At 37.0% G+C, this 57,671-nt stretch carries 57 protein-coding genes and 1 other RNA gene (2 of these 58 running past the window's edge); 26 read left to right on the top strand and 32 right to left on the bottom strand.

Going from position 1 to position 57,671, the window contains the following annotated elements:
* The 3 genes from FEE95_RS10620 to FEE95_RS10630 form a co-directional block, all read right to left on the bottom strand.
* Positions 1 to 334, bottom strand: the 5' portion of a protein-coding gene (locus FEE95_RS10620) for a hypothetical protein (protein WP_138657923.1). Its footprint begins 1,196 nt before the window's first position; the window shows 334 of its 1,530 coding nt (coding positions 1-334); its start codon is at positions 332 to 334; its stop codon lies off the left edge, out of view.
* 31 nt (positions 335 to 365) lie between these two features.
* The gene (locus FEE95_RS10625; RefSeq protein ID WP_138657924.1) at positions 366 to 755 is read right to left on the bottom strand and encodes an acyl-CoA thioesterase; all 390 of its coding nucleotides are present in this window, start codon (positions 753 to 755) and stop codon (positions 366 to 368) included.
* A 121-nt stretch (positions 756 to 876) separates the two neighbouring features.
* A complete protein-coding gene (locus tag FEE95_RS10630) occupies positions 877 to 1,926 on the bottom strand; it encodes a glutaminyl-peptide cyclotransferase (protein ID WP_138657925.1) in 1,050 nt (349 codons plus the stop codon).
* Between the two features lie 186 nt (positions 1,927 to 2,112).
* Here FEE95_RS10630 and ffs point away from each other — a divergent pair.
* From ffs to fsa, 3 genes are all read left to right on the top strand, one after another.
* An RNA gene (gene ffs / locus FEE95_RS10635) (signal recognition particle sRNA small type) lies at positions 2,113 to 2,211 on the top strand.
* Positions 2,212 to 2,280: 69 nt separating this feature from the next.
* Positions 2,281 to 3,090: an SDR family oxidoreductase gene (locus FEE95_RS10640; protein WP_138657926.1), complete on the top strand. Its 810-nt coding sequence runs from the start codon at positions 2,281 to 2,283 to the stop codon at positions 3,088 to 3,090.
* Between the two features lie 58 nt (positions 3,091 to 3,148).
* The gene (gene fsa, locus FEE95_RS10645) at positions 3,149 to 3,802 is read left to right on the top strand and encodes a fructose-6-phosphate aldolase (protein ID WP_138657927.1); all 654 of its coding nucleotides are present in this window, start codon (positions 3,149 to 3,151) and stop codon (positions 3,800 to 3,802) included.
* Between the two features lie 82 nt (positions 3,803 to 3,884).
* On the opposite strand, the gene FEE95_RS10650 is transcribed toward fsa, so the two are convergent.
* On the bottom strand, positions 3,885 to 5,285 hold the full coding sequence (locus FEE95_RS10650; RefSeq protein WP_138657928.1) for a TlpA family protein disulfide reductase: 1,401 nt from the start codon (positions 5,283 to 5,285) through the stop codon (positions 3,885 to 3,887).
* Positions 5,286 to 5,466: 181 nt separating this feature from the next.
* On the opposite strand from FEE95_RS10650, the gene FEE95_RS10655 reads away from it, so the two are divergent.
* A complete protein-coding gene (locus FEE95_RS10655) occupies positions 5,467 to 7,095 on the top strand; it encodes an ABC-F family ATP-binding cassette domain-containing protein (protein ID WP_138657929.1) in 1,629 nt (542 codons plus the stop codon).
* 49 nt (positions 7,096 to 7,144) lie between these two features.
* Positions 7,145 to 8,281: a hypothetical protein gene (locus tag FEE95_RS10660; RefSeq protein ID WP_138657930.1), complete on the top strand. Its 1,137-nt coding sequence runs from the start codon at positions 7,145 to 7,147 to the stop codon at positions 8,279 to 8,281.
* Between the two features lie 72 nt (positions 8,282 to 8,353).
* Here the strand turns inward: FEE95_RS10660 and FEE95_RS10665 are convergent, their stop codons facing one another.
* Entirely contained in the window at positions 8,354 to 9,073 is a 720-nt protein-coding gene (locus FEE95_RS10665; RefSeq protein WP_138657931.1) for a hypothetical protein, read from the bottom strand.
* 208 nt (positions 9,074 to 9,281) lie between these two features.
* On the opposite strand from FEE95_RS10665, the gene FEE95_RS10670 reads away from it, so the two are divergent.
* Positions 9,282 to 9,842 carry a fasciclin domain-containing protein gene (locus FEE95_RS10670; RefSeq protein ID WP_138657932.1) on the top strand — a complete coding sequence of 187 codons (561 nt, stop codon included), beginning with the start codon at positions 9,282 to 9,284 and terminating at the stop codon, positions 9,840 to 9,842.
* Positions 9,843 to 9,845: 3 nt separating this feature from the next.
* Here FEE95_RS10670 and pheT read toward each other — a convergent pair whose 3' ends face one another.
* Entirely contained in the window at positions 9,846 to 12,269 is a 2,424-nt protein-coding gene (pheT, locus tag FEE95_RS10675; protein ID WP_138657933.1) for a phenylalanine--tRNA ligase subunit beta, read from the bottom strand.
* 131 nt (positions 12,270 to 12,400) lie between these two features.
* Between pheT and FEE95_RS10680 the strand changes: the two genes are divergently transcribed.
* Positions 12,401 to 13,624, top strand: a complete 1,224-nt coding sequence (locus FEE95_RS10680; RefSeq protein ID WP_138657934.1) for a peroxiredoxin family protein — start codon at positions 12,401 to 12,403, stop codon at positions 13,622 to 13,624.
* Positions 13,625 to 13,686: 62 nt separating this feature from the next.
* On the opposite strand, the gene leuB is transcribed toward FEE95_RS10680, so the two are convergent.
* Both leuB and FEE95_RS10690 read right to left on the bottom strand, forming a co-directional pair.
* Positions 13,687 to 14,805 carry a 3-isopropylmalate dehydrogenase gene (leuB, locus tag FEE95_RS10685; protein ID WP_138657935.1) on the bottom strand — a complete coding sequence of 373 codons (1,119 nt, stop codon included), beginning with the start codon at positions 14,803 to 14,805 and terminating at the stop codon, positions 13,687 to 13,689.
* Positions 14,806 to 14,807: 2 nt separating this feature from the next.
* Complete coding sequence (locus tag FEE95_RS10690; RefSeq protein ID WP_138657936.1) at positions 14,808 to 15,980, bottom strand: 2-isopropylmalate synthase; 1,173 nt, start codon at positions 15,978 to 15,980, stop codon at positions 14,808 to 14,810.
* Between the two features lie 149 nt (positions 15,981 to 16,129).
* On the opposite strand from FEE95_RS10690, the gene FEE95_RS10695 reads away from it, so the two are divergent.
* Both FEE95_RS10695 and FEE95_RS10700 read left to right on the top strand, forming a co-directional pair.
* The gene (locus FEE95_RS10695; RefSeq protein WP_138657937.1) at positions 16,130 to 17,674 is read left to right on the top strand and encodes a hypothetical protein; all 1,545 of its coding nucleotides are present in this window, start codon (positions 16,130 to 16,132) and stop codon (positions 17,672 to 17,674) included.
* Positions 17,675 to 17,677: 3 nt separating this feature from the next.
* Positions 17,678 to 18,538, top strand: coding sequence for a DMT family transporter (locus FEE95_RS10700; protein WP_238474556.1), 861 nt, complete (start codon positions 17,678 to 17,680; stop codon positions 18,536 to 18,538).
* 135 nt (positions 18,539 to 18,673) lie between these two features.
* Here FEE95_RS10700 and FEE95_RS10705 read toward each other — a convergent pair whose 3' ends face one another.
* From FEE95_RS10705 to panB, 10 genes are all read right to left on the bottom strand, one after another.
* Positions 18,674 to 19,066 (bottom strand): hypothetical protein, encoded by a 393-nt coding sequence (locus tag FEE95_RS10705; protein ID WP_138657938.1) that lies wholly within the window; start codon positions 19,064 to 19,066, stop codon positions 18,674 to 18,676.
* A 120-nt stretch (positions 19,067 to 19,186) separates the two neighbouring features.
* Positions 19,187 to 20,914 carry an amidohydrolase gene (locus FEE95_RS10710; protein ID WP_138657939.1) on the bottom strand — a complete coding sequence of 576 codons (1,728 nt, stop codon included), beginning with the start codon at positions 20,912 to 20,914 and terminating at the stop codon, positions 19,187 to 19,189.
* A 212-nt stretch (positions 20,915 to 21,126) separates the two neighbouring features.
* A complete protein-coding gene (locus FEE95_RS10715; RefSeq protein WP_238474557.1) occupies positions 21,127 to 22,611 on the bottom strand; it encodes a serine hydrolase in 1,485 nt (494 codons plus the stop codon).
* 102 nt (positions 22,612 to 22,713) lie between these two features.
* Positions 22,714 to 23,091 carry a hypothetical protein gene (locus tag FEE95_RS10720; protein WP_138657940.1) on the bottom strand — a complete coding sequence of 126 codons (378 nt, stop codon included), beginning with the start codon at positions 23,089 to 23,091 and terminating at the stop codon, positions 22,714 to 22,716.
* Between the two features lie 70 nt (positions 23,092 to 23,161).
* Positions 23,162 to 23,608 carry a hypothetical protein gene (locus FEE95_RS10725; protein ID WP_138657941.1) on the bottom strand — a complete coding sequence of 149 codons (447 nt, stop codon included), beginning with the start codon at positions 23,606 to 23,608 and terminating at the stop codon, positions 23,162 to 23,164.
* On the bottom strand, positions 23,605 to 24,198 hold the full coding sequence (locus FEE95_RS10730; RefSeq protein WP_138657942.1) for an RNA polymerase sigma factor: 594 nt from the start codon (positions 24,196 to 24,198) through the stop codon (positions 23,605 to 23,607). The genes FEE95_RS10725 and FEE95_RS10730 overlap by 4 nt, the downstream gene beginning before the upstream one ends.
* 153 nt (positions 24,199 to 24,351) lie before the next feature.
* Entirely contained in the window at positions 24,352 to 24,897 is a 546-nt protein-coding gene (locus FEE95_RS10735) for a DUF4252 domain-containing protein (protein ID WP_138657943.1), read from the bottom strand.
* Positions 24,898 to 24,931: 34 nt separating this feature from the next.
* Positions 24,932 to 25,630, bottom strand: a complete 699-nt coding sequence (locus FEE95_RS10740) for an RluA family pseudouridine synthase (protein ID WP_138657944.1) — start codon at positions 25,628 to 25,630, stop codon at positions 24,932 to 24,934.
* A complete protein-coding gene (lspA, locus tag FEE95_RS10745) occupies positions 25,630 to 26,115 on the bottom strand; it encodes a signal peptidase II (RefSeq protein WP_138657945.1) in 486 nt (161 codons plus the stop codon). The genes FEE95_RS10740 and lspA overlap by 1 nt, the downstream gene beginning before the upstream one ends.
* A 24-nt stretch (positions 26,116 to 26,139) precedes the next feature.
* On the bottom strand, positions 26,140 to 26,958 hold the full coding sequence (gene panB / locus FEE95_RS10750; protein ID WP_138657946.1) for a 3-methyl-2-oxobutanoate hydroxymethyltransferase: 819 nt from the start codon (positions 26,956 to 26,958) through the stop codon (positions 26,140 to 26,142).
* Positions 26,959 to 27,079: 121 nt separating this feature from the next.
* Between panB and FEE95_RS10755 the strand changes: the two genes are divergently transcribed.
* The gene (locus FEE95_RS10755) at positions 27,080 to 27,535 is read left to right on the top strand and encodes a nuclear transport factor 2 family protein (RefSeq protein ID WP_138657947.1); all 456 of its coding nucleotides are present in this window, start codon (positions 27,080 to 27,082) and stop codon (positions 27,533 to 27,535) included.
* A gap of 78 nt (positions 27,536 to 27,613) precedes the next feature.
* Here the strand turns inward: FEE95_RS10755 and FEE95_RS10760 are convergent, their stop codons facing one another.
* The 9 genes from FEE95_RS10760 to FEE95_RS10800 form a co-directional block, all read right to left on the bottom strand.
* Positions 27,614 to 28,948, bottom strand: coding sequence for a Gfo/Idh/MocA family protein (locus FEE95_RS10760; protein ID WP_138657948.1), 1,335 nt, complete (start codon positions 28,946 to 28,948; stop codon positions 27,614 to 27,616).
* Positions 28,949 to 28,964: 16 nt separating this feature from the next.
* Positions 28,965 to 29,726 carry a 3-keto-disaccharide hydrolase gene (locus tag FEE95_RS10765; protein WP_138657949.1) on the bottom strand — a complete coding sequence of 254 codons (762 nt, stop codon included), beginning with the start codon at positions 29,724 to 29,726 and terminating at the stop codon, positions 28,965 to 28,967.
* Positions 29,727 to 29,755: 29 nt separating this feature from the next.
* A complete protein-coding gene (locus FEE95_RS10770) occupies positions 29,756 to 30,127 on the bottom strand; it encodes a VOC family protein (protein ID WP_138657950.1) in 372 nt (123 codons plus the stop codon).
* A 43-nt stretch (positions 30,128 to 30,170) separates the two neighbouring features.
* Positions 30,171 to 31,598 (bottom strand): L-serine ammonia-lyase, encoded by a 1,428-nt coding sequence (locus tag FEE95_RS10775; RefSeq protein WP_138657951.1) that lies wholly within the window; start codon positions 31,596 to 31,598, stop codon positions 30,171 to 30,173.
* A gap of 58 nt (positions 31,599 to 31,656) precedes the next feature.
* The gene (locus FEE95_RS10780; protein WP_138657952.1) at positions 31,657 to 32,136 is read right to left on the bottom strand and encodes a hypothetical protein; all 480 of its coding nucleotides are present in this window, start codon (positions 32,134 to 32,136) and stop codon (positions 31,657 to 31,659) included.
* A gap of 8 nt (positions 32,137 to 32,144) precedes the next feature.
* Positions 32,145 to 32,753 (bottom strand): SIMPL domain-containing protein, encoded by a 609-nt coding sequence (locus FEE95_RS10785; protein ID WP_238474558.1) that lies wholly within the window; start codon positions 32,751 to 32,753, stop codon positions 32,145 to 32,147.
* Positions 32,754 to 33,035: 282 nt separating this feature from the next.
* On the bottom strand, positions 33,036 to 33,407 hold the full coding sequence (locus FEE95_RS10790; protein ID WP_138657954.1) for a hypothetical protein: 372 nt from the start codon (positions 33,405 to 33,407) through the stop codon (positions 33,036 to 33,038).
* The gene (locus tag FEE95_RS10795) at positions 33,400 to 33,834 is read right to left on the bottom strand and encodes a DUF1801 domain-containing protein (protein WP_138657955.1); all 435 of its coding nucleotides are present in this window, start codon (positions 33,832 to 33,834) and stop codon (positions 33,400 to 33,402) included. Before FEE95_RS10795 ends, FEE95_RS10790 begins: the two co-directional genes overlap by 8 nt.
* Complete coding sequence (locus tag FEE95_RS10800) at positions 33,831 to 34,997, bottom strand: Gfo/Idh/MocA family protein (protein WP_138657956.1); 1,167 nt, start codon at positions 34,995 to 34,997, stop codon at positions 33,831 to 33,833. The genes FEE95_RS10795 and FEE95_RS10800 overlap by 4 nt, the downstream gene beginning before the upstream one ends.
* 186 nt (positions 34,998 to 35,183) lie before the next feature.
* Between FEE95_RS10800 and dnaK the strand changes: the two genes are divergently transcribed.
* Entirely contained in the window at positions 35,184 to 37,097 is a 1,914-nt protein-coding gene (gene dnaK / locus FEE95_RS10805; protein WP_138657957.1) for a molecular chaperone DnaK, read from the top strand.
* A 152-nt stretch (positions 37,098 to 37,249) separates the two neighbouring features.
* On the top strand, positions 37,250 to 38,170 hold the full coding sequence (locus FEE95_RS10810) for a hypothetical protein (RefSeq protein ID WP_138657958.1): 921 nt from the start codon (positions 37,250 to 37,252) through the stop codon (positions 38,168 to 38,170).
* Positions 38,171 to 38,172: 2 nt separating this feature from the next.
* Here FEE95_RS10810 and FEE95_RS10815 read toward each other — a convergent pair whose 3' ends face one another.
* From FEE95_RS10815 to FEE95_RS10825, 3 genes are read right to left on the bottom strand one after another with little or no spacing between them, the layout of a single operon-like run.
* Positions 38,173 to 38,736: a GNAT family N-acetyltransferase gene (locus tag FEE95_RS10815; protein WP_138657959.1), complete on the bottom strand. Its 564-nt coding sequence runs from the start codon at positions 38,734 to 38,736 to the stop codon at positions 38,173 to 38,175.
* Positions 38,736 to 39,314: a GNAT family N-acetyltransferase gene (locus FEE95_RS10820; RefSeq protein WP_138657960.1), complete on the bottom strand. Its 579-nt coding sequence runs from the start codon at positions 39,312 to 39,314 to the stop codon at positions 38,736 to 38,738. Before FEE95_RS10820 ends, FEE95_RS10815 begins: the two co-directional genes overlap by 1 nt.
* A 1-nt stretch (position 39,315) precedes the next feature.
* Positions 39,316 to 39,960, bottom strand: coding sequence for an alpha/beta hydrolase (locus FEE95_RS10825; RefSeq protein ID WP_138657961.1), 645 nt, complete (start codon positions 39,958 to 39,960; stop codon positions 39,316 to 39,318).
* Between the two features lie 70 nt (positions 39,961 to 40,030).
* Between FEE95_RS10825 and FEE95_RS10830 the strand changes: the two genes are divergently transcribed.
* The 9 genes from FEE95_RS10830 (at position 40,031) to FEE95_RS10870 (ending at position 49,610) form a co-directional block, all read left to right on the top strand.
* On the top strand, positions 40,031 to 40,453 hold the full coding sequence (locus tag FEE95_RS10830) for a PaaI family thioesterase (protein WP_138657962.1): 423 nt from the start codon (positions 40,031 to 40,033) through the stop codon (positions 40,451 to 40,453).
* 1 nt (position 40,454) lies between these two features.
* Positions 40,455 to 41,567, top strand: coding sequence for a chorismate-binding protein (locus FEE95_RS10835; RefSeq protein WP_138657963.1), 1,113 nt, complete (start codon positions 40,455 to 40,457; stop codon positions 41,565 to 41,567).
* 50 nt (positions 41,568 to 41,617) lie between these two features.
* Positions 41,618 to 43,360: a 2-succinyl-5-enolpyruvyl-6-hydroxy-3-cyclohexene-1-carboxylic-acid synthase gene (gene menD / locus FEE95_RS10840; RefSeq protein WP_138657964.1), complete on the top strand. Its 1,743-nt coding sequence runs from the start codon at positions 41,618 to 41,620 to the stop codon at positions 43,358 to 43,360.
* Between the two features lie 35 nt (positions 43,361 to 43,395).
* Positions 43,396 to 43,734, top strand: coding sequence for a DUF2853 family protein (locus FEE95_RS10845; protein ID WP_138657965.1), 339 nt, complete (start codon positions 43,396 to 43,398; stop codon positions 43,732 to 43,734).
* Positions 43,735 to 43,833: 99 nt separating this feature from the next.
* The gene (locus FEE95_RS10850; protein WP_138657966.1) at positions 43,834 to 44,664 is read left to right on the top strand and encodes a CvfB family protein; all 831 of its coding nucleotides are present in this window, start codon (positions 43,834 to 43,836) and stop codon (positions 44,662 to 44,664) included.
* Between the two features lie 193 nt (positions 44,665 to 44,857).
* Positions 44,858 to 45,460 carry an SPOR domain-containing protein gene (locus tag FEE95_RS10855; protein WP_138657967.1) on the top strand — a complete coding sequence of 201 codons (603 nt, stop codon included), beginning with the start codon at positions 44,858 to 44,860 and terminating at the stop codon, positions 45,458 to 45,460.
* Between the two features lie 2 nt (positions 45,461 to 45,462).
* A complete protein-coding gene (menA, locus tag FEE95_RS10860; RefSeq protein WP_138657968.1) occupies positions 45,463 to 46,365 on the top strand; it encodes a 1,4-dihydroxy-2-naphthoate octaprenyltransferase in 903 nt (300 codons plus the stop codon).
* Positions 46,366 to 46,396: 31 nt separating this feature from the next.
* Complete coding sequence (locus tag FEE95_RS10865) at positions 46,397 to 47,152, top strand: LytR/AlgR family response regulator transcription factor (RefSeq protein WP_138657969.1); 756 nt, start codon at positions 46,397 to 46,399, stop codon at positions 47,150 to 47,152.
* Positions 47,153 to 47,642: 490 nt separating this feature from the next.
* On the top strand, positions 47,643 to 49,610 hold the full coding sequence (locus FEE95_RS10870; protein ID WP_138657970.1) for a histidine kinase dimerization/phosphoacceptor domain -containing protein: 1,968 nt from the start codon (positions 47,643 to 47,645) through the stop codon (positions 49,608 to 49,610).
* Between the two features lie 5 nt (positions 49,611 to 49,615).
* Here the strand turns inward: FEE95_RS10870 and FEE95_RS10875 are convergent, their stop codons facing one another.
* Entirely contained in the window at positions 49,616 to 50,404 is a 789-nt protein-coding gene (locus FEE95_RS10875; protein WP_171037047.1) for an SDR family oxidoreductase, read from the bottom strand.
* A 48-nt stretch (positions 50,405 to 50,452) separates the two neighbouring features.
* On the opposite strand from FEE95_RS10875, the gene FEE95_RS10880 reads away from it, so the two are divergent.
* From FEE95_RS10880 to FEE95_RS10890, 3 genes are read left to right on the top strand one after another with little or no spacing between them, the layout of a single operon-like run.
* Positions 50,453 to 51,505 carry an o-succinylbenzoate synthase gene (locus FEE95_RS10880; protein WP_138657972.1) on the top strand — a complete coding sequence of 351 codons (1,053 nt, stop codon included), beginning with the start codon at positions 50,453 to 50,455 and terminating at the stop codon, positions 51,503 to 51,505.
* Positions 51,496 to 52,479 carry a CPBP family intramembrane glutamic endopeptidase gene (locus FEE95_RS10885; RefSeq protein WP_138657973.1) on the top strand — a complete coding sequence of 328 codons (984 nt, stop codon included), beginning with the start codon at positions 51,496 to 51,498 and terminating at the stop codon, positions 52,477 to 52,479. The genes FEE95_RS10880 and FEE95_RS10885 overlap by 10 nt, the downstream gene beginning before the upstream one ends.
* Positions 52,442 to 53,545, top strand: a complete 1,104-nt coding sequence (locus FEE95_RS10890) for an AMP-binding protein (protein ID WP_238474559.1) — start codon at positions 52,442 to 52,444, stop codon at positions 53,543 to 53,545. Before FEE95_RS10885 ends, FEE95_RS10890 begins: the two co-directional genes overlap by 38 nt.
* Here the strand turns inward: FEE95_RS10890 and FEE95_RS10895 are convergent.
* The gene (locus FEE95_RS10895) at positions 53,542 to 54,294 is read right to left on the bottom strand and encodes an SGNH/GDSL hydrolase family protein (protein WP_138657974.1); all 753 of its coding nucleotides are present in this window, start codon (positions 54,292 to 54,294) and stop codon (positions 53,542 to 53,544) included. The genes FEE95_RS10890 and FEE95_RS10895 overlap by 4 nt on opposite strands.
* A 67-nt stretch (positions 54,295 to 54,361) precedes the next feature.
* On the opposite strand from FEE95_RS10895, the gene FEE95_RS10900 reads away from it, so the two are divergent.
* Both FEE95_RS10900 and FEE95_RS10905 read left to right on the top strand, forming a co-directional pair.
* The gene (locus FEE95_RS10900) at positions 54,362 to 55,708 is read left to right on the top strand and encodes a M24 family metallopeptidase (RefSeq protein WP_138657975.1); all 1,347 of its coding nucleotides are present in this window, start codon (positions 54,362 to 54,364) and stop codon (positions 55,706 to 55,708) included.
* Between the two features lie 316 nt (positions 55,709 to 56,024).
* Positions 56,025 to 57,671, top strand: the 5' portion of a protein-coding gene (locus FEE95_RS10905; protein WP_138657976.1) for a SusC/RagA family TonB-linked outer membrane protein. The gene runs 129 nt beyond the window's last position; 1,647 of the gene's 1,776 nt are visible here — the first part of the coding sequence; the start codon lies at positions 56,025 to 56,027; its stop codon lies beyond the right edge, outside the window.

Genomic DNA, 57,671 nt, shown 5'->3' on the forward strand with positions numbered 1-57,671 from the left:
AAGTAGTTTCAATAAAAATGAAAATACTATCCTGAGCAAGTATCTGGATACCCTCAAACTCTTTTCCCGCAACTCCATCTACGTTCAATCGATAGCTGCTATTTTGTCCCTGAGACAAGCGGATTGAAGGAATTTCGATATCATCACGTGTTCTGTTGTACACCTTTAACGTTCGTGTGCTGCTGGTGAGGTTTGTGTAAATAGTATCTAAGAATATGGTGTCTTTTGAAAATTCCAAATTCCCGTTACTTGGTGCATATTCCAAGTCCTTTCGGCACGAACTAACTAGAGCAACAAGGGCAAGAATTAGAAGAGAAACGAAAAAAGAACGCATAGCTAAAATTCATATTTTCAATAAGACGTTTTCAGGAAAAGACGTTTTTGATTTCTTCTGAAATACGCATAGGTCGTAAAGTTTTTGCATTTAGCAAGCACCATTCAGTTTTTGAACGTAATAAAAGTTGATTTGTTATGGCATTGTACATTTCAACAACGCGAATACAAGTGGCACCCCTACTTTCAGCAATATGTGTTTGAATTTTGATTTCATCACCCAATTGCGCGGCATTTTTGTATGTAATATTATGATTCATAACGACCCAGACCACGTCCTCCTGTATTTGCGACGAAGCATAATTCTGCCAGTGTTCTTTCGAAACATCTTGAATCCATTGTACATAGCGTACATTGTTTACGTGATTTAAATCATCTAAATCATCAGATGCAACCGTCAATACCTTTTCATAGTATTCCATAAAGATTACTTGATAATCGAGACCCGTCTGCCAGAGGGGCAGGTTTAAACGGCTCTGATCCTTGCGTCAATATTAATGTTAATTTTCCTTCCAATGCCTCGCGGACTTGCCTTGAGGTAATTTACTTCTTAATGATTTTGACTTCGAAAAGTTTGTCCCAGTCTTTGCCGGTAACGAAGAATGTTTTTCTCGTTGGGTGGTAAGCAATACCGTTAAGAACATTATCGGTGTCGACCCAATTGGGTGTTTTGGTTACTTTTTTACTTAATCCCCCGAAATTAACAACACCTTCAATCGCCCCACTTTTTGCATCAATAATCATGACTCCTGACTTTTGATAAACATTCGCATATAGTTTACCAGCCACATATTCCAATTCGTTTGTTTTGTTGAAGATAGATGAGTTTGTAACGGTTTGTGTATGTCCTTCTTCAACAAGTGTTTCAGGGTTCAAGAACCAAATGTTCTCCGTGCCATCACTTTTGAAAAGTTTCTCGCCATCATTCGCAAGACCCCAACCTTCTTTACTTTCACCATATTGAAAGCTATCAATCTTTTTAAAGTCTTTTAAATCATAGACATACCCAATGTGACTTTGCCAGGTAAGCTGGTATATTTTTCCATTCAGAATGGTCATGCCTTCACCGAAAATAGTATTGTCAAGATCTATTTGCTTTAACACTTTACCAGTCTTGTAGTCTACTTTTCGCAGAGAAGAACGTCCTTTTTTACCTGTGCTTTCGTAGAGGGTATCTTGATAAAATTCAAGACCTTGCGTATAAGCTCTGTTGTCATGTGGGTACTCCTTTATAATTTCATAGGTATATAGTTCTGGAGCCTTTTCAGCTAAAATCTTGATGTTTTTCGATATTTCTACAGAGGTTTCATCGTAATCAACCACTGCCTTTAACGTTTTGTTTCCTAAGGTCGGAATATCGAAGGTGATACTATTGTTAGAAACAGTAAGCTCTTTCCCATCTATGCTGTATCGGACACTTTTGATAGTTTTATCCAACTTATTGTCCAAACCAATATCAATCGATTCATTTTGTTGAAACTGTTTTTTATCTCCCTCAAGCTTTATTGCGAAAAGGTCTTGAGGTTGATGGTTTTCTCCACCACAGGCTAAAAAGAGTAGAAGAGAAATTGTTGAGAAGAAAACTTTGATCATAAGGTTAGCTTTGTTGATGATTATTTGATAAAATAGATGGACTATCATTAGAGTACAAGAATAGTGTTTTAGCTAAAACCCTACTATTGAAACCTTTGGGGCAAAAATAACACCAAACCGCAAACCATGGGCAATATTTACCCTAAAATTATGAATGTAAAAATGAAAAGATTGTATATTTGCAGTTGGCAAGTCCTACACGACCAGCTCCTGTAGAATCCCCCAGGGTGGGAACGCAGCAAGGGTATATGGTTGTAGCGGTGCGATGTAGGTAGCTTGCCTTTTTTTGTACCCAAAAGTCAAGGAAGCAAACTATTTTAACTGTTGGTTATTATTCGTTAATTTGCCGGAATTATGAGTTCTAAGGTTGTTTTAATTACGGGAGGTTCTTCTGGTATCGGTAAATCAATTGGTTTGTTTTTAAAGACAAATGGATTTATAGTTTATGGTACAACTCGAAAATTAAACAAGCATTCGAGCTTCAATTCATTTGAACTTCTTGAAATGGATGTTACAGATGTGGGTACCATACGAGATGCAGTTTCTAAAGTGATTTCCAACGAGGGAAAACTTGATGTTTTGATAAATAATGCAGGTATCGGAATTACTGGCCCGATTGAAGAAACGCCACATGATGAAATTTTAAAGGTTTTCGATACCAATTTTAATGGCCCAATACATATGATGAAGGCGGTGTTACCTCAAATGCGAAAGCAAAAGAGTGGACTGATAATAAATATCACTTCTATCGCCGGGTATATGGGGCTTCCGTATAGAGGGGTCTATTCTGCAACAAAGGGAGCTTTGGGGTTGATAACTGAAACTTTGCGCATGGAGGTCAAAGATTTCGGCGTGCATATTACCAATCTTGCCCCGGGTGATTTTGTAACCAATATTGCTTCCGGAAGATATCATTCTCCAGTATTCGAAAATTCTCCCTATAAGTCCGCCTATGGCAATACATTAGAGTTGATTAATGAAGGGGTTCATGATGGGGAAGACCCTATTTTAGTAGCGCGAACCGTATTCAAGATTATAAACACCAAAAAGCCTAAAGTGCATTACAAAGTGGGTACTTTTATGCAGAAATTTTCATTGTTTTTGAAAAATGCTTTGCCCGATAAAGTATATGAGAAACTATTGTTGAACCATTATAAGTTGTAATTTTGGACTCGGGAAAAATTCCTAAAAATAAATTTTAATCATATTCAAATAGCTAAGAATGAAGTTTTTTATCGATACAGCCAATCTAGATCAAATTCGTGAAGCCCAGGCACTGGGAGTACTTGATGGAGTTACAACTAATCCGTCATTGATGGCTAAAGAAGGAATCACCGGTAGAAATAATATTTTAAAGCATTATGTTGACATATGCACAATTGTCGATGGTGACGTTTCTGCTGAGGTCATCTCTACAGATTTCGAAGGAATGATTAAAGAAGGGGAGGAGCTAGCAGAATTACATGATCAAATCGTGGTTAAAGTTCCAATGATTAAGGATGGGGTAAAGGCTTTGAAATATTTTTCAGATAAAGGAATCCGAACGAATTGCACTTTGGTATTTTCTGTCGGACAGGCTTTATTGGCTGCTAAAGCAGGTGCAACTTATGTGTCGCCGTTTATAGGAAGACTTGATGATATTTCTACAGATGGCTTGAATCTGATTGCAGAAATTCGACATGTTTATGACAATTATGCTTTTGAAACGCAAATATTAGCGGCTTCAGTACGACATACAATGCACGTTATTGATTGTGCCAAAATTGGAGCCGATGTCATGACGGGACCTTTATCTTCTATTGAGGGACTTTTAAAGCATCCATTGACCGATATTGGTTTGGCAAAATTTTTAGCTGATTATCAAAAAGGAAACTAATAGAATAGATATATTAATTAATAGAAAAGCCCTTGAATACATTTGTTCAAGGGCTTTTATATGTTATTAAAATAAGGGGAATTTAAAAATTAGATGCCCACATCGTGGTAAAAGCATCAACAATTTTCGCATCCTCAGTAATAATACATTTGTTTGGAGGATAAATAACAAGGGCTCTGGTCAATTCTTCGAAATTAACCGCCTTATATTGATTTGACGGATTTAATTGGGTTTGTTCAATCATACCTTTCCATGTCGTGTCGTCTGTATTGTGATTTATACCGACAAAAGTGTATTCTTTTTTCGCCGAAGAAAGTTGATTCACTCTTTTATGTATGTCCTTGAAATATCTTTTATTGGCACCAGTCCAGAAGTAAAACACTACTTTTTTATCCTTGGCGATTTCCTGAAGGGATATTTTATTTCCATCGACGTCCGTTACAAGCACATTTGGTATTTTTTTTCGTGGTTGTATGTTGCGAATACCTTCATACAAATCGCTAATCTCTTGAATATGTCTATTATTTGCTGACCTTAAGTGGAAATCTTGTATAAAAATTTCGTTGTTCGATTCAGTATCTTGAGCCATCAATAGGTAATCGAAAGCAACATTTCTAAATAGATTGTCTTTAAGTTCTGATTCTTCTACTAAACTATCAATTAGGGTTAATTTGTGACGGTTGAAGTGGAGGTGGTTTGTTATTTTTTCATTTTCGACACCACACTTTTCCGCACAACCCATATAGGAGAGATTGTTCAAATGAGATTTCATAAAATCGTAGTATGGTTTGAAATAATTAAGGTCTTTACTATTGAAGCTTACATTATTTCTGTATGCATAGAATCCTTCTGGTAATGCATGAAGCGTTTTCTTACCTGTTTTTTTACGATGTTCGAAAGGGTATTTTTCTTTGTAATTAAAAAAGGTATAATTAATCGTTACCTCGGCAATTTTCTTTTCTGCCACAGAAAGTCCGGTCTCCGAAATTAATTGGTCAAGGCTTTTGAGTTTCTCAGATCGTAATTCCTCAATACGTTTGTTAAACTCTTCCGGTTCCATCTTGAAATAGGTTGAAAGTATGAGTTTTTCTTCTTCTTCATTAACTAAGAAAAGGTCTAAAAGAAAGTTATTGATTTCTGCACCTTCTCCCGAAAAAACCAAGGATTCATCAAAATCAATGGTATTCAATCGAATTTGAATGCTATCGCCCTTTTCAAAAAAGACATACTGAAGTTCTCTTTTTAATCCTTCGCCATGTTCGAAATGATGCAACCCTTCCTCAACAGAAGGAAGTTTGAAAGTGAAGCGATTGTTTTCATTCAATTTTGCAGAATCAAGTATAACATTTCCTTTGTAAAGAAATACTTGATTACTGGTTGGATTCACGATTTCCCCGGCAAAAAAAACGTTGGGGGACTTTTTTTTCTCTTGACTACAACCGGCTAAAACTAGAATAAAGAGATATAGTAAATGTTTTTGCATAAAAGAATATCTACCTAGTAACGAACAAAACTACTAAACCCGTACTTGCATTGCTGTTAATAGCACGTTAAAAAAGCCTTTAGTTTCGTTAAGGTATTCGATGAAATGCGCCTTCTTAAGTTTATTCGCATAAGGGCAATAATTTATCTATTTTTGCACGAAATTTTAATGCTTTATTTTTATGTTATCTGTTTCAAATCTATCTGTTCAATTTGGCAAAAGAGTTTTATTTGATGAGGTCAATGTTGCCTTTACCCAAGGGAATTGTTATGGTGTTATCGGGGCCAATGGAGCCGGAAAATCTACTTTTTTGAAAATTCTTGCCGGAAAGCAAGATCCTACCTCTGGGCATGTCCATTTAGAACCAGGAAAGCGCATGTCAATTTTAGAACAAGAGCATAATGCGTATGATGACACTCCGGTTTTGGAAACAGTTGTAATGGGTAACAAGCCGCTTTACGCCTTAAAAACGGAAATTGATTCACTTTATGCGGATTATAATGATGAGAATGCTGATAAGATAGGGGAGTTACAAGTGCAATTCGAAGAAATGGATGGATGGAATGCTGATAGTTCAGCTGCAGCTTTATTGTCAAACTTAGGGATTACCGAGGATTTACATTTCACAACCATGGCGGAAATGGATTCTAAGCTAAAAGTTAGAGTGCTTTTGGCTCAGGCCTTATTTGGCAATCCTGATGTATTGATTATGGATGAGCCCACCAATGACTTGGATTATGAAACGATAAGTTGGTTAGAGAACTTTCTGGCCAACTACGACAATACTGTAATTGTTGTTTCTCACGACCGTCACTTTTTAGATGCTGTTTGTACGCATATCTCGGATATTGATTTTGGTAAAATGAACCATTATTCTGGCAATTACACATTCTGGTACGAGAGTAGCCAATTGGCGGCACGTCAAAGAGCGCAGCAGAATAAAAAAGCTGAAGAGAAAGCTAAGGAACTTCAAGAGTTCATTGCACGATTTAGTGCGAATGTAGCCAAGAGTAAACAAGCTACTTCGAGAAAGAAAATGTTGTCCAAACTCAAAATCGATGATATTAAGCCTTCAAGCCGTAGATATCCTGCTATTATTTTTGAACGAGAACGTGAGGCAGGAGACCAAATCTTGAATGTGGAAAACTTATCGGCTTCTTCAGAAGATGGAGATCTCTTATTCAAGAAGGTAGATATCAACTTGGCTAAGGGGGATAAGGTTGCGATTATTTCTAGGGATTCCAGAGCTACGTCAGCCTTCTACGAAATTATCAATGGAAACAAAAAAGCAGACTCAGGGAAATTTCAATGGGGAGTTACTACAAACCAATCGTATTTGCCGGCCGATAACTCTGATTTTTTTACCCAAAATATTAATCTTGTAGATTGGTTACGTCAATGGGCAAAAACCGAAGAAGAACGTGAGGAAGTTCATATTCGCGGGTTTTTAGGTAAAATGCTATTTAGCGGTGAGGAAGCATTAAAAAATTGTACGGTGCTTTCAGGAGGCGAAAAAATTCGTTGTATGCTTAGTCGAATGATGATGTTAAGAGCCAATGTAGTTATGCTAGATGAGCCTACAAATCACTTAGACCTAGAAAGTATTACTGCTTTTAATAATTCCTTAAAGAATTTTAAAGGTACAGTTATGTTTACCACACATGATCATGAGTTTGCCCAAACTGTTGCTGATAGAATCATAGAATTAACGCCTAAAGGCAATATTGACAGGTATTTGACGTTCGATGAATACATGTCCGACCAAACAATTAAAGAACAACGTATGAGGATGTACGCAATCAACGCGTAGTTTTCAAAGTGCCCCAAACGCTTACGTACTAACTTTAAAATTCGAACGGATGAAAACCTACACTACTTTTTGTGCCATTTTACTATTGGTCTTTTTCAGTTGCTCTAAATCAGATAACGGCCCAGGAGACGGAGACAAAAATGAGGATACCAGCATCGATGCCGATTATGTTACCTTATTAAGCAAAGATGGCTTGATAAAACCGCAACTACTCAATGCAAATGCTGAAGTGATTACTTTAAACCCAGCAGAAAGTGCATTGACCGAAAAACCGATTCCTGATTATAGTTATGTTGACCGCTCTTATTTTTTGCAGTACCACAAAGATGGTAATTGCGGTGGGCAGGTAACAAAGCATGATTTCAAAAGCGATACTACGACTGATATACCGGTTTTTACAGATTTAAACGATTGCAATCTTTCAGCTACTGCTTTAGCTAAATATGATGATTCGCTTTTTATTTCTTACGTAGTAACAAATTTAGGGTCATTTGACTATTTGGTTCGAGTAATAGACCTGAATTCTTCAGATTTTAGTTATACCGACGTTACCTTAGGCCAAAAACCTGTTGATTTGACGATTGCTAATAATCGCCTATTTATCTTGACTTTAGATGAGTTGATTACCGATGAAAATAGTCTTTCTGTTATGGATATGTCCTCAAATGAATTGATTCACGAAATGGATTTAGGTTATAGTGTGCGCCGCATTTTTACTGATGTTCAAGATAATGTGATTGTCAGTTATGATGAGTTGCATACCACTTTAAATAGTGCGACTATGGCATTTGAATATACGCAATATGATGGTGTAACATCACCAAATTTTGCAAATTCAAAGTCTTCTAACTTTGATTTGAGCGGGAGGTTATTTTATCCTATGGACCCAGGTTCCAATAGCGCTTACCCCTTGGTGCCGGCCATATATGATTTCTCCAAGAAGTTAGTGGTGCTTTATGCTTTTGAGAATTTTTTGACTGAAGCAAAGAGGAATTTTGAATACGAAATAGAAACTACCACAGCTGTGGGTTATGATGAAAAGAATGGCTTAATGTTAATAGGATACAAAAAAATGAACGGCGCTGTGAAAGAAGGTGGTTTGCTAAGAATAAAACTTAAACCAGAACCTGCATTTGTAGATAATATTGATTTAGACGGAGTGCCAGTGGAACTAATTATGAATTAGGATTACTTTAAATCCAAGAATGCCCACATAATTCCAGAATTATGTGGGCATTTTTATTAGTTCTATGCTTGGCTAAGCATTGAAATACTTACTGTTCCAAATTGCTGGATTAAAGTTTTTACCTAGAGCAAAGCCATAAAAAATGACAACAGCGGCGATGGATTTAAACATAAAAAAGCAGACAATCCAGAACTCGGAACTGGAACTTGTTTTTGAAAACAACCCAGAAGGAACCATCAAAGTGACCAAATAACTCATTACTAGTACTAACAAGGTAAGATTGATTATATTCTTAAAGGGCCACATCAATATTTTTCTTAAGGGATGTAGGTCATCCCCCCATTTGTGAATGAGATAGAAATAATCATTTCCGATAGGTGCAAACAGCAATGGGTCATCCTTGTCTTTGAGTTTGAAAAGCTTTGAGGGAGCTACAATTTTAAACCCTTTTACTTCGATTGCATGGTTTTTTTCTAAGGCCTTTATTTTATGGATAGCCTCCTGCGGAATATCTCCTTTGAAGTATTTAGAGTTTAAAAACCGAAGTCTATAATCAATACAAATCTGTTTTATTTGACTGATATGGAAAATTTTATCCGTTTCAAGTTGGTCGAAGTCAAACCGGTTTTCAACATCTTTTCGACCACCGGATATATTTTTTTCAATTCGCTCCTCGTTTTCGTAATCAGTTTTTAAAATTTGACGAACTTCCCGGAGAAGTTCTTCTGATTTTAAGTCACCGATTTTAACTCTTGAGAGTTTTTCTTCGATATTGGTTTTTTTTAATAGCATTTTTCTTTTTTTTAGCAACTACTCAAAGTTAAGGAATTCTCTTGCAAAAGAATTTAAGGTGTTTTCTTGAAATGTTAATATTTTGTTAATTCGCAAAAAGGATGACCTACATTTGCACGAATTACGTCACTGATATTGTATCTTGCCGATGAACGGTAACCGTTCATCGATAATTCGCCCTAATATTATAACCGGAACAGAGAACCCCATGAAATGTAAGGCATGCCCCGTGTCCCTAATCTTGCTTTTATTTTCTTTTAGCACCTTAGCGCAGAACACTTATCAAAAAGATTATCTGGAAACTGAAATGGACCCAAACGCCTCCATTATTTCCAATACAGAAAGTTCACAAAATCATAAAATGTTGTTAGCTGCAATGCGGGCGGCGGAGTTAGAGGAAATCTTAAGTTTTGATGGTCCTTTTACTGTATTTGCGCCTTCTGATTTGGCTTTTGAAAAATTACCTCGTGATACAGTCGCTGAACTTTTAGATCCAACAAATAAGAAAGAAGTTCAAGCACTAATGACCTATCATATCATTGCTGGAAATTTTTCGGCTTCTAAAATTCTAAGAGCCATGTGTAGGGGGGAAGGTAAAGCTACGTTCACCACTGTTCATGGGGATTTAATTACAGCGACCATGCAAGGAGTAGACATTGTTCTAACAGATAATTTTGGAAATAGAGCTAAAATTACAACCGCCGATTCTAACCAGTGTAATGGAGTCATACACGAAATTGACACTGTAATTCGACCAAGTAAACTTTAGATTTTAGCGCAACTCAGCGCTCAATTCATTTTCATAACGCTTTTGAAGCTTATCCATAATCTTATCAATTTGTGTTTCAGTTAGTGTACTGTTTTCATCTAACAAGGTAAAACTCACAGCATAGGATTTCTTTCCATCTGGCAATTTCTTACCTGTATAAACATCAAACAAATTTACCTGTTTTAAAAACTTTCTTTCTGTTTGAAATGCAAGATCATGTACTTCTTTAAAAGTGGTGCTATTATCTAAGAGCAGAGCAAAATCTCGTTTCACTTGAGGGTATTTTGGAATGTCTTTATAAACAATTTCAGTCTTTTCAACTGCTTCCAAAATAAGGCTCCAGTTCAAATCGGCATTGATGACATCCTGCTTTATGTCAAACTTTTTTAAGATTGACTTTTTCACTATTCCAAGAATGGCAACTTCTTTATTGTTAGACTTAATTAAAATTCCCTCTGAAAAATGGGAATAATTTTTTGGAGTTGAACTTAAACGGCTAATTCCTAAACGGGTCAAAATACTTTCAATAGTTGATTTCAAAAAGTAGAAATCTGTTTTTTCAATTGATTTTGTCCAACTATCCTCGCTGCGATTTCCAGTCGCGAATAAGCTTAAATGCTTATTTTCAACTCTACCTGATTCAAATTGATGATAGGTCTTTCCAAATTCGAAAAATTTGAGATTTGCTCTTTTCCTATTGATATTGTGTGAAATAGCCGATAAACCTGAAAATAACATTGACTGACGGAGAACCGACAAATCATTACTCAAAGGGTTAATTATGTTAACATTGTGTTTAGTGTTGAGACCTTCAATAAGCTCATGATTAATCGGGGAAGTAAGGCTATTTGCCAAAATTTCAAAGAAACCTTGGGCAGCCAAATGATTCCCGACAATATTTTGTAGTTTATAATCTTCGAACTTGGATGTTGGCGCAATCGAGGCATTTAATTTCTCAGTGAAATCAATGTTATTATATCCAAATACACGTAATATTTCTTCTATAACATCTACATCACGCTGCACGTCAACACGATAAGACGGTATCATTAAGCCAAGACCAGTTTCGGTAACGTTCATTACTTTGATATCTAAAGAAGACAATATTGATTTAATCGTATCTCTGGGTATTTCTTGTCCGATCAAAGAATTGATTTTATTAAAGCTTAAGAAAACTTGATGGTCTTTCGCCTTATTTGGATAGAGGTCAACAATATCAGAAGTGATATCGCCACCAGCAATCTCTCGTATCAAAACCGCCGCTCTTCGAAGTGCAAATTCAACATTTTCAATATCGATACCCCGTTCAAACCGGAAAGATGCATCTGTATTCAGGCCATGTCTTTTTGCCGATTTACGAATGGATACGGGGTCAAAATAAGCACTCTCTAAAAATATGGACGTGGTGTTTTCAGTAACTCCGGAGTGAATACCACCGAAAACACCAGCTATGCACATCGGTTTTTCAGCATCACAAATCATCAAATCTTCCTCATGCAGTTCTCTTTCAACTTCATCCAAGGTTGTGAATTTGGTGCCTGCTTCGACAGTCTTAACGACTATTTTCTTTCCTTTTATTTTATCGGCATCAAAAGCGTGTAGAGGTTGCCCCAATTCATGAAGTACATAATTAGTAGCATCAACCAAATTGTTTTTCGGAGTAATTCCGATAGCATTTAATCTATTTTTCAACCAATCTGGAGAAGGTTGGACTATGAGGTTGCTTAAAGTTATACCGCAATAACGGGGTGCTAATTTACTGTCCTTAACTTCAACATCAACTTTTAAAGACCTATCAGTAATGTTAAAATTAGTAACCGGAGGCGTAATCAACTCCAGTTCGATTTCCTTTTGTCTGAGTCCCGCTCTTAAGTCTCTGGCAACTCCATAATGACTCATTGCATCAGAACGGTTGGGGGTTAGACCAATTTCAAATACGTGATCATTTTCGACTTCAAAGATTTCTGAACAGGGAGTTCCAACTTCAAGAGCATTATCTAAAATCATAATGCCGTCATGACTTTCACCTAAACCCAATTCATCTTCGGCACAAATCATTCCATGGCTTTCCTCACCTCGAATCTTCCCTTTTTTTATTTTCCATGGTTTGCCGTCTGAATATAAAGTGGTGCCAATAGTTGCTACAGGAACTTTTTGTCCCACTGCAACATTGGGTGCTCCACAAACAATTTGAACCGATTCACCTGTGCCAATATCAACGGAAGTCAATTTTAACCGGTCGGCATTCGGGTGTTGAACACAAGTCTTAACATGTCCTACAACAACACCTTTTAGTCCGCCTTTGACAGATTCAAATGAAGTAACTCCTTCTACTTCAAGGCCTAAGTCAGTCAAAAGTTCAGAAGTTTGGTCGGCTTCCCAATCTATTTTTATGAATTGTTTGAGCCAGTTGTATGATATGTTCATGGATAGGTTTTAAAGCGCGTAAAGATAAAACAATGCATTTAGACATTCAATAGGGCGTGATTCGAAATATATTAATTTTTAAGTGTTGGTTTTTTGTTGTTATTTCGACTTTGAGAATAAACATTCCAGTTATGAAAAAAATTATTGGCTTATTCCTGTTACTTCTTCTAATGAGTTCATGTGCTGAGAAAAAGGAGGATTCTCTGGCAGAGGGAATTTGGCTTGCGGAATTAACTGCAATGGACGACGTAATACTTCCGTTTAACTTCAAGTTAATGAAAAGTGCAAATGGGAAATTACAAATGGAAATCTACAATGCCGAGGAGGTTATTACTGTGGATGAAATTGAAACTAAGAATGATTCCATCTGGATTAAATTCCAAGTTTTTGAAGGATATATCGCTGGAACTTTTACCGAGAACTCTATTAATGGGGAGTTCATCAAAGAAAGTTTAGACCGAATTGTTCCGTTCAAAGCGACTCATGGAATAACAGAACGCTTTAAGAATAGTCGTACACCCGAGGAAAATGTTTCGGGAATTTGGGAAACAGAATTTGGAAAAGGTACCCCAGACAAGTATAAAGCGAAAGGTATTTTCGTTCAAAAAGGGGACAAGATAACAGGAACTTATAGGACGGAAACTGGAGATTACAGATACCTTGATGGAGTTGTTAGCGGTGATTCGCTCAAAATATCTGCATTTGACGGTGCGCACGCTTTTGTATTCACTGCAAAAGTTACCGATAGCAGTATGAATGGGGCTTTCTATTCTGGAAATCACTCCAAAGAACTTTTTACCGCAAAACGTAACGAAGCTTTTGAATTGACAGCAGCAGATTCTTTGACCTTTATTAAAGATGGGTATGAGAAGTTTGCGTTTTCCTTTCCAGATGCAGATGGAAAGATGATTTCTTTAGAAGATGAGCGTTTTAACGATAAGGTGGTCATTGTTCAGGTAATGGGTACTTGGTGCCCTAATTGTTTGGATGAAACCAAATACTATATTGATTATTTGAAAAAGAATCCCGATACTGATTTAGAGGTTATCGCCATTGCTTTCGAATATGCCAAATCCAAAGAGGGTGCTTTTAGAAGTATAAAGAGAATGAAAGATAGAATAGGAGTGGAGTACCCTATTGTTTTGGCACAGTTCGGTTCATCAGATAAGGCTTTGGCACAGGAGAAACTCCCAATGTTGAATCATGTTTTGTCCTATCCAACCTCTATATTTATTGATAAAAATGGAAACGTTCGAAAGATACATACTGGTTTTAATGGACCAGCAACGGGGGAGAAATTTATTGAATTTCAAAAAGAGTTCGATGGGTTTGTTAAGAAGTTGCTTTCAGAATAAATGATAATAGCTCGTTACACATTCTGGGGAAGGGACCTAAAATTTAAATTATAATTTGAGTTTTAAATAATCGTAGATTTCCCCAATCCAATATTCTCATCGTTTATATTTGAGTCATCATCAGAATCTACAATGTGGTCAGCAATATAATCTCCAACATAATCAGTACCGTATTTTTCGCTGCCTAGGATATCAGTAGTAGTTATACCCTTTTTGAAAGATTTTTGAATTGCAGTGGCTACTGCATTCGCTTCTTCATATAGTCCAAAGTGCTGTAACATTAATACTGTACTAAAAATAGAAGCTACCGGGTTGGCAATATTTTTCCCTTTAGCTTGGGGATATGAGCCATGGAACGGAGAGAACATCGCATTTTCACTACCTACAGAGGCTGATGGCAATAAACCTATGGAGCCTATAATTACACTACCAAGACTGGTAAGGATATCTCCAAACATATTTTCCGTCAGAATTACATCAAATTGCGATGGGTTCGTCATCATTTGCACCACAACGTTATCAATGAATATAGATTCAAAGTGTACCTCAGGATAACTATCTGATATTTCAGTCACCACCTTTCGCCATAGACGTGAGGTTTCGAGAACGTTTGCCTTATCTACAAGAGTTAGTCTACCTCTGCGCTTTTTGGCGGCCTTAAACGATAGGTGGGCTATTCTGGCAATTTCTTTTTCGGAATATTCGCATAAATCTGATGCTAAGGTAGCATCATCATTAAGGCTTTTCTTTCCATAATAAATGCCTCCAGTTAGTTCACGATAAATAACAAAATCTGTTCCTTTAACTATCTTTTTGGGAAGCACAGAATTTTTGGAAAGGATGGGGAATACTTTTACAGGTCGAATACTTGCAAAAAGACCCAATTCTTTACGGAGTTTGAGTAGGCCTTGCTCGGGTCTAACTTTTGCTTCAGGGTCATTATCATATTCCAGCGCTCCAATAGCGCCAAACAATATGGCATCTGAATCTTTACAAAGTTGCAGGGTTTCTTTTGGTAACGCCTTTCCATCGTTAGAAATAGCAACCGCTCCCACTGGGGCCTCAGTATATGTAAACCGGTGATTGAAAGTTTCTTCGACGGCCTTCAGACACTTTACAGCTTGTGCCAGCACTTCAGGTCCGATTCCATCTCCTCCTAACAGTGCAATTTTTAAGTTCATTGCTAGACCTTTTCGATAGCCACATCAGTCGCAGCTACAATTTCATGAATATCCTTATCCACTACTTCTTTTCTGGTATCGGCATACTTTAAAAACTCTTTGTAGACCGTATCTAACTGTACTTTGGTAAGTTCGTAACCGACAATTTTTGCGCGATATGCTAGTGCAGCACGTCCACTTCTTGCGGTAAGAATAATTGAAGATTCATCAACTCCTACATCTGCTGGGTCGATGATTTCATATGTTTCTCTGTTCTTAATTACACCATCTTGGTGAATGCCTGAACTGTGGGCAAAAGCATTCGCACCAACAATGGCTTTGTTGGGTTGAACGTTCATTCCCATCTTTTCAGATACCATTTTGCTGGTGCTATTAAGAAGTCTACTATTGATACCGGTATCGAGCCCTAAAGAAGGATGTTGACGCATCACCATTACAACTTCTTCCAGGGAAGTATTTCCTGCACGTTCTCCAATTCCATTAATGGTACATTCGATTTGACGAGCTCCGTTCATCGCCCCTGCGATTGAATTAGCTGTGGCCAATCCTAAATCATTATGGCAATGGCAAGATAGCGTAGCTTTTTCAATTCCCTTTACATTTTCTTTAAGGTATTTGATTTTAGCACCGTATTCCTCGGGAAGGCAATATCCAGTCGTGTCAGGAATATTTAAAACGGTAACACCAACCTTAATCAATTCTTCACAAATTTGAGCCAAAAAATCATTGTCCGTTCTTCCGGCATCTTCGGCAAAAAACTCCACATCTTCAACAAAGGTCTTAGCATATTTTACTGCGGCGACTGCTTTTTCAATGATAGCGTCTTTGTTGGAATTGAATTTATATTTTATATGCGAGGGGGAGGTGCCAATGCCTGTATGTATTCTGGGGTATTTCGCATGCTTCAAAGCATCTGCCGCAACTTCAATGTCTTTTTTTACGGCTCTTGTCAATCCGCAAATGGTGATGTCCTTTTTAATGAGCTTTGCAATTTCTGAAACGGATTTAAAATCACCAGGACTCGATATCGGAAAACCAGCCTCGATAACATCCACACCGAGAAGCTCTAGACGCTCGGCAATAACTAGTTTTTGTTCGGTATCTAACTTGCATCCGGGCACTTGTTCTCCGTCCCTGAGTGTCGTATCAAATATTTGTACTTTATCTTTGCTCATTGTAATATTTGTGTAGTTTTATGTACCCTATACGAATATATGACCAATAGGGGAAATCTCCTAGAAAAGCAATTAAGATTTACAATGCTTAATCACTTTTTGGGATATTAAAACATTGGTTATCAAATATTTAAATCAAAATTTTTACGATGACAAATGCGCATAAAGATGCTTTGTTCGTACTGGTAAAATCACTCTCCAAGTCTGAGAAACGGCAGTTTAAACTCTACGTAGGGCGTTTGGGCGTAAATACGGATGCAAAATTCATAGCATTGTTCAATCTAATGGACAAGATGCGGGAATACAACGAGAAAACCATTTTGGGTAGTGGCATTGTAAAAAAATCTCAGTTGTCAAACCTTAAGGCGCATCTCTACAAACAGATTTTAATAAGTCTTCGCTTGAATCCAGTAAATCAAAATATGCGCGTTCAAATTCGTGAGCAACTTGATTTTGCTACTATTTTGTATCAAAAGGGATTGTATAAACAGAGTCTTAAAATTTTAGATAAAGCGAAGACCACGGCAATTGAGAATGAGGAGAAGAATATCGCTTACGAAATTGTAGAGCTTGAGAAGATTATTGAAACGCAATATATTACCAGAAGTATTCCTGATCGAGCGGATGAGTTGGCTATTCAGGCGAAGGAGCTTTCTGCTCATAATGTAATGACCAGCAAGCTTTCGAATTTGTCCTTACAACTCTACGGATGGATGTTAAAAGTCGGTTATGCAAAAAGTGATGAGGACCTAAATAAATTAGAAACCTATTTCAATAAAAAGTTGCCAAAATATAATATCGAAGACCTTGGTTTTCGGGAAAAGCTTTGGTTGTACAAGGCGCATTTATGGTATAGTTTTTTAACGCAAGACTTTCTTTCATGCTATAAATATGCGAACAGATGGGTAGATCTTTTTTATGAGAATAAGGAAATGATTTATATGAATCCTGTTTTCTTTTTAAAAGGGAATCATTATTTACTAGAGTCTTTGTTTTATGTAAAGTATAGCTCTCAATTTAAAGAAACACTTGATCGTATGGAGGCAATGGTTGAGAGCAAGGATTTCCCTAAAAATGATAATATAGCATCGCTTGCATTCCTTTATATCAATTCCAATAAATTGAACTTTCATTTTATGGAAGGAACGTTTAATAAAGCGCTTTACTTGGTACCAATTGTTGAGTATGGAATAGCCAAACATAAAGACCGAATTGATGAGCATCACATTATGTTGTTGTACTATAAGATTGCTTGTTTGTATTTCGGGATTGGAGATAATAAAACTTGTATTCTGTATCTCAAAAAAATCATAAACAATAAGAATTTAAAAATGCGTGAAGATCTTATGTGTTTCGCCAGGGTATTAAGTTTGGTGGCGCATTATGAGGCAGGAATGGATTATCATTTGGAGGTTCAACTTAAAAGCACCTACAAGTTCTTATTAAAAATGGATGACCTTCATGAGGTTCAAAAAGAGATGATTAAATTCCTTCGAAACCTTGGTAGTATATACCCAAGTGAACTTCGAAAGGAATTTCAGAAGTTACATACGGAGTTGAAGAAATATGAAGATCATCCTTACGAGAAAAGAGCCTTTTTGTATTTGGATGTCATTTCTTGGTTGGAAAGTCATTTAGAGAATAAACCAGTTGCCGAGATTATTCGAGAAAAGGCGCTATCACTTACCCGATAAAACTTGAGTACAAAAAGCCCACACTTTTCACATTTACTTGAAATCAATTTGGCCATGCTTTTCATAAGCACATCCGGTGCTCTCGGTAGATATATTCAGCTACCTGTTCCCGTTACTATTGGTTCGAGGGCAATTATAGCCTTTACGCTTTTGTTTTTGTATTGCCGTTTTAAAAAGATTTCCTTCAAAGTCGAAAAGAAGGATTTACCCATGGTAGTTTTAAGTGGGGTCTTGATGGGTTTGCATTGGGTTACCTATTTCTACGCACTGCAAATGTCAAATGTTGCCATCGGTATGCTTTCCATGTTTACTTACCCTGTTTGGACTGCTTTTTTGGAACCGTTGTTGTTAAAAACAAAATTCCAGAAAATACATTTGTTTCTTGCAGTTTTGGTTTTGTGCGGGATTTACTTTTTGATTCCCGATTTTAATCTTGAGAATTCCTACACCCTTGCCATCGGCATTGGGATTTTATCCGCTATCGTCTATGCTATACGGAATTTATTGATGAAATCTAAGGTAGCCAAATACAATGGTTCACTTTTAATGTCTTACCAAACAGGCATTGTTGGTTTTCTACTTCTACCCGCTTTATTTTTTACCAATTTAAGTGAAATTATGTCGCAGTGGGAAGCCTTGATTACCCTTGCCATACTAACTACCGCAATAGGACATACCTTATTTTTATTAAGTTTAAAACACTTTTCAGTTACTACGGCGAGTATTATCAGCAGTGTGCAACCCGTGTATGGAATCCTCATCGGTATGATATTCCTCTCAGAATTCCCTTCTTGGTCAACAGTTTTCGGTGGCGTTTTGATTCTGGCCGCTGTAGTTGTAGAAAGCATTCGAACTTATAAATAAAAGCTTGATTAATTTCGCTTTACTCAATAATCGAGACCCGCCTGTCGGACGGGCAGGTTTAAAATGCTCCGACGCTTGCATCGAAATCAATGTTGATTTTCCTTTTAATGCCTCGTGGGTTTGCACCGAGGTTATTTACTTGCGGAATATCAGGCTGGTATCTTTGTCTACACGCCATGAAAGTTCGTTTCCTTCTATATAAATTTCGATAACCTCATTTCCTAAATAGTAGAAGCCTTCTTCATTGGTAATAGATGTGGTATTATCAAGGACGGTTTCACACGTACCATTTTCCAATCGGTCTTGGATAAAGAAAGTAATGGTTTCTGCATCTGACTCTACAAACGATTCACGGTAACAATCAACATTTGCTACGTCAGTGTCATTCACAGTGGTTAAAAACCACTTGCCGATTATAGGGTCTGAATTTTCATCGATTACGTCTTCTGTTGTACAACTGGTTGTCATAATGAGAAGTAAGGCAAAAGAAAGCAACATCGGAAATCTAAAATCTGTTCGCGTTTTCATAGTCATAGTTTTAATGTTTACCTAAAACTATGCGGTAGTATAAACAGACTCAAATAACCTCTGAAAAATACTCGAAAACTAGTAGTTTTTCATACCTGAAGGGGAGTAGCAAGTATACCTTTACTCATTTTTACGATACACAATTTGTCCGTTAAAAATGGTCATTTCTATTTCTGTATCTAGTAGTTTATCTTCCGCAACAGACATTAAATCTTGATTGTAAATCGTAAAATCAGCAAGTTTACCCACAGTAATAGAACCCTTGATGTTTTCTTCGAAAGCACCGTAAGCTGCATCTAAGGTGTATGAGCGTAAAGCCTGTTCACGTGTCATTTTTTGCTCGGGCTCATAGCCACCTTCTGGCAAGCCTTTCAAGGTCTTACGACTTACACTACCATAGAAGCTTGCGATGGGATTCAAAGGTTCTACGGGTACATCAGTGCCATTTACAATAGGAATACCACTTTTTAACAAGTCTTGCCACATATAGGCGCCCTCTTTAATTCGTTTTTCACCTAAACGGTCAATAGCCCAAGGTCGGTCTGAAGATAAGTGAACCGCCTGCATAGCTGGAATCACCCCAAGTGCAGCAAAACGTGGAATGTCATCAGGATGCAAGTGTTGCGCATGTTCGATTCGAAATCTGTGGTCCTTCGTCATATCTAGCAATTCGGTAAAGGCAGCTTCGTAGCGGTCTAGAATTTCTCTGTTTGCCCGATCACCAATGGCATGCGAACAAACCTGAAATCCATTTCGCAATCCGTTGAGGGCGGTTTCCTTTACTACTTCCATAGGAAGTGTTTCATGTCCGAAATGTCCCGGTCGGTCAGTATAGGATTCTAACAACCAAGCACCTCGGGAACCTAAGGCACCGTCACAGTTTAATTTTATCGACCGAATCGTCAAGAGGTTATCTGGATCTACCATGGGACCTTTCTTATACCATTCTTCAATGAGTTCAGGGTCCCACCCTGTGAGCATGGTATACAAACGGACATTGAGTTTGTTTTCTGCTTTCATTTGTTCGTAAAGGGCAATAGTTTCTTTCCCTATTCCGGCATCATGAAAACCTGTAATGCCATGTCTATGGCAGGCAGCTACTGCTAGTTCAAAAGCTTTTCTATCTTTTTCCGGAGTGTTCTCTGGAACATGCTTCCAGATTAGGTTTTGAGCACGTTCATTAAAAATACCCGTAGGTTGACCGAGTTTGTCACGCATAACTTCCCCACCTTCCACTTCAAGCTTATCGATTCCATCTTTGGCGAGTACTTGTAATCCGGCAATTTCCATGGCTTTTGCATTCGCGAAACCGGCATGGCCACTGGCATGACTTAAATACACTGGATTATCGGGAGAAACCTGGCTTAACTTGTAATGGGTTTGGAAACCATTTACTGCATCTTCCGGGAGTGCATCCCATTTACTTTGGTGCCAGCCTCTTCCTAAAATCCATTCTCCGGGTTCTGTATTTTTGACAGCTTCCGCTACCATATCTACAATTTCTTGATAGCTTGTGGTATTGATTAAATCAAGATTCAGTTCATTATAACCAAGACCCATGAAATGTCCGTGACCTTCGATTAAACCTGGAGTCATCGTTTTGCCTTGTAAATCAATGATTTCGGTTTCTTCGGTTTTATAGGCTTCTGCCTCCGCTAGCGTACCTGCGAAAAGTATCGTATCATTTTTGGTGGCGACGGCCTCCACCATAGTTTGGGTTGTATCGACAGTATAAATGGGGCCACCATAAATCAGTAAGGTAGCGGACTCTTTTTGTTCTGTTGCACAAGAGGATAAAAGGAGAAAGCCCAAGAAAAGGCTTAGCAGAAATGAAATTCTTAATCGCATGGTTATTCAGTTTTTAGGAAGGACTGAATTTACGATTTTAAAAGTTTATTGGAAAAGGGTAATTATATCTTGTCAACGGTTTTATGTATGAGCAGTAGCGGGTTTTATAGTACCACTTTTCGGAAAACAATATACTTTATTAAAATAAAAAAGTGGTTTGATTTAGCACCCAAACCGCTATTGCTTATACGTTGTTGGCAACAGTTATTTTGTCACATCTTTTTTAAGTCGTTAAGTGCTTTTTTAGAAGATTTACACCAATGACAATCGTTTTTCGGTGCTAATTCCAATGCTTTTTTATAACTTTTTACAGCTTCTTCTTTTTGGTTATCAGCGATGTAACCCTCTCCTAATGAATCCCAGATGTTTCCTTCTTCAGGAAAAAGTTCAGTATTCAGCTTGAATAGTGCCACAGCCAATTTAGAATTTTTGTTCGTTCGCAATACATCATATCCAAGTCCATTTAGGTTTTCTGAATATTTTAAGTACGAATTATACTTTTCCTTAATCGTTAAGATAAGTTCATTAATTTGCCTAATGCTACGAGTTTCCAGATTATCAAAAACCAAATTATTAAGGCTCTTTTTTATTGGGTCGGGTTTAAAATCCTCATTGAATATCATTTTTTCAATAGTCCAAGCAACTTCTGCTTCTCTACTACTTGCATTAGTAAACTGTATTATGAGGATATCTTCTTTTGGTAACCAAATAAAATCGTGAAAGAAAATAGCATTTCCTCCATTATGACTGATAATTTTCGTGTTTCTATCAGAATTATAGATTACCCAGCCGTATGCATAATAACTTGATTGTCCTTCATATTCCAAAATGTATGGTGTGGTCAATTTTTTAAATAATTCTTTAGATAAAATGGTATTGTTTTTTAAAGCTTGATACCATTTATACATATCTTCAATAGTTGAATGAATACCACCATTGCCCTTTAACGTCCAAGTTACTTTCCCAATCTTATTAAATCGTGATATCATAGTCCCTACATTCATTGTATTGTTATAATATCCTATAGCAATTTTGTTTTCATCCCATTGTGGAATAAAGTAACCCGTTTGATTCATTTGGGCAGGTTTAAATAAAAATCGATTCAAAAACTTCTCGTAATCCTGACCAGAAGAAATTTCAATAATTCTTGCCAGAATGCTGTATCCTACATTTGAGTAAGCGTATTTTGTACCTGGTTTGTGTAACAACTCGGTTGAAAATACTGTTTTGAAAAATTTATCTCTGGGAATATCATCAAAATCTCCATCGCCAATAACATCTATAAACCCTGCAGTATGTGTCAATAAATGATGTACAGTAATTTCTCTTTTATCTTCTGGTAGATTTTTGAAAAACTTATCTACTGAATCAGTTAGCTCCAGTTTATTTAATTCAACAAGTTTCAGAATAGAGGTTGCTGTAAATTGTTTTGTAACAGAGCCGATAGTAGAAACTGTTGTGGTAGTGTAAGGAACAACATCCTCTTTATTCGCCATTCCATACCCTTTAGCAAGAATGGGTTTGCCTTTTTCGGCAATGAGTACCGCACCAGAAAATCCGTTTTCTACTCCGTCATTTAAGTACTTGTCTATCCTATTTACTTTGGTAGTGTCTAATTTTACTTGTTGTGCATTTGTAATGGCTATACCTGAAGATGTTAGAGCTATCGTCCAAATCATTAATAGTGTTTTTTTCATTTTGTTTATGTTTAATTTGTTCATTTTGGGCAAGGGATATCCTACTCATATTACCATAAGGTCATATAACAATGGAATAGAAAGAGGGAAAAAATTTTCAGATTACTTACCGAAAAGCTTTAGATAGATAATGTAAAGAAGAAATCCAAAGGCCATACTAATCGTCATTATCCCAATAGAATGTAAACCTAAAGGCAGATATTGATTGGTAATAAATAAACCTCCTCCTGAAGAGGCAAGAATAATAAACCACTTTATGCTGTTTTGAGTTTCATTGTTAGACTCGGTTTTTAGTACAGAGGACGCTAAATCCTGTGATATTTCTTTATCAAGAATCTTGTTCTTCAATTTGTGTTCTAACAATCTTTTTAAAATTGTTACTGTGAACCACATTATCAGTACTATAATTAAAATTACCACAATCACTTTATATACATCTGGGTCGATGTATTCGGTTTGAGTTGAAAATAATAGTTTCATATTCTTGAGATATTTACTTTTCGTTCACTAAGATTAGACAGACCATGTGGATAAAGGTTGCAGATAACACTCAAAATTTCAGCATTTTCATTTTTCTTCTGTGGGATTTCATTATATCATTTATCAAAATCATTAAAATTGAGAGCGCAATACATATAATGAAAGCCATCGAAACTGTCGAATTACCTTTAAACCAATTGATACAGAATAAACTGAAACAAGCTACACAAAATCCAACCAACAAGCCACTTAACGTTATGAGCGCATAGACGAAATAATCTAATAAGGGTTTCTTTTTTGAAGATGTTTCCAATTGCATTAGTACTCTTTTAGATAAATCAAATCCTAATGCTGGGTCTGGTATACTTTTGATTGAGGTTGATAGTAATACATAATCTTCTACTCTCTGTTTGCACAAACTACAAGAAGACATATGTTCTACTACATCTTTTTCACATTCGGACTCGTCGAATGCAAATTGCTGTATTTCGCTGTCTATTAAGTGTTTATTCTTCATAAATCTTCTCTTTTGTATTTCCCTAACAAGTTGTTTTTCAATTGTTTTCTCGCTCGGTATAGATAGTTTTTCAATGTTCCTTCGGGCAAGCTTGTAATTTCTCCAATTTCTTTATAGCTCAATTCTTGATTGTGATATAAACTAATAAGCGTTTTATATAAAGGTGGAAGATTTTCTATTTCTGATGCTATTATCTGATGTTTTTCTTTTCTTAAAATGTGTGAATCTACTTGGCTATTACTATTGCCGAGAACTTTTCTATCAATTAAATCCCAAGATTCTAAACCATCTTCATCTATATTTAGAATTAATATTTTTTTCTTTTCAAGAAAATTCAAGCACGTATTGTATGTAATAGTGCCAATCCAAGTACTTAGTTTGGAATTGAACTTAAAACTCCCAAGTTTGTCATAAGCTTTTAAAAAGACTTCTTGAGCTAAATCTTCTCTGTCTTCTTGATTTTTAATCATTTTATAAATGATTTGAACGACCAAACCTTGTGTATTGACAACGATAGTTTTAAAGGCATTGGAATTTCCTTCCAACACCTTTTTTACAAGTTTTTTGTCTGTGGATTGGTCTTGTCTCATCTGTTCTTATGAAATATTAGACCAGATAGTTTAAAAAAAGTTGCAGATAAAACTTTTTTTGTTGAGCTCAAAAAGCTATGGGCGGGTTTTTAATTGTTGCCAACAAAACAATAAACACACTAGTGTGTTTATTCCTCTTTTAGAACAATGTGTTTAGTTCTCTTTCTGCTCTTTCTGATTAATACCTGGCGTACTCCCCATATTAAATTGATTGATGAGTCCATCACCTAATTTTTGAAAGTCTTCGTTTTTAGCCATTTCACGTACTTTTACAGGGTCGAAATTGCCATTGAAGTAGAGAAAAGAACCTCTTGAAGTATTGTTGTTGTAAATCAAAATTTCTTTAACGGCATCTCTCTTTTCGCGAATGGATACCACATTTCGCTTTTGATTGTCATTCTTACGGTAAACTTCAATAAAGGAGCTGCCCGTCATATTGTTCATTGAATTATTTAAAAATTTGGTGCGTTCTGGAGTAGCACTCGGGAATTGCATATACCTTAAGTCTTTAGTATTTCCTATCAAAGAGTTCATTTCAGGTGAAATGTTCCCAAGTAATGAAAGCATAAACCGAGGTACCCGAACCGCTGTCACTTGGTCATCGTTTTTATGGGCTTCGTAAAAGGAATCAATTGAATTATAACTTCCACAGGAAGACATCAGAATTAGGCTCAATAAAAAAAGTGTTCTCTTAATCATGTTTATAGTGTTTTGGTTTCTAAATATAACCAAATTAGCAACAAGCGTTCCAAACTGAGTCATGGGGTGGGGGAGCCACAAATTCAAGCATTTCCTTTTTTACAGGATGAATAAAAGAAAGTTTTCGCGCATGTAGATGAATGCTGCCATCCTTGTTGCTTCTATCAAAGCCATATTTTAAATCTCCCTTTATAGGACTTTCAATCGCACTCAATTGTGAACGTATTTGATGATGCCGACCCGTTTTCAAATCGACTTCCAGCAAATAAAAGTTATCTAGCTTTTTAATGACTTTATACTCTAGAATGGCCTTTTTACTATCTGGTACTTCTTTTCTATGAGCGTATGATTTGTTTTGTTTGGGGTTGCGTTTCATCCAATGGGTCAATGTATCCTCTTGTTTTTCTGGCATATTTTTGACTACGGCCCAATACGTTTTTTTTGCTGCTTTTTCTGCAAAGAGTTTATTTAAGCGAGGTAAGGCTTTTGAGGTTTTGGCAAATACAACAATTCCTGAAGTTGGCCTATCTAACCGATGGGCAACACCCAAATAAACATTTCTAGGTTTGTTATACTTTTCTTTGATGTATTGTTTTACGACTTCGCTTAGCGGAAGGTCCCCTGTTTTGTCTCCCTGTACAATATCGCCGGGTCTTTTATTGATGACAATGAGGTGATTATCTTCATAGATTACCTGAAGGTTCTTTGCTGTAGAAAAGATTTTATTCGCCACTAGATGTCCAGTTTTCGATAGCGGATACTAAGAAATAGAATCAAAATAACTCCCATAGTAACCGAAACGTCCGCCATATTGAAGATTCCAGTTTTGAAAAATCCGCCTAAATCGATGTAAAAAAAATCCGTGACCTCACCGTGAGCGATACGATCAATTAGGTTTCCAATACCACCACCAATTACACAGGCAAATGCAAAAACCAACCATTTGTTCATATCTGTTCTTCGTAAAATTCTGAAAAGAAGCACCAACAAGACCAAAACAGGTAAAGCTTGTAGAAATATGAGCTTTAAAATAGGAGAAAGCTCAGAGCCGAAGCCTAACATAGCGCCGCTATTTTCCACTTTGGTTAAAATGAAGTTATCTCCCACCAATTCTATTCGCTCGCTCGGATTGATATTGTTGCGAACCATGTTTTTTGAAACCTGATCACAACCTATATTCAACAATACTATAGCGATTATGGCAATTCTCTGAATCATAATTTTATCTTTCGAATCCCGAACTTAATATTGTTCCTCATCATTTGGGAAGTCCCTACTTTTTACATCGGCCACATATTGTCCAATGGCCTTTCCCATTTCCTCATACAAGTTCATATACCTTCTTAAAAATCTTGGATTGAATTCATGGGTCATTCCTAAAAGGTCGTGAATTACTAATACTTGCCCATCAGCATGTTTACCACCGCCAATTCCGATTGTGGGAATAGAAATGCTTTCGGAAACCTTTTTAGTCAATTGAGCTGGAATTTTTTCCAATACAATTCCAAAACAGCCTAATTTTTCAAGGAGTTTGGCGTCTTCCATTAATTGTTGAGCTTCCTCTTCTTCCTTGGCTCGAACCGTGTAGGTGCCGAATTTGTAAATGGACTGTGGGGTGAGTCCCAAATGCCCCATTACTGGTATTCCCGCGGCTAAAATTCGTTTGACAGATTCTTTAATTTCTACCCCTCCTTCTACTTTGATGGCATGTGCACCACTCTCTTTCATTATGCGAATTGCAGAACGTAAAGCCTCTTTTGGGTCACTCTGGTAACTTCCGAAAGGAATGTCAACAACTACCAAGGCACGATCTATGGCCCTAACCACAGATTGCGCATGATATATCATTTGATCTAGAGTTATTGGTAATGTGGTTTCATGACCTGCCATGACGTTACTTGCAGAATCACCAACTAAAATAACATCTACATTTGCAGCATCTACAATTTTGGCCATGGAATAATCATAGGCGGTAAGCATGGAGATTTTTTCTCCATTCTTTTTCATATCCACAAGGGATTTAACGGTGACGCGCTTGTACTCTTTTTTGGCAGTAGACATTTGTAATTTGTTTTGTTCCGATAAAAGTAAGGAGATTTCATTAGAAAGTTGGATTGTTGTCCCTTTAGCTAACGGACTACATATCGAATATTTCTTCTATTTTTGAGTAAATCCTTTGAAAATGAAACAAATACTCTCTTTGTGCTTATTCCTATTAAGTATAAATATATGTGCGCAAGATGCTGAAAAGTACGCTGTGCAAAAGACAATAGAAGCCTTTTTTGAAGGTTTTCATCTACAGGATTCCGTTGCCATAAAGGAAACTGTTGTCAAAGAAGTTATTCTTCAAACCCTATCCAAAGACTCCCTTGGGAAGCATTATGTGAGAACAGAAGACTTTTCAAAGTTTATCAAAAACATTGTTAGCATATCTGAAACAACCAAATTTCAGGAAACTATAAAATCTTATTCCATTCAAGTAGATGGACCCATGGCCAATGCTTGGACGGCTTACGAATTTCATGTGAATGACAAATTCAGCCATTGTGGTGTGAATTCGTTTCAATTGGTAAAACAAGAGGATGCCTGGAAGATTATTTATCTGATTGATACGAGGCGAAAGGAGGGATGTGAGTAAAACTAGTGTCAGTCTGAGCGCAGTCGAAGACCTTTGTAGTTCCTAAGCATTTCGACTCCGCTCAATGTGACAGTTCGGTTAAAACTCCCGATAAGGAGAATCTAAAAATTGATTGGCTTCTTCCTCCACGAATTTTGCATTTTCACTATCCCAGTGTAAGGTTTTGTTTGGAAAACGGCCTGCAATAGTTCCTAATAAAATGGTTTCTGTAAGTCTTGAGGCATAAGAAAAAGGTGCTGTTACCTGATCTTTGCCCAGACATGCATCAACAAATTGGTGATAATGCTTTGGACTTTCAGCTGCATAGTCACGGACCGGTTCGCCCAAGTTTTGAGCCATAATTTGGTCGGTTATGTCTACGAATTCGCCATCAACAATCAATTGCGGTAATTTTTGAAAGTGCGGTAGATAGAACCTTCCTTTTTCGCCAATGAACATAGCGCCTTGGTCATTTAAAGGTTCACCACCGGGCAGCATTAAATCTTCACGCTGTTTATCCGCATCAACACCATCATACCAAACCCATTTTAGGGTTTCTGTGGTATATTCGGTGCCAGGAAATTCATAAGTTACCATGTTCTGTTCTGGATATCCGAAACCGTTTGGTTTTCTACAGTTTGTAGTTATGGTCGTTGGAACATCTAACTGTAAAGCGTTATAGGGAGTATCAAAAATATGAACACCCATATCGCCTAAAGTCCCACAACCATAATCGACTAGCTTTCTCCAATTTCCAGGGTGGTAAACGTCTTCTTTATACGGTCTTTCCGCTGAGGTGCCCAGCCAAAGGTTCCAATCCAAAGTTTCTGGTACTGGGTCACTTCCTTCAGGAGCGGGACCATCATATCCCCAGTTCTTGGGAGACCACGCTCTAACTGTGCTTACTTTTCCAATAATCCCTGATTGAATCAATTGGGTTGCTAATTTATAATCGTAAAAGGAATGTACTTGAATTCCCATTTGAGTAACCAAACCTTTTTCTTCTGCCATTTTACGCATTGCCCTTGCTTCGCTCACGTGATGAGTGAGCGGTTTTTGACAATATACAGGTTTACCCAATTCCATTGCCATCATTGAAGCAGGTGCATGTGTATGATCTGGAGTCGACACTATCACCGCATCAATTTTTCTCTTCATTTTCTTCAGCATCACTCTATAATCTGGAAATACTTTTGCTTTCGGATGTAATAGTTGGGCAGCAGCTAGTCGCTCTGAATCCACATCACATAGGGCTACTACATCTACCATTGCATGTGAAGAAATTGCATTTAAATCCTCAGCACCCATTCCGCCAACCCCTATATGGGCTGTGCGTAAACGTTTATCTTTTTTTGAAAAAGCCCATGATGCATTAGGAAGCATAACTATTGAGGATGCAGCTGCGGTTTTCTTAAGGAATTCTCGTTTGTTCATTTTTGTAGTTGTTCGGTTATAATTTTTTAATTTTTATGTTTCGAAACCATAGGGGACTGTCATGATCTTGAATGGCAATGTAGCCGGACTTAAAAGTACCATATTTTGGAAAATCTTTCCACTTGCCTTCATTTTTTCGTTTTTCCCAATCTTCAGTCCATGGTTCAAATTCCAATAATTTCTTTCCATTTAGCCAGTGTTCTACCTTCTCAGGAGTGAATATGATGCGGGAAGTATTCCATTTCATAGCTGGTTTTACGATTTTTTGACTTTCATCAGGAAGGTACATTGCATAGTCCGCACCTGTCTTTTGCCAAGGCTCTAACTTCGCATTATTGATTTCTTCCCATTTTAAATCGTCAAGCATTTGGTATTCTGGAGAAACTTCTGGTGGACCCCAGTCGCCTTCTTTCAAGTGGTATAGCATTCCACTATTGCCGCCCTCAGGTAGTTTCCATTCCCAACGCAATTCGAAATTGTCAAATTCTTCAGCCGCATAAATAATGTCTTTTCCGCCTTTTCTTTCTTCTTCGGTACGTTTTTCGGTATCGAAAGTAAGCTCCCCGTTTTTAATAACCCATTGCGGTGGAAGATCATCTCCATTGTACGCCCGCCAACCCTCTGTGCTCGTACCATCAAAAAGCGATATCCATTTATTTTCATCGGTAACTTCATTCTTTGTTTCTGCAGACTCTGTAACAGTTTTTTCAGTTTTTTTATCTGTTTTACACGCTACTAGGGCGAGTAGTGCAAGGGATATTAGCAGACTTTTTTTCATACGGACTTTTTGGTTTAGGTTTTGGAAAGTTATCTATGTTGATCAAACAAAATGACATTCCCATCAGGGTCTTTTAACATTATACTGCCCGGTCCGGAAGTTGTTTCCCCAACTTGCTTGTCCAGTTCAATTCCATGTTGATTGAGGGTTTTTTCAATTTCTCGTACATCATCAAATTCATCGATATTCTTACCATTTGTATCCCATCCAGGATTAAAGGTCAAAATATTTCCTTCGAACATCCCTTGAAACAAGCCTATTAGAGAATCCTCATTTTTCATAATGAGATAATTACTCTCATGGGAACCTGCAAGGGCCGCAAAGCCCAAATTTTCATAAAAGTTTTGTGAGACCTTAAGGTCCTTGACCGAAAGACTTATAGAGAATGCGCCGAGTTTCATTTTTATTGGTTTTGATTTTAAAAATAAATATAAGGATTTATCACTAGCAGTCGCTTAGAAATACACCAACAGCCAATCCACCTTCGGAGGTTTCCTTATATTTTGAGTTCATGTCCTTGGCAGTTTCCCACATGGTTTGAACTACTTTGTCTAAGGGAACTTTGGCGTCTTCAGGATTAGAATCTAATGCCAATTCAGCAGCATTAATTGCTTTGATGGCTCCCATAGAGTTTCTTTCTATACAGGGAATTTGAACCAATCCGCCTATGGGATCGCAGGTCAAGCCCAAATGATGTTCCATAGCGATTTCTGCTGCCATTAAAACTTGTTCGGGGCTACCACCGAGCAGTTCGGTCAAAGCACCTGCTGCCATAGCTGATGATACTCCAATTTCTGCTTGACAACCTCCCATCGCCGCGGAAATGGTAGCTCCTTTTTTAAAGATACTACCGATTTCACCTGCAACAAGTAAGAATTTCTTGATGTGTTCGAAATCGGCTTCGTGGTTTTCAATTACCATGTAATACATCAAAACAGATGGAATTACTCCCGCACTGCCATTGGTAGGAGCGGTAACTACCCTCCCCAATGAAGCATTGACCTCGTTGACAGATAAGGCAAAACAGCTTACCCATTTTAAAATCTGTCGGAACTTTACTTCTGTTTTTCGAATGGTTTCCAACCAGTTTTCTGGTGAATTATAAGAGCCGGCAGTGGCCATTAAATTCTTATGCATTTCAAAAGCCCTGCGTTTTACATTAAGTCCTCCTGGCAATTGTCCTTCGGTATGACAGCCAATGTACATACATTCAAGCATGGTGCTCCATACTTTTTGGAGTTGGCTCCCTATTTCTTCACCTGTTCGCAACGAACGCTCATTTTCCAATACCAATTCAGAAATGGATTTTTGTTCTTTCTGACAATAGGCGAGTAGTTCATCACCTTTATGGATAGGGTAGGGAAAAGTATTGAAGGTTTCAATTTTCTTCTTCGCATTTTTGCGCTCTTCTTCGACTACAAAACCACCACCGATAGAATAGTATTTTTTAGATTTTTTTGTACCATCTTCTAAAGTCGCTTCGAATTTAAGTCCGTTTGCATGAAAGGGTAAAAATTTTCTATGGAAAAGAATATCATTTGATGCGTTGAAAGGCAGATGTTTTTCGTTTCCAAAATGTAGCACTCCATTTTCTTGGATATCAGCAACAATGGTATGAATATTTTCTACGGGAATTTCTACGGGGTCCGTGCCCGAAAGCCCAAGCATAAGGGCATAATCGGTGGCATGCCCTTTCCCTGTTAGGGATAAAGAACCGTAAACATGTACCCTAATTTGTTGAACGGAATGAAATTGTTCTTTACTTTTCAATTCGGCAATCCAACGTTCAGCAGCTCTCCATGGGCCAAGCGTATGAGAACTTGAGGGTCCGATTCCGATTTTGAGCATGTCGAAAATACTTATGCACTCCATTTTCGAAAAATTTGTTCTTATGTAAAGGTATCTGTATTTGGATAGAAAGCACCTTATTTTATAGCCATTTTTGCTTTTTTTCGGTTGCATTAAGAATATCAATGTCCAATGCTAGCTTGAAATGATTTGCAACTTCAAAAGCTTTTTCTTTACTAAAGGTTCTATAAAAAGTATGGTGCTTATTTCGACTGTAGAAGAGGTTTACTAAAATTACGTCCTCAGTAAAAGTAGTCGATGCGCCAAGTGAATTTACACGCTGTTTTTGTTTGCCCTTGAAAACGGAAATATATTCAAATTTAGGTATGGGTTTCCATTTGCCGATGTGAACACCAAATAGTGACCAAATAGTACGATAGGTCTTGTCGTCTAGATTTATCTGAGATCCCTCTGTAGAGGCCAGATAGACCCCAAAAGCCATAATAAAAAAACCGAACAAGATACTCGTAGTGAAAATCACGAAAAATGCTGCGATACAAAGAAATCCTCCGAATATTCCCTTCATCAAAGGTACTGGTCTTACGTATGTGATTGTTTTCATACCGTGAACTATAGTATTTCGAAAAATACGGTAACTTCAACCTTTACTTTTCTTTTATTAATCCCTATTTCACTGACTTCAAAGTCGGAGTAGTTTGAAACATTGAGGGAATTTAATGCAGCATTAGAACCCAGATATCGAAGGTTATTTGTTTTAGCGTCTGAAATATAAATTGCTTTTCCGACTGTCTGTTCTAATGGCGCTAACATTGCTGCAGCTTGTTGTTTTGCTTTTGCAACTGCTTTTCCTTTTAACTCTATTTTGAGCTTCTCCAGTTTCGAATACTCCGTTTTCGTCAACCTGATGTTTGAAATATTTACTTGCTCCAGAGCTTTAATAACCTTGCTGGCTGTCACTGCATCATGTACTAGTAGGCTGTATTCTTTATTCTTTAGCACATCTGTTTTACGAAGTAGGCTTTTTTTGAAATCACTTGTCAAATCAAGAAGTTTTAATTGTTTTTTTGTATCAATTCCCAAAGTGTTGAGTTTGTCTATCATCTTATTTTCCAAAACTTCAACTGGAATTTTTCCTTTAGTATCGTTTTCTGTAATTAGAATTGTCAGATAAATGTTATCTGGTGTAACTTCTGTAGTATATGTTGCTGAAGTTTCCAAATACGGCTTTTCAAGAAAATTCTGAGATTGAGAAAATAGGGTTGATGAAAAACCAAGACAGATTAGTAATACGATTATTTTGTTCATGTGGTTAGTTGTTTTAATATTTGTCTAATTAACGAATTAAGTTTAGTGTTTATGATTTTTTCTTTGATCTATTTCAAGGACATATTTGAAGTTGCTGGCTTTGATTTGCTAAACTTCAACTTATCCCAACAATGAACTTTTATTCGATCTATAGCATGGATTTAAGTGCCTCGAGGTTTACCCTGAGGTATTTTGCTAATGTTTCCTTCTCAATTTAAAGTAGAATAGAAGAGCAAGAAGTACTATGGGAAGTACAACACAAATCAATACAGAAGCTTGGATATAATTGATGCCTAGGTAATCAAACCAGTTTAAGAAGCTTACTGATTTTTTAAATAGATTTTTTGAAAAAATTTCAAAATCGGGAATTAGTATGATTGAGAGAACAACGACTGAAGTAAAGGTGATTTTTAGATAGTTGACCTTCAAAACCCGATCTAATAAATAAACAAAAATTGAGGGGATAATGATATACCAGACAATGATATTCAGTTCCTCATAGGTAAGTCCGGTTAGTTTTTCGAACCACTTTAAACTTCGATATACTAGATCAAAGATTTTACTCATTCAATAAGCCTAGTAAAGGCAGATGCTTTAGTGAATGATAGTTTAGTGCTAACCGAATACATTCTTTTAGTTCTTCCTTTGGGACTTTATCTTCTAAACTAAATAGAATCGCGCGATTCTTCTCATATTTAAATGTATCACCATAGACTTTTCTAATGGTTTCAATTAATTTCGAAGTACACTTGAAATACATGGCATATTGATTTGGAGTTTTAGTTTTCCAATCCATACGGAGGGTGCTTCCTTTTTTGGCCAAGTAGCTCGGTTCGCCCCATTTCAAGGTCTCCTCAAGTTCTTCGATATTACTTTCTGATGCAACCTCCAAAATCAGATTTCGAAGATAATCTAACTTAGATTTTATTTCTTTAGGATAACCTTTAAACTTAAGTTCGACCGATGGATTACTTTGTAGGATTACTTGTGTCATGAATTCGTATTTAACTGAAATGCCATCTTTTGACCTGTCAAAGCCAATTCGGTGGCTAAGAAACAATGGTCTTGAGTCATTGCCGTTTCTGTTCGGTTGACCACATCGCTTACCAATTGCTCACCATAAGGCATATGGACATTGGAACAATCAAAATATTTGGTTTCCTTCTGGTTTACTAAAAACAAATGGTTACCACCTTCGCGCCCTGAAATATCAACATATTTTCTCATTTCGATGTATCCTCCGGTTCCCAAAATAAAGGTTCTGCCATCACCCCAAGTACCTAGCCCTTCCGGAGTAAACCAATCAATCCGAATATAACCAGTTGCATGTTTGCTGCGTACGCTCATGTCTCCAAAATCACGATAGTTCGGATATTCAGGGATATTGAAATTACCCGTTTGCGCAAAGCTGACTTCTGCTTCCTTGGAGTCCGTGTAGAATAAAAATTGATCACATTGGTGCGAACCAATATCACATAAAATACCGCCGGCCTTTTCGGGTTCAAAAAACCAATCCGGTCGACTGTCGGGACGCATCCGATGTGGACCCAAACCTATTAGTTGAACAACTTTCCCAATTGCTCCGGCTTTGACCAATTCCCCTGCTTTTACTGAAGCAGGGTTGGCCAAGCGTTCGCTATATTTAATTGAATAAATGCGATTGGTTTCTTTTTGTACTTTTTTTACTTCGTTAAATTGCTCAAAAGTGACAATACCAGGTTTATCGGCCATATAATCTTTACCTGATTTCATGACACGAATACCTATGGGTGCTCTTTCAACAGGAATAGCTGCACTAGCAACTAATTGTATGTCAGGGTCGTTTATGATTTCATCTTCGCTTCTAGCTACTTTTACATCAGGATAACGTTTGGTAAATTGTTTTAGTAAGTCGGGTTCCTTGGCATAAACCGCGACCAAGGTTCCGCCTCCTTTAACTAAGGAATTCACCATACCATAGATATGACCGTGATTGATTCCTATTACCGAAAACCGAATAGCATCTTTGGGTTTTGGGCGTTTTTCTTTGGGTAAAACAATCAATTCTGGTGTGGTGATGTCGCTACCAAACATAGTAAGAGGGAGCATTGAAGCAGCTGCTATTCCTGCGGCCGAAGTAAGCCCTTTAGTTAAAAACTTACGTCTGTCCGATTTCATATTTGTTTCCCTTTATTTAGTTAATACTCCATGTAAATTATGAAAATAATCGGACATGCTTCAGAACTGTAGGGCAAGGTATAGTTATCAGAAAATGACATCCTGTCAGTTTTATGTCCTTGGCATATTGTTTGTCATTCCCTTAGCGATTCTAAAAATTAATACGCACAAATAAATACATATAGAATGAGTAAAATTATAGGAATAGATTTAGGTACGACCAACTCCTGCGTCTCCGTAATGGAGGGTAATGAACCAGTGGTTATCCCTAATGCGGAAGGTAAACGAACTACACCATCCGTAATCGCATTTGTTGAAGGTGGTGAGATTAAAGTGGGCGACCCTGCCAAAAGACAGGCGGTGACTAATCCACATAATACCATTTATTCCATAAAAAGATTTATGGGGAACAAGTTCTCGGAATCGAAAAAAGAAGCCGACCGTGTACCTTATAAGGTAGTTAAAGGAGATAATGACACCCCAAGAGTTGATATTGATGGACGTTTATATTCTCCACAAGAATTGTCGGCAATGATTCTTCAAAAAATGAAGAAAACGGCTGAGGATTATTTAGGCCAAGATGTGACAAGGGCGGTAATTACCGTTCCTGCCTATTTTAATGATGCGCAACGTCAAGCCACGAAAGAAGCTGGCGAGATTGCAGGTTTGACTGTAGAACGAATCATTAACGAGCCGACGTCCGCGTCATTAGCTTACGGAATGGACAAAAAAGATACCGACCAAAAAATCGTTGTTTTTGACTTTGGCGGCGGTACGCACGATGTTTCTATCTTGGAATTGGGTGACGGAGTTTTTGAGGTATTGGCCACGGATGGAGATACACATTTAGGTGGTGATGATGTTGACCAGAAGATTATCGATTGGTTGGCTGATGAGTTCAAGAAAGATGAGAGCATTGACCTTCGTGATGATGCCATGGCATTGCAACGTTTACGTGAAGCTGCTGAAAAAGCGAAAATTGAGTTGTCATCTTCTGCACAAACAGAAATCAACTTACCATATGTTACCGCTACAGCTACAGGACCAAAACATTTGGTACGTACATTGTCAAGAGCAAAATTTGAGCAATTGATTGAAGATTTGGTAAAAAGAACAATCGAGCCTTGTCAAACTGCAATGAAAGCTGCTGGTTTATCAAAGAGTGATATTGATGAAATTATCTTAGTTGGTGGTTCAACACGTATTCCTGCAGTTCAGGAAGCGGTTGAGAAGTTCTTTGGAAAAGCACCTTCTAAAGGTGTGAATCCTGATGAGGTTGTTGCCGTAGGTGCTGCTATTCAAGGTGGAGTTTTGACTGGAGATGTAAAAGATGTTTTACTTCTTGATGTTACGCCTCTATCTTTAGGAATCGAAACAATGGGTAATGTATTTACACGATTAATCGATGCGAATACAACCATTCCAACAAAGAAGTCTCAAGTATTCTCTACAGCTGCCGATAATCAACCTTCTGTAGAAATTCATGTACTACAGGGAGAACGTCAAATGGCTGCGGATAATAAAACAATCGGTCGTTTCCACTTAGATGGAATTCCACCAGCACAAAGAGGAACACCCCAAATTGAAGTAACCTTCGATATCGATGCTAACGGAATTATCAAAGTTTCTGCAACGGACAAGGCAACAAACAAAACGCAAGACATCCGTATAGAGGCGTCATCTGGATTAACTGAAGAGGAAATCCAAAAGATGAAAGCGGATGCAGAAGCAAATGCGGAAGCGGATAAAGTTGCAAGGGAAACTGCAGATAAGTTGAACGAAGCGGACAGTATGATTTTCCAAACGGAAAAGCAATTGACAGAGTTCGGAGAGAAACTTTCTGATGACAAGAAAAAGCCAATCGAAGAAGCTTTAGAAGAGTTGAAGAAGGCTTACGAAAGTAAAGATGTTGCCGTAGTTACTCCAGCTTTAGAGAAAATCAATGAAGCTTGGAAAGTGGCTTCTGAAGAAATGTACAAAGCACAAGCTGAAGCACAAGGTGCAGGAGACGATAGTGGCACTACAGGTGGCGGAGGCGCAACCGCAGATGCTGCTGAAGGCGATAATGTAGAAGATGTTGACTTCGAAGAGGTGAAGTAATACTTTTCTAGAATATATTATTAAACCCGCAAGGCGAAAGCTTTGCGGTTTTTTTCGTTTTAAGAACTTCAATCTTAGTTTTAACTGGTACCGTACGTCGATTTGGCATCTCTTTTGTTCTTAATTGTAAGAATATCAAGTAATTTTGTGCTATGGTAAAAAAATACACTGTTTTATTTCTTATCGTATTGATGCTCTTTCCGTTGGGAATGAATGCTCAAGAGATTCAAATTTTCTCAGTTGCCGATTTTGATTTGAAGGGCAGTGTGAAGTCTTGTTTGGTGAGTACTAAATACGGTAAAGAGGAGTATGATTTCAATGAAGAAGGATTGCTTTCGAAATCGGTGACACGCTACAATGATGCTGATTATGACATCACTTATTATAAGTATTCCAAAGGAATGTTGTTGGAAAAACGTCTAGAAAACTATCGCGATAATGTTTTTGATAAATCCACATCCATCGCGAGTTTCTATACCATTGACTCTTTATTGAATTTAAAAATAACAGAGAAGATTATCTCCTATAATAAAGAGTTCTTAGACCAATATGAATACTTTTTTAAGAATGATTCTATCTTCAAAATTGTACATACCAACGATAGTGGTATCGACGAAACTTTTGTAACGTATACTGATGTCAAAGGCGAGCAAACCCAAACGTATACCTTAAGCGGGGTGGTTCAGAAAACTGTTAGAACATCGGTAATAAAGGAGCAGGATAGTATTATCAGTCGTAATGTACTCACGAGGAAGTTTCTCGATGGGGTTGCAAATTCGGCATTGGAAGAAAATTTTGATGGGGCTGATAAATTGATTTCATCCACGAAATTTTTTAGAAACCCAAAGACTAGGAAGCTCGCTAACGTGGAAACAGCTGGGTTTGCTTATGATGAAAGTGGTGTGCTATCTAAAATAGAAATTCAGGTGGGAAAAGTTCTGGAGACTAAAGAATATATTTATCAATTTGATGAAAACGGGAATTGGATTAAGGAGATCATTACTCCGGACAATACCTATAAAACCCGTAAAATTAGTTACTACGAGAGTATTGCAGAGGTCAAGGAGGAGTAGTTTTATTCTTTAAGAGCTTCCCACTCACTTTTCAAAAGCCCATAACAGCAGGTGTTTCTTTTGAAACCATCTAAGAGATAAACGTTCTCACGAAGAATTCCTTCTAAAGTACAACCTAGTTTTTCCACTGCCTTTCTTGAGGCCATATTTCGTTCATCTACTCGAAACTCGACTTTTTCAAAATCCATATTATTAAAGACATGATTTAGCATTAAAAACTTCATTTGAGAATTTAATCCTGTTCCTTGAAATTCTTTACCAATCCATGTTGAACCAATTTCCAAAACTTTGTTTTTGAGATTGATATTCATATATCTAGTGCTTCCAGCATACTGTTGTTTTCTTTTGTCGAATATGATAAAAGGAATACTCGTGCCATTTTCCTTTAGATTTAATGCAATCTCCACATAGCTTTTCAAGCTTTCAGGTGTTTCTATATCTGAGGGGGAATACTGCACCAATTTTTCCTGCGATGCTATTGGAATTAGTTCATGGAAGTTATCCATAGTCAAAGGCGAAAGTTTTACAAAATCATTTTCTAAAGTAGGAGTGAAATCCAGTTTCATTAGCGTTCAACTTTGAATAATTCGTATTCACTTTTGAGCATACGGTATTGAATTAGGGAGACGTATTGGTCATCTGCAATGGTATGATCTTTTTTTACGTCATGGTCTTTGAATTCCCCTTCTTTTACCATTCCATTTTTTATCATTACCTTTCCTGAGGCGGCATTGGTGGTAATATAAACCGCAATAATCTTGTTGAGGTTTAGCTCTTCGAATCCGAATTGTAGTATGGCTTGCACTGCTTCAGTGGTTAATCCACGATTCCAATAACCCTCCGCTAACCAATATCCTAATTCTGCTCTATTGTTTTGTATGTCAAGGGTTAGGCCGATACCGCCGACAAAAGCATGGGTATCTTTAAGACGCATAGCGAAGATATAATTGTCTTTGTTTTTGAAACCTTGATTGGCCATATTCATCCAAGAAATGGCATCTTCTTCATGGTAAGGATGGGGCATAGAGCGCGTATTCTCAACAATCTTTATATTTCCTGCATAGGAAACAATAGCTGAAATATCCGCAGGTTTTATTTGATCTAAAATCAAACGCTTCGCTACAAGTTGTGGAAATTCTCCCATGTCAAACTATTTCATTAATAATTTCTTTTTTCACTTCATGTCCTCCTTTAAAAATTTTTTGTTTTGCCTTTCCACGGAATAACTCTTTTATTCGGGCAGTTTCATATTTCATGACCTCACCAGTTAAGTACTGGTCTTTGTCTCCAACGATTACAGTAACTCCTGTTTCTTGATAGTTTAAAAATGTGAAGTTTTCCGGAGTTAGCTCTTTGGGAATTCCCCCAGCATAAAGAATCATCTTACTGCACTGTATTTTTCGCGAGGCAATCCATCGGGTGGCTATAGAAACTCCTTGAGAGAATCCGAAAATAATCAGATTGCAATCCGCCGGAAATTCCTCCGCCGCATACACCGCGTCTAAATAGGCCAAAACATTGTTAGTTTCTAAAACTCGATTTTCCTTTGTCAACCAACTAGCACCCACATATTTGTATTCATTTTTCAAATAATATTTGGCTGGAGCTTGAGGAGCGATAATGTAATTTTCATCGGGATTAAGCTCATCAAAATACCGAATAAAATATTTGCTTAGATAACCAATTCCATGAAGGACGACCCAAATATTCTTTGTTTTTTTTGTGAAACGATTTAGGGTTTCATAGGTATTTGTAGTCTGGTAAGTGACCTGTTTTTCGTGTTTGTTCATGGTTTTAAATCTATTATAAAAATAGACTCTTTATTGGATGTGTAATGCTTAATTTTACAAAAAAACTTTCATGAACGAATACAAAGAGAAAATTCTCAAGGTATGTAACGAATCATCGACAAACACCTTGATGGAAACTTTGGAAATTGAATACATTGATGTAGGAGAGGATTTTTTGGTCGCAAAAATGCCTGTAAATCCAAGAGTTCACCAACCTGATGGTGTTTTACATGGTGGTGCCACAGTGGCTCTTGCCGAAAGTGTTGGAAGTACAGCTTCCTATATTTTTATGGATGCGCAAAAAGTATTTGTTCGCGGAATTGAAATTGCCGCCAATCATGTAAAGAGTATTAAAGAAGGAGAAGTATTCGCTAAAGCCATAATCATACATAAAGGCCGTACAACGCAACTTTGGGAGATTAAGGTGACCGATACTGAGGGTAATTTGATTTCACTTTGCAAATTGACTACCATCTCTTTACCTAGAAAATAATATGTTTTTTGAGCTTCTTAAAACTGTTGTTGATCAATATACCAAGGAGTTACCTTTTGTGGTGTATCGAAAACCTAAAGAAACTTCTGTTAAAGCTATTCTTCAGGAAGATTCAGATATTCGCTATGTAAAAGATTTTACGGAATCGGGATTTGTTTTTGCACCTTTTGATTCTCAAGAACCTTCAGTTTTAATGCAATCTGACACCAATATGTCCGAGGATTATTTTCCTCAATTCAAAACTACATTTGAGTTAGGGAATTCCGTTCAGGTTAATCAATCCCGAAAAGCTCTTCATATCAACTTGATTGAGAAGGGAATCACCCATATCAAGCAAGGAGAATTCAAGAAAGTAGTGCTTTCCAGAAAAGTTGAAACGGAATGTGTGACCAGTCCTATTGATTTATTTCAAAAATTGTTGGATACATACAGGAATGCTTTTTGTTATTTATGGTATCATCCAAAAATAGGAACCTGGCTGGGGGCAACACCAGAGATCTTATTAAAAACAGAAAATCAGGAGTTCACGACCATGTCTTTGGCGGGAACAAAAAAATATGTAGCGGATAAAAGTCCTGAATGGGGAAACAAGGAATTTGAAGAGCAACAGCTGGTTACCGATTATATTTCAAATGTGCTCCAAAATTCCGTTTCAAATCTGAATATTGGAGAAAGAGAATCCATTCGTGCGGGTAATTTATGGCACCTAAGAACCAAACTTACCGGACGAATTGAAAAGGGGAATTTGGCAAGCATAGTTAAAGCTTTGCATCCGACCCCAGCGGTATGTGGTTTGCCAATGGAGTCCGCTAAAGACTTTATTCTAGGAAACGAAAACTACAATAGAGAATATTATACCGGATTTCTCGGCGAACTCAATATTAAATCTGAAAAAGACCGGACATCAAATTCAAGAAATCAAGAGAACAAAGCGTATCGGTCTATCAAAAATACAACTACACTTTTTGTTAATCTACGCTGTATGCAACTCAAGGGCACAAATGCCCAAATTTATGTAGGTGGAGGAGTGACCCAAGATTCCGAACCCGAAAAAGAATGGCGGGAGACGGTAGCGAAGAGCAAAACGATGCTACAAGTATTTGCTATAGATTAGAATTACATTCTATTGGGTTACTAATTCTTTGCGTTGTATTTTTGTGTTCAATGAAATACTCCAGTATTCACGCTGCACAATCGGTTGTGGCGCATTGTAAGGCAAAAGGCGTTCAGAATATTGTGATATCGCCTGGTTCCCGAAATGCTCCCTTGACCATTGGCTTTACTGAGGATTCTTATTTCAAATGTTTTAGTATTGTAGATGAGCGATGCGCTGCTTTTTTCGCTTTGGGAATAGCACAGCAGCTGCGAGAACCCGTAGCGGTGGTTTGTACTTCTGGAAGTGCGTTGTTAAATTATTACCCTGCAGTTACAGAGGCTTTTTATAGCGATATTCCTTTAGTGGTTATTTCCGCGGATAGACCTAGTTATAAAATTGATGTTGGTGATGGACAAACCATTCGGCAAGATGATGTTTTTCATAGGCATATAGGGTATTCTGCTAATTTAAAACAAGATGTAAATCATGCGCTTGATCGTATTGAAAGATATGCGCCTGAACTTCTAAAAAATACACAAAAGGATATTCAAGGTTACAACGATGCTGAGCTCAACAAAGCATTGGAAACCGCGATTACAACCGGTCTGCCTGTTCATATTAATGTTCGTTTTGAGGAGCCATTATACAACAGGTTGGCCGAACCTTCAGTTTCGCCTGAGATAAAGGATATCAAAGAACCTGAGGCACGAGGTTTGGAACATATTCCCAATTGCGCTGAAATATGGAACGCTTCCGTAAAGAAGTTGGTTTTAGTAGGGGTAAATGACCCCAATAAAATCGAACAGGAATTTTTAGATCTTCTTGGAAATGACCCTTCTGTAATTGTACTTACCGAAACAACTTCTAATTTGCATCACTCAAATTTCTTCCCAAGTGTGGATAGTATCATTGCACCGATTGAGAAATCCGAGGAAAAAGAAAAACTGTTCTTAGAACTACAGCCTGATGTGCTTCTAACTTTTGGTGGACTAATTGTTTCAAAGAAAATTAAAGCATTCCTAAGAGAATACAAGCCCGCGCATCATTGGCATATTGATCCGGTGAAAGCGTACGATACTTTTTTTTCGTTGTCAATCCATTTCAAAATGAATGTCAATACTTTTTTTGGAAGATTTAAAAATATACTTCAAAATACTTCTTCTAGTGCGTATTTTCGCAATTGGAATTCCGTAAGGCAGCGATATGAACTGAAACGCAAGGAGTATGTTGAGCAAATCGGCTTCTCAGATATGCTTGCCTTTCATCGTATTAGCGAAAGTGTACCCGAGAATTATCAATTGCAATTGGCTAACAGCTCTACTATTCGCTATGCCCAACTATTTGATTTAAACCCTTCATTACAGGTTTTTTGCAATAGAGGAACAAGTGGTATTGATGGAAGTACTTCCACAGCTATTGGGGCTTCAATATATAAAGACATTCCGACTTTGTTTATCACCGGTGACTTAAGTTTCTTATACGACAGCAATGGTTTGTGGAACGAATATATAAGAGCCGACTTTCGAATAATAGTCATCAACAATGACGGCGGTGGTATCTTTAGAATACTGCCAGGGAAAGAAAACACGGCAAAATTTGAAAGATTTTTTGAAACAAAACATAATCTTAATGTAAGAAAATACTGTGAACTGTTTAACTTTGAATATTTTTTTGCGGACTCAGAAAACGGTCTAAACTTTGCCACCTCTGCTTTTTACGAACCTTCCGAACGCCCGAGATTATTGGAGGTTTCAACTCCTAGAATATTGAATGATAAAATTTTGCTCGGTTATTTCGATTTTATATCTTAGAGTTTTATTAACCATTATATTGAACACTAACTATTATGAGTAAAAGAGACGATCTAATCGTAAAGTACGCTGCAGACATTAAAGACAAATTCGGGGAAAGTGCAAATATGGATTTACTTACAAAAGTAACCATTGGTCTTGGACCCTCTATTTATAACATTGATGCCTCGAAAGTATCAGGTTCAGACGAAAAGGAACTTGAAACTGTGAAAAACAACTATTTGATTAAGAAGCTTGGAATGAGTGATAGTCCAAAATTAATGGACGGCATAAAAGCCGTTATGGACAAATATGGCTCTGCTAACAGAAACAAGCATAGAGCTGTGGTATATTACATGCTCTGTAAGCACTTCAATAAGGAATCTGTTTATTAGAAAGATTCTAACGCCTAAATTTTTAAAGCCATTCTTTTTATAGAATGGCTTTTTTAATATCTGATAGTCTTAATCGCGTATTAAATGTATTTTTGCCAGATGATACGATTAGGAGAATACAATACCCTTGAAATACTCAGAAGTACGAGTGTAGGTCTTTTTTTAGGAGATGGTGAAGGCAATGATATTTTGCTTCCGAACAAATATGTCCCTGAGGCATATGAGATAGGAGACAAGTTAGAGGTTTTTTGTTATCTCGATTATGATGAACGTCCAGTGGCGACGAACCTAGAACCTGGTATTTTGGTTAATGAGTTCCAACTTCTCAAGGTAGTTGATGTAAATGAATATGGAGCGTTTTTAGATTGGGGATTGGAAAAACATCTTCTAGTGCCTTTTAGAGAACAGCGAAGTAAGATGCAAGAAGGACAATGGTATGTTGTTTTTTGTTTTTTGGATAAAAAAAGCAACCGTTTGGTAGCATCGAATAAGTTAGACAGATTTGTAAGCAATGACGAACTTACAGTTAGAGTCCGTGAAAAAGTAGATTTGATTATTACTAGGCAAACGGACTTAGGGTGGGAAGTTATTATAAACAACACCCACAAAGGATTGGTATATTTTAATGAAGTTTTTAAAGAAATTGCAATTGGTGATGTAATGCCAGGTATTATTAAAGGAATAAGGAGCGATAACAAAATTGATGTTTCTTTACAACCTTTGGGAGAAAAGATATTAGAACCGGCTGCGAATAAAATTTACGAAACCCTTGAGGCTCATGGCGGCTATCTTCCTTTGCATGATAAATCAGATCCAGAGGCGATACGTCAAGAACTTCAGATGAGTAAAAAGACATTTAAGAAGGGCATAGGTACGTTATATAAGGCAAGAAAAATTGAAATTAAGAACGATGGAATTCATGCGCTTTGAGATTGTTAATAAAAAGGACGGGCATTTGGTCGATAAGCAAATGGAAATCAATGAGCTAAAATACATTTAACAACGTTTTTTCTTTGATAGACCACTAAAAATTCTATTTTTACAACATTGATGTATACTATTTAATAACAGTCCCTGTATTTTGATTAACTTTAACGAGAAACACCCCCTAAAACTCAACTAAATGCCATTCATAGAAGAAAGCGATTTACTCGAATTGCACAAGGATATTGACAAGGCGCAAATCATAAATGAACGTCTCTTAGATCAAATAAAAATTAAGAATAAAGAGCTGAAATCGAGTAAAATTCAGCGGAATGTCTTAGGTGCTACAACCGGTCTTTTTATCTTTGGCCTTCTGGGACTTTTCTTATTCAACGCAGGAAGACTAAGTAACCCCAATAACTTAGAGCAACAAAATAACTTATTGGTTTCCATTGATAGTCTTGACGCTATTAAAGTTAGAATCGACAATTTGAGAGAGCAAAACCAAGAATTGAGTTTGGTAAAGGAATTCTACTTGGCAAAAAATTTCTTGGAGAAAGAAAAAGTATATTCTGTTCAAGTTAAATCATTTGTAGATAATAACGTGACGCTGGCTTCAGAAGCACTTACCAATACACTATTTGTAAAGACCAATCCATTTTATTCCTATTCATTAGGAAATTTCGAGACACTTAAGGAAGCCCAATTGTTTAGAAAGCAATTGGTAGACATTGGCTTTAAAGATGCCTTCGTGGCTTCTTATAAAGAGGGGAAAAGAATTCAAATCGAAGATCCGTATTAATTTTGTCCAAGATTGCTGCATGGTTAAACGCGGCTAGATTAAGAACACTTCCGTTATCGGTTTCAGGTGTTTTTGTCGGCACGGCACTTGCCAATTTCTACGGAAAAAATGACTCACTAATATTCATTCTAGCTTTGTTAACAACAATAGGTTTTCAAGTTACATCTAATTTCGCCAACGATTATGGTGATGGTGTCAAGGGCACGGATAACGAGGACAGAATAGGTCCTAAGAGAGCCTTCCAGAGTGGATTGCTCACACGGACAGAACTCAAAAATGGGATAATTATTTCAGTTGCGATTTGTCTGGTTTTGGTGGCGTCAGTACTTTATTTTTCATTTGGAATCGAAAACATAGAATATTTTGCATTATTTGGCGTTCTAGGATTTCTTAGTATTTGGGCGGCGATAAAATACACAGTAGGTAAATCTGCATATGGATACAAGGGATTGGGCGATATTTTCGTTTTTCTCTTCTTTGGATTACTAGCTGTTTTAGGATCTTTGTTTTTGTATACAAAGTTTATAACTGTCTCTGCTTTGCTTCCAGCTATTTCTGTTGGACTGCTGAGTACTGGAGTTTTAAATTTGAACAACCTTAGGGATTTTGAGTCCGATAGAAAGGCAAATAAAAACACAATGATTGTAAAAATGGGGTTTCAAAGTGGTAAAAAGTATCACTACGCTCTTATTGTTATGGCTTTTATATCCATGCTATTTTTTATTGTCTTCAATGCACAAGCGTGGTATCAAGCTATTCCGTTAGTTGCTTTTGTACCAGTGTTTATACATATTAGAAAAGTAAGTAGGACTAAAGAACCTGTATTGCTAGATCCCGAATTAAAAAAACTGGCTTTAAGTACGTTTCTCTTGGCCATACTGTTTTATATAACATTAATTAACTAGAAGAAGTCTAACCATCTAAACCGCAACGACCTTGGAACAACCTATTAGAATACTTATCGTAGAAGACAATGTAATCATTGCCGACGATATGCAGTCTATGCTAGAAGAAATTGGTTATGAGATTGTAGATAATGTAATTGTCTATGAGCAAGCCGAAGAAGTCTTAAAAACCCAACAAGTAGACCTTGTCTTAATTGATATTATACTTGCCTCAGATAAAACTGGTATCGATTTGGGTAAGCACATCCGTGAAAACTATGATATTCCTTTCATATTCGTTACCTCTAACTCCGATAGAGCTACAGTAGAAAATGCAAAAACCGTGAAGCCAAATGGTTATTTGGTAAAACCTTTTGAACAACAAGACCTCTACACTTCGATTGAAATAGCACTTTCAAATTTCACATACGGTACAGGAGAGAAAGGAAATAATACCCCTATTACGCAAGATGATGTGCCGATGTCGAATTCTGTTTTAAAAGATTCTATTTTCGTCAAGAAGCAACATCTGTACTATCGCATTCAGTTTGGTGATATTCAATTTATCAAAGCTGATAATGTTTATTTGGAGGTAAATACGGTAGATAAGAAATTCTTGGTACGTTCTCCTTTAAAGGATTATCTTGAGAAACTTCCAAAGAATAAATTCTATAGAGCGCACAAATCATATATTGTAAATGTTGATCACATTGATGCCATAAATTCCAAAGATATTATGATAAATAATAATTTAATTCCAATATCTAAAGATTTTAAAGAGTTCATTATTTCGGCTATGAATTCTTAGCGAAAAAGTTTGATCTTTCTAATAATATTAGGAACCAGAAATGGTTCCTTTTTTATGCTGAAATCTTAAAATTTGAGTATTTGCAAATCTTTGAAAGCTCCATGAAATGCACATATATCCGATAAAATACAAACATTTCTGAAGAATTTGATTTTCACAACAAAAAACAGGCCTTACACAACATTATCCCAGTTTTTTAAAAGCATTGTAATATTTTTGAAAAACCTAAAAAGGTGTCCCAGACCTTATCCTTAATTTTAGTTGAATTTAATTGTAAAGGCTGTGTACTTGGTTGTACGGCTTTTTTTGGTTAAATAATATTTTAACCAAAACGATTGATTGCTGTGATAATCGAATGATTTTGAACCGAATATTAGAGAACACAATCGGGAGTATAATTCTACGTTTTAGTAAGACCATAAGATTTACTCAAAACAGAATTTACCGAAAGCAACATACCAAGTAGATTTGGTATTGATTGAATAAGAATATGAAAAAACAGCTTGGCAAAATCTTAACCTTCCTTTTTATCTTTGCTTCTAGCCTGAATTTGGTTTTTGCTCAAGATGATTTGCCAACAGATCAAAGTTATTTTCAAGAATTTCAGGGAACCAAAAGTGCGGAAGAGCGTTTCAAATTCTTTTTTAATACACCTAATAGATACAATCAAAATTCAGGGTTTGATTGGTTGGACGAAGTGAACGTTTACCTCAATAACTCAGAAAAGCTAAAAGACTCTATAGCTATTAATTACTACAAGCTAGTTCAAGCTCAAATCTTTCATGATATAGGAGATTATGACAAGAGTTTGGCCATTGAAAAAGAACTATACAAGGAAAAAGAATCTTGGAGTCTCGAAACAAAATCCACCTTATTGGATTTGATGGATAAGACTTATTCACAATTAGAACTATATTCCGAGCAAATAGATATCAGAAAAGAGAAGAAAGCTCTGGGTATAACCGAGAATGTCGCCTTTTACGATATCTACTCCAACTTAGGCCTACATCGAAAGGCCATGGACGATTATATTCTAGAGGAACAAAAAAATGTTGATGACAATGATTATTTGGGCAAAGCGATTTTTGATAATAATGTTGGAAACTATTTAAGGTTAGATAGATCTTACCCAACAGCCTTGACTTACTATAATAAAGCCTCAGGTTTTGTAAAGATATTTTTAAGTGATGTCACCAAAGTGAAATCGGAAAAGACGCTCAATGAAAGTGAGACTTTAAGAGGAATTATTGAAGGTAATATTGGAAAGTGTTTTGTTCTTTTAAAACAATTTGAAGAGGCGATTCCTCATTTAGAGAATAGTATAGCTACAATAAAGGAGTTTAACAAGGATAAATTTTCATCCGATCTTGTTGAAAACCGACTTGCCATTGCAGAATGCTATTTACAGCTTGGTGATTTTGAAAAAACTACGGACTTTTTATCTGACGGTCCTCAACCGCAAAAGCTTGAAAATATTACAAAAAAGAATAGGTTGCTTGCATCTTACTATGACAAAACAGGGGACTATAGGAATGAAGCAGTGTATTTGAAAAAGAATATAAGAATCCGAGACTCAATAAGTGCAAACAAAACCGAAATTCGTGATAAACAACGCGCTACCTTGATTTCTGAAGACAAAGCTTATACTAAGTTGAGAATCCAAGAGCAGAAAGAGGCACTTGCAAAATCTAAAAATGAAATGGTTTTGCAAGAGAATAGAATTCAAATGGTTTTTATCTCATTGATTTTTACTCTTTTGGGTTTTGCAGGTCTAGTCTACGCTTACCTAAAAAGTATTAAGAATCAACGTTTGATTGCTGAACAAAAACATATCATTGAAAACTCTCTTGTCGAAAAAGACTCGTTATTAAAGGAAATTCACCATAGGGTTAAGAACAACTTACAGATGGTTTCAAGCTTATTAAGTCTACAAACCAAGAATACAAGAAGTAAGGCCGCTATTGAAGCCTTGGAAGAAGGAAAGAGCCGTGTAAAGGCTATGGCTTTAATCCATCAAAAGCTATATCAAAATGATGACCTTTCCGTAATTGAAATGCAAGGTTACATTGAGAGTTTGATTAATAGTGTACAATCTGTTTATAAAAAAGGGGGGCATAATATCAACATTACAATTGATGCAGAAGGCGTAGAATTGGACATTGACCGCGCCATTCCGTTTGGACTTATTTTAAACGAATTGGTTTCCAACTCATTTAAATATGCTTTTCCAAAAAATGATGATGATGGTAAAATCTATATTCATTTGCGTAAGATAGCCGAGCAAGAAGGCTTCTTCGAGTATACGGATAATGGAGTTGGACTTCCTGAAGATACAGATGATAGAGCGAACTCATCTATGGGTATTCGCTTAATGAACCGCTTGGTAAATCAGCTTCAATCCAACTTGAACATCGATAAAACCTCTGATGGTGTTCGCTTTTGGTTTAACTTTAAGTAATTTATTTAGCGTACCGTACTTTTGAGTACAACACGGTGGAGCAGTTTTGGAAAAACCCGTAGATATATCCCTATTTTTTCTATTCGCCCTATATAGGCTTCAAACCTATTTTTCTCAATAGCTCGAATCATTTTTTTTGCGAAATATGCAACTGGTAATCCATTTTGAGTAGCCGTATCTTGTCTGTTTTGAGAACTTCCGTCGGCAGTAAGCGCATTTTTGGCTACATTGGTATTTACGAACCCTGGACAGATGAGCGTAACAGATATTCCATCCTTCTCGTGTTCCATGCGTAGCACATCAAAAAAGCCATGAAGGGCATGTTTGGCTCCGCAATACCCTGAACGATATGGACTGCCGAATTTCCCCATTAAGCTAGATACAGTCACAAAATGGCCATTTTGATTTATTATAAAGTGGGGCAGGAGTGCCTTGGTTAAAGCAACGGTTCCTAGGTAGTTGACATCCATTAATTTTTTATAGACATTTAACTCGGTTTCAGCAATCAAAGAGCGCTGACTCAAACCTGCATTATTTATTAAAATATCAATAGGGCCGTGATTGGAGACAACGTTTTCCACTATTTCTGGCATACTATCGTAATCCGCAAGATCTAAACAAACGATGTCAACCAGGCTCTTGTTATTACAATTGTTTTTCACGCGCACTAGCTCCTCTTTTTTTCTTGACGAAATGATGAGTTTACAATTTTTATTATCTAGCGCGTATGTCAGGGCTTCCCCAATGCCTGAAGATGCTCCTGTAATCCATATGGTTTTCCCGTCTATCCTCATTTTCATTCGATTTAAGAGCTAAAATATAGCTAAATTTGAAGTTATCGAATGAAGGCTAATTGTAAAAAATACATTCTTGATTTTAAACGTCCAAGCGGTACATCTCGAGGAGTGCTTACGCAAAAAGAAACTTGGTTTCTAATTCTTGAGGATAATGGAAAAGAAGGCATTGGAGAATGTGGACTTCTAAAAGGGCTAAGTTTTGATGATGTGCCAGATTATAAGGAAAAACTTCGATGGACTTGCGACCATATTCATTTAGGAAAAGACACTCTTTGGGAACAACTAAAAGCTTTTCCAAGTATCCAATTTGGAGTTGAACAGGCTTTTTTATCCCTAGAATCAGAAGATTCTTTCGAATTATTTTCTTCCGATTTTACGAGGAAAGAAAGCCCAATAGCTATAAACGGTCTTATTTGGATGGGAGATGAAGTCTTTATGTTATCACAGATACAAAAGAAATTAAAGGAAGGCTTCCGTTGTATAAAAATGAAAATTGGGGCCGTAGACTTCGATACTGAAGTTGCAATTTTGAAATCCATACGAAGAACTTATTCCGAAGAACAAATTGAACTTCGTGTTGATGCGAATGGCGCTTTTCCTATTTCTGAGGCTTTGGACAAATTAAAGATTCTAGCGGACCTTGGTATTCATTCCATTGAACAACCTATACGACCGGGCAATGTTTTGAGAATGAAAAACCTCTGTGCTCAGACCCCCTTGGACATTGCACTAGATGAAGAGTTGATAGGAATTTCAGATGCAACCCAAAAAGAAAAATTGCTACAAACCATTCAACCTCAATATATTATTTTGAAACCAAGCTTGGTAGGTGGATTTAAGGGAAGTATGGAGTGGATTCACTTGGCAGAAAAATACAATATCAGTTGGTGGATTACCAGCGCTCTAGAAAGTAACATAGGCCTAAATGCTATTGCACAATGGACATTTACTTTAAATAATCAGTTGCCGCAAGGTTTAGGAACAGGAAGTTTATACATCAATAACTTTGATAGCCCTTTGCAAGTTGCCGCAGGAAAGCTATATTACAGAAGAAACCAAAACTGGAAAACCGACTTAATTAAAGAATTATGTATATAGAACAAGGCTATAAAGGGAAAATCGGATTATGGAAATATTGGATAATTCCGACTTGTTTTATTGCTTTTATGGTTTTGAATTATGTGATGACCAAACTATCTCCCGTAAGTGTAGAAGATAGCATGAAACAAATGATAGATATGTTGGGGGCAAATACGGTATTGGTTATTCTTTTGATGCCTTTGGCTGTTGGGCTTTTTGTTGTTTTAGGATGGACTAAATTGGTACACTCTCAAAGTATAACCTCGCTAACAACCTCTAGGGATAAAATAGATTGGAAACGAATCTTTTTTTCTTTTTTCCTTTGGTCAGTTGTTACAATAATTCTTACGGTCATCAGCATTTATTTTTCTCCTGAAGATTTTGAACTAAATTTTAAGCTAGTTCCTTTTTTGACACTTGCAGTAATTGGAATTTTACTGATTCCTCTACAAACTAGTTTTGAAGAATACCTATTTAGAGGTCATATGATGCAGGGTATTGGAATTATGGCCAAGAACCGTTGGGTACCATTAGTGATTACATCTGTTTTGTTTGGGTTAATGCATATGGCCAATCCCGAGGTGGAAAAATTGGGCTATGGCATTATGGTGTATTATATAGGAACAGGATTTTTTCTGGGGATACTTACCCTTATGGATGAAGGTCTTGAACTAGCTCTTGGTTTCCATGCCGCCAATAATTTAGTCACTGCACTCTTGGTAACTGCCGATTGGACCGCCTTTCAAACAGATTCAATTTATCGCGATATTTCAGAGCCGGTATTGGGTTGGGATGTTTTAGTACCAGTACTGGTAATTTTCCCTATCCTTTTATTCTTGTTTTCGAAAAAATATAAGTGGACAGATTGGAAAGAGCGTCTTGCCGGAAAAGTTTTAGAACGGGCTACTGAAATGGAAGAAATTTCGCTGCCTTCCTCAGATTCTTTAATCGAACATGATTACCCAAAATCAAACTCCGATGGAGACAGGTGATGGTACAGTCCATTTCAGATTCAAACTGAATGGAATTTCCTATACTTTACCGCAGCTAAGAGAATTAGCATACAATCTAGTAAAAGAAGGAAGTTCATTTGAAAAATCCATTGGTAATTTTTTAGCAGATTGGTTGAATGAAAAGCCAACCATAAGCGTCAGCACCTCGGGTTCCACCGGAACCCCGAAGAACATTCTTCTGCAAAAAGGTCAAATGGCCAATTCCGCTCTGGCTACGGGCAATTATTTTGATTTAAAAGTGGGAAATACGGCACTTTTATGTCTTCCGGCGGATTATATTGCGGGGAAGATGATGCTGGTAAGAGCAATGGTTTTAGGATTGGAATTGGATTATGTAGAACCGTCTTCGAATCCTTTAGCTGAACTTTCAAAAACTTATGATTTTGCGGCAATGGTACCTTTGCAACTAGAAAATTCTTTGGAAAAAATAGAAAATATCAAGACCCTTATTGTCGGCGGAGCAGCTCTTTCAAGAAAGCTACATGAAAAAATACAGAAAAAACGAACAGCCGTTTTCGAGACTTATGGAATGACCGAAACCATAACACATATTGCGGTTAAAAGAATAAATGGTCTGCCTAGTAGTGGCAGTAGAAGCTTTAAAGCAATTTCCAATGTGAGCTTTTCAATAGATGATAGGGATTGCCTGGTAATTACAGCTCCCCATATTTCTAATAAACCAGTCATTACAAATGACATCGTCGACATGGTTTCAGAAACCGAATTTGAATGGTTAGGGCGAATTGATAATGTTATAAATTCAGGTGGAGTAAAACTCTTCCCTGAACAAATTGAAGCAAAGCTGATATCATTTCTGAATCACAGGTTTTTTGTTGCAGGGCTTCCAAATGAGATACTGGGTGAGAAATTGGTTTTGGTAGTTGAGGGAGATATGAAAACCGATGAATTACTTCAACTATTAAAGGAATCAGATGCGTTAAAGGGGTTTGAGATTCCTAAAAATGTTTATAAGGTTTCCAAGTTTATTGAGACTGAAACGGGGAAAATTCACAGAAAGAAAAGCCTCGGTCTTGTCAAGTTTTAATCCGCTTGGGCTTTCAGATAATTCGCCAATTCGATATCTAAACCAGCGCGATATACGTTTTCAGAAGGGAGTTTACCGTAAATTGCTTTGTAGAACATAGCGGCAGCATAAAACGTTCCTTCCAAGCTAGGATGTATTCCATCTTGATCGTACAGGTTGAATTCTATTTCTTCACTCTCATTGATAGATTGCCATTTTAAACCAACAGTAACTAATCTAGCATTTGTTTGGAAAGATCCATTTCGATACGTGTCATTAATTCCCGTTAACATATCTGGCTGATTTTCATAAGGCCAAGTCATAAATAGCAACACTTCGGCACCCTGTTGTTTTGCCATATCTGATAATGATTTCATGGCTTCAATAGTAGTTGGTAATGTTTCCGATGCGACTAAGGTATTTTCTTGCAAGATGATGAAGTCCCAAGAGCGTTCATTAATTTTGTCTATTGTACTTTGATCCGTCAGATGGTCTAGTAAAGAGAAGCCACCTTTTGCAGCTTCTTGTATTAGAGGTTCAAAGGCTAAATCATCTTCGTCTCTGAACTTACTTAAATGGTAAGCTATTCCTTGGTTGTAATAAGTGTGGCTGTTCCCGATAAAAAGTATTTCTTCCTTATCAATCGAGGTAGTTGGCTCTTTTTCATTCTGTAAATTTTCCCTGTTCTCTCCTGACGAGCAGGCCATTTGAGAGAAGGCTAGAAGTAAAGCTAGCTTTATGCAAACCAAAAAAGTGAATTGGACTTTCATTTGGTTAAAGATATAATGTATTTTTAGAACAATTCGAAAATTCCATTATAAACCAGTACCGCTTATTATGAAAAAAACGTTTATCCTAGTTCTAATTTGTTTCTGTTTTGACGGATTAGCACAACAAGTTCTGAGTGAGGCAGATCGCGCTAGAGTAGTGGATGAAATTCTTGTAGATCGTTTTGACAACCTACTACCACAGCTAATGGATATGGCGGATATCGACATGTGGATTCTTATTTCAAGGGAATACAATGAAGATCCGGTTCTTAGAACAATGCTTCCATCCACTTGGTTAAATGCAAGGAGAAGAACAATTCTTTTGTTTTACAGGGATAAAGCTAAAAATACAATTGAGAAGTTGGCCGTTGCCAGATATAATGTCGGAGAGAATATTATGTCAGCATGGGATAAAGAAAAGGAACCTAACCAATGGAATCGTTTGATGCAATTAATAGAGGAACGGAATCCGAAGAAAATTGGATTGAATTTTTCCAAAGACCATAATATTGCTGACGGATTAGATAAAACCGACTATGATGAGTTCATTCAGAATCTTCCGAAAAAGCATCGGAAAAAAGTAGTTTCCGCAGAGCAATTAGCCGTCCGGTGGATTGAAACCCGCACATCCCGCGAAATGATAATTTATAATCAATTGGTTGATGTAACCCATGATATTATTGCGGAAGCATTTTCAGAAAAGGTGATTACTCCCGGAGTTACTACAACCACAGAGGTGGAGTGGTGGATGCGTCAAAAAGTAACGGAACTCGGTTTAGAGACCTGGTTTCATCCAACGGTTGATGTACAACGTTCGAGTGAAGAACTGGTCGGTCATTTGTATTCTTTTTCAGGAAGGCCTGATGATATGGTAATCCTTCCAGGAGATTTGTTGCACTGTGATTTCGGCATTACATATTTACGATTAAATACTGATTGCCAAGAGTTGGCCTATGTTTTAAAGCCAGAGGAGAAGAAAGCACCAAAATTTTTGGTTGACGGTTTGGCAGCAGGAAATCGTGTACAAGATTTTCTAACTTCGAATATGGTTGCCGGAAGGACAGGCAATGAAATTCTGGCTAAAGCCTTGTCGGAGGCAAAAACGGCTGGTTTACGTCCTTCGATATACACACATCCCCTAGGCTGGTATGGTCATTCCGCTGGTACTACCATTGGTATGTGGGATTCTCAGGGGGGTGTGATGAAGGATGATGGGGAGAACTACCCTTTAAATCCAAACACGGTTTATGCAATTGAATTAAATACGACGATTACCATTCCCGAATGGAAACGAGATATCCGAATCATGCTAGAAGAGGCAGGATTTTTTGGAGAAACTGGTTTTAGATATGTCAACGGGCGCCAAACCGAACTACTATTGATTCCAAGGGTCAAGACCCATCAAGGAAATTAAGCGGCAACTATTTTAGTAAATGGCATGCATTTTGGTGACTTAGTTTGAAATCAAGCCATAAAAAGATCGCAACCCTATCAATTGATTAAGTACTAGTATTCAATAGTTATTTAGGGCTTTTTTTACCAATTTTTTTTCAATAGGAATAATTATAGTGTTGAAATGTAACATTTCAAATAAAATTCAGTCCTATAATAGAATTCTAAAAGGTATCATAAAAGCGAAGAAAGATTAACACATCTTTAATAGAACAATGTCTTATGTGATATTATTTTCGTCTGTAGTTTAAACCAACAAAAAATCGAAATTCATGACTATGAAAAAGTATTTCCTATTTTTTTTAACAAGTATTATTTGTCTCGCCGCCAATGCTCAAGATACCGATGAAGGATTAAAAAGGATTTCAGGTATTGTTTTTAACAATAGTGTTCCGCTACCCAACGTAACGGTTAAGGTAGTTGATGGAGAAGAGGAAGTCATAACCGACAGCAAAGGTCGCTATGACATACTCACTAAAGTAGGTGATATTATTAGTTTCGATTATCCGGGTATGGATCAGGTGAAGAAGGAAGTTAGGGAAAGCACTTTTACTTTAAACGCCACACTCAAGATGACGGTTCAGGAATTAGATAACGTTACAGTTACCAAGGAAAAAAAGACAAAGAGGACACAAGAGGAACTATTTCAGGATTACGAAACAGACCCAGGTATAATCAAAACTAGCTTCGGAATATTAGACAAAGAGACATCTGGAGTAGCAATGCAAGTTGTTGATGGAAGCCAATTGAGCATGGCATCCGGTGATATTGTTAATGCAATCTCGAATCAATTTTCAGGTATTACGGTTAAGGGCAATGATGGGTTTTCCGGTTCAACCGGTGCTGAAATTTTCATGAGAGGTGGTGGTTCTATTGAAAATGCCACACCTGCGGTATTCGAAGTAGATGGTAATCTTTTTACTACCCCGCCACTGTTTTTAGATATAGGGAGTATCAAACGTATTGCCAAGCTTTCAGGCCTCGCTGCTACATCACGTTATGGGAGTGTAGCACAAGGAGGAATATTTATTATCAACACAATATCTGGAACAGTAACAGGTAAAGGAGGAGGGAAACCTGTAGATCGCGCCTTGGCAAAAAACAATGATTATAAAGGTGGTGCATTAAATCAAGCCCAAATTCGAAAAAATTGGCCTGAATATTTGAAGACCTTATATGCAAGTAAGAACTTTGAAGAGGCTAAGAGTAATTATGAAAGTAATGCTGGTAAATATGCAAATGCGGCTCATTACTTTGTTGATGCCTATGCTTATTTTTCAACCAAATGGCCTGGGGAAAAGTTTCAAAAAACCATCTTGGAAGCAAATAAAACCAAAATTGAGAATAATCCAGTTTGGTTGAAGGCTTTTGCCTATTTATTGCAAAGTGATTCAGATTCGAAAGGGGCCGTTGAAATGTATAAGAAAGTGTTCTTGAAAAGATCTAACTATGCGCAATCTTATAGAGATTTAGCAAATAGTTATGTCGAAGCAAATGAAATTCAGAAAGCCGCGAATCTCTATGCGCGATACAACAAACTGCTGAAAGATGAATTTTTACAGGTCGAAGAGGAAGGTGCCCATCCTATTATAGATAGGGAGTTTAATTCTTTCCTTGTAAATAACGGTAGCTCATTTATGAGCAAGGCGGACATGAATCTAGCTAAAAGTGAAGTTGTTGATGCAGGAATACGTCTAGTTTTCGAATGGAATGATGAGCAGGCAAACTTTGAGCTACAGTTTGTTAATCCAGAAAAGAAATTCTTTAGGTGGAGTCCTCCATATGACGAACAAATGATGTCACAAAACGGTGAAGCTCCAAAGTCCAATATCGTTGAGTATTTTATAGATGACACCCTACCAGGTGATTGGCAGGTCAATATGAAGTATAGAGGTAATGAGAGCGGTGCTCCTACGTATGTAAAA

It is taken from the genome of Maribacter algarum (ex Zhang et al. 2020), from assembly GCF_005885635.1.
GTDB lineage: Bacteria > Bacteroidota > Bacteroidia > Flavobacteriales > Flavobacteriaceae > Maribacter_C > Maribacter_C algarum.

Excerpts from the sequence above, each read along its gene's own strand:
- FEE95_RS10625 (WP_138657924.1), bottom strand. The coding sequence starts at position 755 with ATGGAATACTATGAAAAGGTATTGACGGTTGCATCTGATGATTTAGAT.
- FEE95_RS10630 (WP_138657925.1), bottom strand. The coding sequence starts at position 1,926 with ATGATCAAAGTTTTCTTCTCAACAATTTCTCTTCTACTCTTTTTAGCC.
- FEE95_RS10640 (WP_138657926.1), top strand. The coding sequence starts at position 2,281 with ATGAGTTCTAAGGTTGTTTTAATTACGGGAGGTTCTTCTGGTATCGGT.
- fsa (WP_138657927.1), top strand. The coding sequence starts at position 3,149 with ATGAAGTTTTTTATCGATACAGCCAATCTAGATCAAATTCGTGAAGCC.
- FEE95_RS10650 (WP_138657928.1), bottom strand. The coding sequence starts at position 5,285 with ATGCAAAAACATTTACTATATCTCTTTATTCTAGTTTTAGCCGGTTGT.
- FEE95_RS10655 (WP_138657929.1), top strand. The coding sequence starts at position 5,467 with ATGTTATCTGTTTCAAATCTATCTGTTCAATTTGGCAAAAGAGTTTTA.
- FEE95_RS10660 (WP_138657930.1), top strand. The coding sequence starts at position 7,145 with ATGAAAACCTACACTACTTTTTGTGCCATTTTACTATTGGTCTTTTTC.
- FEE95_RS10665 (WP_138657931.1), bottom strand. The coding sequence starts at position 9,073 with ATGCTATTAAAAAAAACCAATATCGAAGAAAAACTCTCAAGAGTTAAA.
- FEE95_RS10670 (WP_138657932.1), top strand. The coding sequence starts at position 9,282 with ATGAAATGTAAGGCATGCCCCGTGTCCCTAATCTTGCTTTTATTTTCT.
- pheT (WP_138657933.1), bottom strand. The coding sequence starts at position 12,269 with ATGAACATATCATACAACTGGCTCAAACAATTCATAAAAATAGATTGG.
- FEE95_RS10680 (WP_138657934.1), top strand. The coding sequence starts at position 12,401 with ATGAAAAAAATTATTGGCTTATTCCTGTTACTTCTTCTAATGAGTTCA.
- leuB (WP_138657935.1), bottom strand. The coding sequence starts at position 14,805 with ATGAACTTAAAAATTGCACTGTTAGGAGGAGATGGAATCGGACCTGAA.
- FEE95_RS10690 (WP_138657936.1), bottom strand. The coding sequence starts at position 15,980 with ATGAGCAAAGATAAAGTACAAATATTTGATACGACACTCAGGGACGGA.
- FEE95_RS10695 (WP_138657937.1), top strand. The coding sequence starts at position 16,130 with ATGACAAATGCGCATAAAGATGCTTTGTTCGTACTGGTAAAATCACTC.
- FEE95_RS10705 (WP_138657938.1), bottom strand. The coding sequence starts at position 19,066 with ATGAAAACGCGAACAGATTTTAGATTTCCGATGTTGCTTTCTTTTGCC.
- FEE95_RS10710 (WP_138657939.1), bottom strand. The coding sequence starts at position 20,914 with ATGCGATTAAGAATTTCATTTCTGCTAAGCCTTTTCTTGGGCTTTCTC.
- FEE95_RS10715 (WP_238474557.1), bottom strand. The coding sequence starts at position 22,611 with ATGAAAAAAACACTATTAATGATTTGGACGATAGCTCTAACATCTTCA.
- FEE95_RS10720 (WP_138657940.1), bottom strand. The coding sequence starts at position 23,091 with ATGAAACTATTATTTTCAACTCAAACCGAATACATCGACCCAGATGTA.
- FEE95_RS10725 (WP_138657941.1), bottom strand. The coding sequence starts at position 23,608 with ATGAAGAATAAACACTTAATAGACAGCGAAATACAGCAATTTGCATTC.
- FEE95_RS10730 (WP_138657942.1), bottom strand. The coding sequence starts at position 24,198 with ATGAGACAAGACCAATCCACAGACAAAAAACTTGTAAAAAAGGTGTTG.
- FEE95_RS10735 (WP_138657943.1), bottom strand. The coding sequence starts at position 24,897 with ATGATTAAGAGAACACTTTTTTTATTGAGCCTAATTCTGATGTCTTCC.
- lspA (WP_138657945.1), bottom strand. The coding sequence starts at position 26,115 with ATGATTCAGAGAATTGCCATAATCGCTATAGTATTGTTGAATATAGGT.
- panB (WP_138657946.1), bottom strand. The coding sequence starts at position 26,958 with ATGTCTACTGCCAAAAAAGAGTACAAGCGCGTCACCGTTAAATCCCTT.
- FEE95_RS10755 (WP_138657947.1), top strand. The coding sequence starts at position 27,080 with ATGAAACAAATACTCTCTTTGTGCTTATTCCTATTAAGTATAAATATA.
- FEE95_RS10760 (WP_138657948.1), bottom strand. The coding sequence starts at position 28,948 with ATGAACAAACGAGAATTCCTTAAGAAAACCGCAGCTGCATCCTCAATA.
- FEE95_RS10765 (WP_138657949.1), bottom strand. The coding sequence starts at position 29,726 with ATGAAAAAAAGTCTGCTAATATCCCTTGCACTACTCGCCCTAGTAGCG.
- FEE95_RS10770 (WP_138657950.1), bottom strand. The coding sequence starts at position 30,127 with ATGAAACTCGGCGCATTCTCTATAAGTCTTTCGGTCAAGGACCTTAAG.
- FEE95_RS10775 (WP_138657951.1), bottom strand. The coding sequence starts at position 31,598 with ATGGAGTGCATAAGTATTTTCGACATGCTCAAAATCGGAATCGGACCC.
- FEE95_RS10780 (WP_138657952.1), bottom strand. The coding sequence starts at position 32,136 with ATGAAAACAATCACATACGTAAGACCAGTACCTTTGATGAAGGGAATA.
- FEE95_RS10790 (WP_138657954.1), bottom strand. The coding sequence starts at position 33,407 with ATGAGTAAAATCTTTGATCTAGTATATCGAAGTTTAAAGTGGTTCGAA.
- FEE95_RS10795 (WP_138657955.1), bottom strand. The coding sequence starts at position 33,834 with ATGACACAAGTAATCCTACAAAGTAATCCATCGGTCGAACTTAAGTTT.
- FEE95_RS10800 (WP_138657956.1), bottom strand. The coding sequence starts at position 34,997 with ATGAAATCGGACAGACGTAAGTTTTTAACTAAAGGGCTTACTTCGGCC.
- dnaK (WP_138657957.1), top strand. The coding sequence starts at position 35,184 with ATGAGTAAAATTATAGGAATAGATTTAGGTACGACCAACTCCTGCGTC.
- FEE95_RS10810 (WP_138657958.1), top strand. The coding sequence starts at position 37,250 with ATGGTAAAAAAATACACTGTTTTATTTCTTATCGTATTGATGCTCTTT.
- FEE95_RS10815 (WP_138657959.1), bottom strand. The coding sequence starts at position 38,736 with ATGAAACTGGATTTCACTCCTACTTTAGAAAATGATTTTGTAAAACTT.
- FEE95_RS10820 (WP_138657960.1), bottom strand. The coding sequence starts at position 39,314 with ATGGGAGAATTTCCACAACTTGTAGCGAAGCGTTTGATTTTAGATCAA.
- FEE95_RS10825 (WP_138657961.1), bottom strand. The coding sequence starts at position 39,960 with ATGAACAAACACGAAAAACAGGTCACTTACCAGACTACAAATACCTAT.
- FEE95_RS10830 (WP_138657962.1), top strand. The coding sequence starts at position 40,031 with ATGAACGAATACAAAGAGAAAATTCTCAAGGTATGTAACGAATCATCG.
- FEE95_RS10835 (WP_138657963.1), top strand. The coding sequence starts at position 40,455 with ATGTTTTTTGAGCTTCTTAAAACTGTTGTTGATCAATATACCAAGGAG.
- menD (WP_138657964.1), top strand. The coding sequence starts at position 41,618 with ATGAAATACTCCAGTATTCACGCTGCACAATCGGTTGTGGCGCATTGT.
- FEE95_RS10845 (WP_138657965.1), top strand. The coding sequence starts at position 43,396 with ATGAGTAAAAGAGACGATCTAATCGTAAAGTACGCTGCAGACATTAAA.
- FEE95_RS10850 (WP_138657966.1), top strand. The coding sequence starts at position 43,834 with ATGATACGATTAGGAGAATACAATACCCTTGAAATACTCAGAAGTACG.
- FEE95_RS10855 (WP_138657967.1), top strand. The coding sequence starts at position 44,858 with ATGCCATTCATAGAAGAAAGCGATTTACTCGAATTGCACAAGGATATT.
- FEE95_RS10870 (WP_138657970.1), top strand. The coding sequence starts at position 47,643 with ATGAAAAAACAGCTTGGCAAAATCTTAACCTTCCTTTTTATCTTTGCT.
- FEE95_RS10875 (WP_171037047.1), bottom strand. The coding sequence starts at position 50,404 with ATGAGGATAGACGGGAAAACCATATGGATTACAGGAGCATCTTCAGGC.
- FEE95_RS10880 (WP_138657972.1), top strand. The coding sequence starts at position 50,453 with ATGAAGGCTAATTGTAAAAAATACATTCTTGATTTTAAACGTCCAAGC.
- FEE95_RS10885 (WP_138657973.1), top strand. The coding sequence starts at position 51,496 with ATGTATATAGAACAAGGCTATAAAGGGAAAATCGGATTATGGAAATAT.
- FEE95_RS10890 (WP_238474559.1), top strand. The coding sequence starts at position 52,442 with ATGATTACCCAAAATCAAACTCCGATGGAGACAGGTGATGGTACAGTC.
- FEE95_RS10895 (WP_138657974.1), bottom strand. The coding sequence starts at position 54,294 with ATGAAAGTCCAATTCACTTTTTTGGTTTGCATAAAGCTAGCTTTACTT.
- FEE95_RS10900 (WP_138657975.1), top strand. The coding sequence starts at position 54,362 with ATGAAAAAAACGTTTATCCTAGTTCTAATTTGTTTCTGTTTTGACGGA.